General features: G+C 60.1%; 40 protein-coding genes (2 of these 40 running past the window's edge). 9 read left to right on the top strand and 31 right to left on the bottom strand.

Annotated features, from left to right (window positions below; translation table 11 throughout):
* From JO965_RS04780 to JO965_RS04770, 3 genes are all read left to right on the top strand, one after another.
* Nucleotides 1-1,113 carry the 3' portion of an aspartate aminotransferase family protein gene (locus tag JO965_RS04780; RefSeq protein ID WP_203442572.1) on the top strand. It extends 231 nt beyond the left edge of the window, so 1,113 of the gene's 1,344 nt are visible here — the last part of the coding sequence; the start codon falls outside the window, past its left edge; its stop codon occupies nt 1,111-1,113.
* Between the two features lie 95 nt (nt 1,114-1,208).
* A complete protein-coding gene (locus JO965_RS04775) occupies nt 1,209-2,183 on the top strand; it encodes a TAXI family TRAP transporter solute-binding subunit (RefSeq protein ID WP_203442571.1) in 975 nt (324 codons plus the stop codon).
* Between the two features lie 84 nt (nt 2,184-2,267).
* Nucleotides 2,268-4,871 (top strand): TRAP transporter permease, encoded by a 2,604-nt coding sequence (locus tag JO965_RS04770; protein ID WP_203442570.1) that lies wholly within the window; start codon nt 2,268-2,270, stop codon nt 4,869-4,871.
* A gap of 125 nt (nt 4,872-4,996) precedes the next feature.
* Here the strand turns inward: JO965_RS04770 and JO965_RS04765 are convergent, their stop codons facing one another.
* The 5 genes from JO965_RS04765 to JO965_RS04745 all read right to left on the bottom strand — a co-directional run bounded on the left by JO965_RS04765 (nt 4,997) and on the right by JO965_RS04745 (nt 11,377).
* Nucleotides 4,997-6,589 carry an AMP-binding protein gene (locus tag JO965_RS04765; protein ID WP_203442569.1) on the bottom strand — a complete coding sequence of 531 codons (1,593 nt, stop codon included), beginning with the start codon at nt 6,587-6,589 and terminating at the stop codon, nt 4,997-4,999.
* A 25-nt stretch (nt 6,590-6,614) separates the two neighbouring features.
* Nucleotides 6,615-8,381 carry an ABC transporter permease subunit gene (locus tag JO965_RS04760; RefSeq protein ID WP_203442568.1) on the bottom strand — a complete coding sequence of 589 codons (1,767 nt, stop codon included), beginning with the start codon at nt 8,379-8,381 and terminating at the stop codon, nt 6,615-6,617.
* A complete protein-coding gene (locus tag JO965_RS04755) occupies nt 8,378-9,454 on the bottom strand; it encodes an ABC transporter ATP-binding protein (protein ID WP_203442567.1) in 1,077 nt (358 codons plus the stop codon). Before JO965_RS04755 ends, JO965_RS04760 begins: the two co-directional genes overlap by 4 nt.
* Nucleotides 9,455-9,465: 11 nt before the next feature.
* Entirely contained in the window at nt 9,466-10,542 is a 1,077-nt protein-coding gene (locus tag JO965_RS04750) for a polyamine ABC transporter substrate-binding protein (protein WP_203442566.1), read from the bottom strand.
* A 64-nt stretch (nt 10,543-10,606) separates the two neighbouring features.
* Entirely contained in the window at nt 10,607-11,377 is a 771-nt protein-coding gene (locus JO965_RS04745) for an enoyl-CoA hydratase/isomerase family protein (protein WP_203442565.1), read from the bottom strand.
* A 225-nt stretch (nt 11,378-11,602) separates the two neighbouring features.
* On the opposite strand from JO965_RS04745, the gene JO965_RS04740 reads away from it, so the two are divergent.
* Together JO965_RS04740 and JO965_RS04735 are read left to right on the top strand one after the other, a co-directional pair.
* Nucleotides 11,603-12,358, top strand: coding sequence for an IclR family transcriptional regulator (locus JO965_RS04740; protein ID WP_246776749.1), 756 nt, complete (start codon nt 11,603-11,605; stop codon nt 12,356-12,358).
* Nucleotides 12,359-12,522: 164 nt separating this feature from the next.
* Nucleotides 12,523-12,741: a hypothetical protein gene (locus tag JO965_RS04735; protein WP_203442563.1), complete on the top strand. Its 219-nt coding sequence runs from the start codon at nt 12,523-12,525 to the stop codon at nt 12,739-12,741.
* 80 nt (nt 12,742-12,821) lie between these two features.
* Here the strand turns inward: JO965_RS04735 and JO965_RS04730 are convergent, their stop codons facing one another.
* The 3 genes from JO965_RS04730 to JO965_RS04720 all read right to left on the bottom strand — a co-directional run bounded on the left by JO965_RS04730 (nt 12,822) and on the right by JO965_RS04720 (nt 24,684).
* The gene (locus JO965_RS04730) at nt 12,822-14,132 is read right to left on the bottom strand and encodes an HlyD family type I secretion periplasmic adaptor subunit (protein WP_203442562.1); all 1,311 of its coding nucleotides are present in this window, start codon (nt 14,130-14,132) and stop codon (nt 12,822-12,824) included.
* A complete protein-coding gene (locus JO965_RS04725) occupies nt 14,129-15,877 on the bottom strand; it encodes a type I secretion system permease/ATPase (RefSeq protein WP_203442561.1) in 1,749 nt (582 codons plus the stop codon). Before JO965_RS04725 ends, JO965_RS04730 begins: the two co-directional genes overlap by 4 nt.
* A gap of 119 nt (nt 15,878-15,996) precedes the next feature.
* Nucleotides 15,997-24,684, bottom strand: a complete 8,688-nt coding sequence (locus JO965_RS04720; RefSeq protein ID WP_203442560.1) for a peroxidase family protein — start codon at nt 24,682-24,684, stop codon at nt 15,997-15,999.
* Nucleotides 24,685-25,048: 364 nt separating this feature from the next.
* On the opposite strand from JO965_RS04720, the gene JO965_RS04715 reads away from it, so the two are divergent.
* Nucleotides 25,049-25,426 carry a hypothetical protein gene (locus JO965_RS04715; protein WP_203442559.1) on the top strand — a complete coding sequence of 126 codons (378 nt, stop codon included), beginning with the start codon at nt 25,049-25,051 and terminating at the stop codon, nt 25,424-25,426.
* Nucleotides 25,427-25,664: 238 nt separating this feature from the next.
* Here JO965_RS04715 and JO965_RS04710 read toward each other — a convergent pair whose 3' ends face one another.
* On the bottom strand, nt 25,665-26,303 hold the full coding sequence (locus JO965_RS04710) for a response regulator transcription factor (protein WP_203442558.1): 639 nt from the start codon (nt 26,301-26,303) through the stop codon (nt 25,665-25,667).
* Between the two features lie 518 nt (nt 26,304-26,821).
* Between JO965_RS04710 and JO965_RS04705 the strand changes: the two genes are divergently transcribed.
* Nucleotides 26,822-27,544: a response regulator transcription factor gene (locus JO965_RS04705; RefSeq protein ID WP_203442557.1), complete on the top strand. Its 723-nt coding sequence runs from the start codon at nt 26,822-26,824 to the stop codon at nt 27,542-27,544.
* Between the two features lie 176 nt (nt 27,545-27,720).
* Here the strand turns inward: JO965_RS04705 and JO965_RS04700 are convergent, their stop codons facing one another.
* From JO965_RS04700 to JO965_RS04655, 10 genes are all read right to left on the bottom strand, one after another.
* Complete coding sequence (locus JO965_RS04700) at nt 27,721-28,062, bottom strand: phasin family protein (RefSeq protein WP_203442556.1); 342 nt, start codon at nt 28,060-28,062, stop codon at nt 27,721-27,723.
* Between the two features lie 110 nt (nt 28,063-28,172).
* Entirely contained in the window at nt 28,173-29,408 is a 1,236-nt protein-coding gene (locus JO965_RS04695) for an HlyD family secretion protein (protein ID WP_203442555.1), read from the bottom strand.
* Nucleotides 29,401-29,883 carry a hypothetical protein gene (locus JO965_RS04690; protein ID WP_203442554.1) on the bottom strand — a complete coding sequence of 161 codons (483 nt, stop codon included), beginning with the start codon at nt 29,881-29,883 and terminating at the stop codon, nt 29,401-29,403. The genes JO965_RS04695 and JO965_RS04690 overlap by 8 nt, the downstream gene beginning before the upstream one ends.
* A gap of 88 nt (nt 29,884-29,971) precedes the next feature.
* Nucleotides 29,972-30,778 carry an enoyl-ACP reductase FabI gene (gene fabI / locus JO965_RS04685; RefSeq protein WP_203442553.1) on the bottom strand — a complete coding sequence of 269 codons (807 nt, stop codon included), beginning with the start codon at nt 30,776-30,778 and terminating at the stop codon, nt 29,972-29,974.
* Nucleotides 30,775-33,120, bottom strand: coding sequence for a DUF3141 domain-containing protein (locus tag JO965_RS04680; protein WP_371826862.1), 2,346 nt, complete (start codon nt 33,118-33,120; stop codon nt 30,775-30,777). Before JO965_RS04680 ends, fabI begins: the two co-directional genes overlap by 4 nt.
* A 94-nt stretch (nt 33,121-33,214) precedes the next feature.
* A complete protein-coding gene (locus JO965_RS04675) occupies nt 33,215-33,727 on the bottom strand; it encodes a hypothetical protein (protein WP_203442551.1) in 513 nt (170 codons plus the stop codon).
* Nucleotides 33,728-33,744: 17 nt separating this feature from the next.
* The gene (locus JO965_RS04670; protein WP_203442550.1) at nt 33,745-34,953 is read right to left on the bottom strand and encodes an acetate/propionate family kinase; all 1,209 of its coding nucleotides are present in this window, start codon (nt 34,951-34,953) and stop codon (nt 33,745-33,747) included.
* A gap of 3 nt (nt 34,954-34,956) precedes the next feature.
* Nucleotides 34,957-35,934 (bottom strand): phosphate acetyltransferase, encoded by a 978-nt coding sequence (locus JO965_RS04665; protein WP_203442549.1) that lies wholly within the window; start codon nt 35,932-35,934, stop codon nt 34,957-34,959.
* Nucleotides 35,935-36,183: 249 nt separating this feature from the next.
* A complete protein-coding gene (locus JO965_RS04660) occupies nt 36,184-36,615 on the bottom strand; it encodes a helix-turn-helix transcriptional regulator (protein ID WP_203442548.1) in 432 nt (143 codons plus the stop codon).
* 250 nt (nt 36,616-36,865) lie between these two features.
* On the bottom strand, nt 36,866-37,966 hold the full coding sequence (locus JO965_RS04655; protein WP_246776748.1) for an AraC family transcriptional regulator: 1,101 nt from the start codon (nt 37,964-37,966) through the stop codon (nt 36,866-36,868).
* A 316-nt stretch (nt 37,967-38,282) separates the two neighbouring features.
* On the opposite strand from JO965_RS04655, the gene ppk2 reads away from it, so the two are divergent.
* Complete coding sequence (gene ppk2, locus JO965_RS04650) at nt 38,283-39,131, top strand: polyphosphate kinase 2 (RefSeq protein WP_203442547.1); 849 nt, start codon at nt 38,283-38,285, stop codon at nt 39,129-39,131.
* Nucleotides 39,132-39,685: 554 nt separating this feature from the next.
* Here the strand turns inward: ppk2 and JO965_RS04645 are convergent.
* The 10 genes from JO965_RS04645 to JO965_RS04600 all read right to left on the bottom strand — a co-directional run bounded on the left by JO965_RS04645 (nt 39,686) and on the right by JO965_RS04600 (nt 55,363).
* The gene (locus JO965_RS04645) at nt 39,686-41,872 is read right to left on the bottom strand and encodes a CHASE2 domain-containing protein (protein ID WP_203442546.1); all 2,187 of its coding nucleotides are present in this window, start codon (nt 41,870-41,872) and stop codon (nt 39,686-39,688) included.
* A 138-nt stretch (nt 41,873-42,010) separates the two neighbouring features.
* Nucleotides 42,011-44,719 carry an Ig-like domain-containing protein gene (locus tag JO965_RS04640; protein ID WP_203442545.1) on the bottom strand — a complete coding sequence of 903 codons (2,709 nt, stop codon included), beginning with the start codon at nt 44,717-44,719 and terminating at the stop codon, nt 42,011-42,013.
* 358 nt (nt 44,720-45,077) lie between these two features.
* Nucleotides 45,078-46,055, bottom strand: coding sequence for a M10 family metallopeptidase C-terminal domain-containing protein (locus JO965_RS04635; protein ID WP_203442544.1), 978 nt, complete (start codon nt 46,053-46,055; stop codon nt 45,078-45,080).
* Nucleotides 46,056-46,112: 57 nt separating this feature from the next.
* The gene (locus JO965_RS04630) at nt 46,113-48,191 is read right to left on the bottom strand and encodes a TonB-dependent hemoglobin/transferrin/lactoferrin family receptor (RefSeq protein WP_203442543.1); all 2,079 of its coding nucleotides are present in this window, start codon (nt 48,189-48,191) and stop codon (nt 46,113-46,115) included.
* A gap of 14 nt (nt 48,192-48,205) precedes the next feature.
* Nucleotides 48,206-50,923 carry a cadherin domain-containing protein gene (locus JO965_RS04625; RefSeq protein WP_203442542.1) on the bottom strand — a complete coding sequence of 906 codons (2,718 nt, stop codon included), beginning with the start codon at nt 50,921-50,923 and terminating at the stop codon, nt 48,206-48,208.
* Nucleotides 50,924-51,554: 631 nt separating this feature from the next.
* The gene (locus JO965_RS04620; RefSeq protein ID WP_203442541.1) at nt 51,555-51,965 is read right to left on the bottom strand and encodes a DoxX family protein; all 411 of its coding nucleotides are present in this window, start codon (nt 51,963-51,965) and stop codon (nt 51,555-51,557) included.
* Nucleotides 51,966-52,034: 69 nt separating this feature from the next.
* Entirely contained in the window at nt 52,035-52,691 is a 657-nt protein-coding gene (locus JO965_RS04615) for a tetratricopeptide repeat protein (RefSeq protein ID WP_246776746.1), read from the bottom strand.
* 85 nt (nt 52,692-52,776) lie between these two features.
* The gene (locus tag JO965_RS04610; protein WP_203442540.1) at nt 52,777-54,171 is read right to left on the bottom strand and encodes a HAMP domain-containing sensor histidine kinase; all 1,395 of its coding nucleotides are present in this window, start codon (nt 54,169-54,171) and stop codon (nt 52,777-52,779) included.
* On the bottom strand, nt 54,168-54,830 hold the full coding sequence (locus JO965_RS04605; protein ID WP_203442539.1) for a response regulator transcription factor: 663 nt from the start codon (nt 54,828-54,830) through the stop codon (nt 54,168-54,170). Before JO965_RS04605 ends, JO965_RS04610 begins: the two co-directional genes overlap by 4 nt.
* On the bottom strand, nt 54,830-55,363 hold the full coding sequence (locus JO965_RS04600; protein ID WP_203442538.1) for a PepSY domain-containing protein: 534 nt from the start codon (nt 55,361-55,363) through the stop codon (nt 54,830-54,832). Before JO965_RS04600 ends, JO965_RS04605 begins: the two co-directional genes overlap by 1 nt.
* Before the next feature lie 275 nt (nt 55,364-55,638).
* Here JO965_RS04600 and JO965_RS04595 point away from each other — a divergent pair, with 275 nt between their 5' ends.
* Entirely contained in the window at nt 55,639-55,962 is a 324-nt protein-coding gene (locus tag JO965_RS04595; RefSeq protein ID WP_203442537.1) for a hypothetical protein, read from the top strand.
* Between the two features lie 125 nt (nt 55,963-56,087).
* On the opposite strand, the gene JO965_RS04590 is transcribed toward JO965_RS04595, so the two are convergent.
* Nucleotides 56,088-57,026: a DMT family transporter gene (locus tag JO965_RS04590; protein WP_203442536.1), complete on the bottom strand. Its 939-nt coding sequence runs from the start codon at nt 57,024-57,026 to the stop codon at nt 56,088-56,090.
* Between the two features lie 107 nt (nt 57,027-57,133).
* Nucleotides 57,134-57,671 carry the 3' portion of an MBL fold metallo-hydrolase gene (locus JO965_RS04585; protein ID WP_203442535.1) on the bottom strand. The gene runs 419 nt beyond the window's last position, so the window shows 538 of its 957 coding nt (coding positions 420-957); the start codon falls outside the window, past its right edge — the gene reads right to left on this strand; the stop codon is at nt 57,134-57,136.

Here is a 57,671-nt window from a genome sequence, read left to right as displayed (position 1 = left end):
CTGGCCGACCGATTGATCGAGGACGCGCCGGCCGGACTATCTCACGTCTATTTCGTCTCGGGGGGATCGGAGGCGGTCGAGGCCGCGCTCAAGATGGCACGGCAATACTTTGTCGAAACCGGGAAACCTGAGCGCCGCAACGTCATCGCCCGTCGCCAGAGCTATCACGGCAACACGCTGGGCGCGCTCGCCACCGGCGGCAACGAGTGGCGTCGGGCACAGTTCAGGCCGCTTCTCATCGAGACGCACCATATCGACCCGTGCTTCGCCTATCGCTATCAGCTGCCGGGCGAGAGCGACCAGGACTATGCGGCCCGCGCCGCGCAGGCGCTGGAGGACAAGATCCTTGAGCTCGGCCCCGAAACGGTGATCGCCTTCGTGGCGGAGACCGTCGTCGGTGCGACCGCAGGCGCCGTGCCGCCGGTGGCGGATTATCTCAAGCGCATCCGCGCAATCTGCGACCGCTACGGCGTGCTGCTCATCCTTGACGAGGTGATGTGCGGCATGGGCCGCACGGGGACGCTCCATGCCTGCGAGCAGGACGGGATTGCGCCGGACATCATGACCATCGCCAAAGGTCTGGGCGGCGGCTACCAGCCCATTGGAGCCGTCCTGCTGGGGCAGCACATCTATGATGCCTTTGCCAAGGGCTCCGGCTTCTTCCAGCATGGCCACACCTATCTTGGCCATCCCATCGCGTGCGCGGCCGCTCTCGCCGTTCAAGAGGTAATCCACCGCGACAACCTTCTGACCAATGTCAGATCAATGGGCGCACGCCTGCGCCAGCGCCTGGGAGACCGGTTCGGAAACCACCCGCATGTTGGGGATATCCGGGGGCGAGGGCTTTTCATGGGCATCGAGCTGGTGGAGGACCGCTCGACCAAGGCCGTCTTTGATCCTAAAGAGAAACTTCATGCGCGCATCAAGCGTGAGGCGATGGCTCGCGGCCTCATGGTCTATCCCATGGGCGGCACCATCGACGGGGCACGGGGCGATCACGTTCTGCTCGCTCCGCCCTTCATCGTCGACGAAGCCATCGTCGACACGATTGTCGAGCGTCTGGGAGACGCCGTGGATGCGGCACTCGCAGGCGTGAGATTGAAAGCCGTCTGATCCTCTCTGCGGGGGCAAGGGCGGCAACGGGGGAACCAATCCCCGAACTGACTTCAAGTCCGGCACAAAGCCGGACACAACAAGAGGGACGACAAATGAAGATGTTGAATAAGACCCTGCTCGGCGCAGCCGCAGCCACTTTGGCCTTCACGGCCCTTCCTGCGCAGGCGCAGCAGAACTTCGCCACCATCGGCACCGGCGGCGTCACCGGCGTATACTATGCCGTTGGCGGCGCGATCTGCCGTCTGGTCAACAAGGACCGCAAGACCCACGGCATCCGCTGCTCGGTCGAGTCCACCGGCGGATCGGCCTACAACGTCAACACCATCAAGGCGGGCGAGCTCGATTTCGGCCTCACCCAGTCCGACGTACAATACAACTCGCTGAAGGGCGAAGGCGCTTTCAAGGACGGCGGTGCGTTCGGCGATCTGCGCGCAGTCTTTTCCGTGCATCCCGAGCCCTTCACGGTACTGGCCCGCAAGGAAGCGAATGCCAAGACGTTCGACGATCTCAAGGGCAAGCGCGTGAATGTCGGCAATCCGGGCTCCGGCACCCGCGCCTCCATGGAAGAGCTGCTCGCAGCCAAGGGCTGGAAGCTGTCCGACTTCTCGCTCGCTTCCGAGCTGAAAGCCGACGAGCATGGCCCTGCGCTCTGCGACAACAAGATCGATGCTTTCTTCTACGGCGTGGGCCATCCGTCCGCAAACATCCAGGATCCGACCACCACCTGCGGCGCACAGCTCGTCTCGATCACGGGCCCTGCCGCCGATAAGCTTGTGACGGACAAGCCTTACTACGCCAAGGCGACGATCCCGGGCGGCCTCTATGCCAACAACGCGCAGCCCACGGAAACCTATGGCGTGCTCGCGACCGTCGTGACCTCTGCGAAAGTGCCAGAGGAGACCGTCTATCAGGTGACCAAGGCGGTGTTCGAAAACTTCAACGAGTTCAAGTCGTTGCATCCGGCCTTCGCCAACCTCGATCCGGCCAAGATGGTGAAGGACGGCCTCTCCGCTCCGCTGCATCCGGGCGCAGCGAAGTACTACAAGGAAAAGGGCTGGCTGAAGTAAGCCGGCCTCCATCGAGAAGCCTATGAGAGCGGGGGCGGCGAAGGCCGCCCCCCTTGCCTTATTGAGACGCTCAAGGACACGACCATGTCGACCACTGAGAAACCCGCACTTGCCCCCTCCGCCGAGCTGGAGCAGCTCGTCGCTGAAGCCGATACGGGAGGCCGCAAGCCGACCGGTTTCACCGCTGCACTGATCACGGCGGTCGCCATCGCATGGTCCCTGTTCCAGCTTTGGTACGCATCGCCTCTGCCGTTCACGCTGGGCTTCGGCATCCTGAACGACACGGAAGCGCGCGCCATCCATCTCGGCCTCGGGCTCTTCCTGGCTTATATGGCCTATCCGGCCTTCAAGTCCTCGCCTCGTGCCTACGTGCCTGCTCTCGACTGGGTGCTGGCGCTTGCAGGCGCCTTCGCAGGCGCGTACCTCTTCCTGTTCTACCGCGAGCTCGCCGCACGGCCGGGCCAGCCGATCATGCTGGATCTCGTGACGGCAGGCGTGGGCATCGTGCTTCTGCTCGAAGCCACCCGCCGCTCGCTCGGCCTGCCGATGGTCATCGTCGCTCTGGTCTTCATCGTCTTCACCTTCGCCGGCCCCTACATGCCCGACGTGCTGCTGCACAAGGGCTCGTCGATCTCGAAATTCCTCCAGCATCAATGGCTGACGACTGAGGGTGTGTTCGGCATCGCACTCGGCGTGTCCACCAGCTTCGTGTTCCTCTTCGTGCTGTTCGGCACGCTTCTCGACAAGGCGGGCGCGGGCAATTGGATGATGCAGATTTCCATCGCGCTCCTCGGCCACCTGCGCGGCGGCCCGGCGAAGGTCGCGGTCGTGTCCTCCGCCCTCAACGGCGTCGTCTCCGGCTCCTCGGTCTCGAACGTGGTGTCCGGCGGCATCTTCACGATTCCGCTGATGAAGCGCACGGGCCTGTCCGGCGTGAAGGCCGGCGCCATCGAAGCCGCCTCCTCCATCAACGGTCAGATCATGCCCCCGGTGATGGGCGCGGCCGCTTTCCTCATGGTGGAATATGTGGGCATTCCCTATTCAGAAATCGTGACCCACGCCCTCCTGCCGGCCATCGCATCCTACGTGGCGCTGCTCTACATCGTGCATCTGGAGGCTCTGAAGATCGGCTCGAAGCCGATCCCGCGCGAGGCCATGCCTGCGAAGATGCGCTTTTTGCGCACAGGCCTCGGCCTTTCGGGCTCCATCATCGTGCTCGGCCTTCTCTATTATGGCGTCATCGGCGCGCAGGCTGTCTTCGGCACCAGCGCTCCCTGGATCCTCACGGTGGCGGGCGCCGTGATCTATCTCGTGACGGTCGCCTATGCGGCGCGCTTCCCCGATCTCGAGCTTGACGATCCGAACACGCCCATCATCAAGTTGCCACGCGCCTGGGACGTGACCCGCACAGGTCTCGACTTCCTCATCCCGCTCGTGGTGCTGCTGTGGTGCCTGATGGTCGAGGAGATGTCGCCGGGCCTGTCCGCCTTCTGGGCGACGATTTCGATCATCGGCATTCTGGCCACTCGCCGTCCTCTGCTCGCCCTGTTCCGCAAGCAGTCGATTCCGGTGGCAGCGCGAGGTGCCTTCGCCGATCTCCTGGATGGTTTCGCACTCGGCGCACGCAACATGATCGGCATTGCCATCGCGACCGCGACCGCCGGCATCGTCGTCGGCACGGTGACACTCACCGGCCTGGGCCTCATGATGACCGAGTTCGTGGAATTCATTTCCGGCGGCAACGTCATCGTCATGCTGGTACTGATCGCGGCCATCAGTCTCGTTCTCGGCATGGGCATCCCGACCACGGCCAATTACATCCTGGTTGCGACCCTGATGGCTCCCGTGGTGGTCGAACTCGGCGCACAGGCCGGCCTCGCGATTCCGCTGATCGCCGTCCACATGTTCGTGTTCTATTTCGGCATCATGGCCGACATCACGCCCCCCGTGGGTCTTGCGGCCTTCGCGGCGGCGGCAATCTCGCGGGAGGATCCGATCGCGACGGGCTTCCAGGGCGCGCTCTATTCTCTGCGTACCGCCGTGCTGCCCTTCGTGTTCATCTTCAACCCCGCTATGCTGCTGATAGGCGTGGATAGTTGGATGGATGCGGGTATTGTCATCGCCACCAACATGGCCGCGGTCCTGATCTTCTCAGCTGCGACCATGAATTACTTCGCGGCCCGAAGCCGCCTGTGGGAAAGTGCAATCCTGCTTCTCGTGTGCTTCGCCCTGTTCCGCCCCGACTGGTGGCTGAATCAGATTCATCCGGCGACTGTGGAGCTGCCCGCCAGCGAGCTGATGAACCAAGTGGCTCGTGCGCCGGAGAATCAGCGTCTCGCCTTCGTGGTGGAAGGACTGACCATCGAAGGCGACGATGTGCGCAAAACTGTGAGTCTCGATCTTGGCGAGCAGAAGCCCACGCCGCAGGAGCGCCTGCGGACGACCGGCCTCACGGTGGCAGGGCTGGGTGACCAAATGACGATCAGCAACGTGGCCTTCGGATCCTATGCCAAGCGCGTGGGCCTGGAGCCCGGCTTCAAGGTTGTGAGCGTCATCCAGCCCGCTCCGGGACGGCCCTCGACCTTGTGGGTCTACATTCCGGCGCTTGCCGTGGCGGGCCTGATCTGGTGGCTGCAACGGCGACGGGTGAAGGCTGGATCTCAAGGGCTCTCGCCGGCAACCGCTTAAAGCATTTTTCGGCGAAGCGGGTCCGACTTTAACAGCCGAATTCCCCCCTCAGAAAATATCAAGGCTCGCAGCATCCGTTGCGAGCCTTGCTCTTGATGTCACAGCACGTTGAATTGCAGGCTTCCTTAGGAGGCGGCGACCACTCGCGTACTGCCCCGCGCGGCCGATTGACCAGGCTCGGCCTGCTTCCCCTCAGCCACGCGATCCCAACAATCGTGCAGATCGGCAGACAGCCTATGCTTCATGATTCTCTGGCTCGGTGTCCGTTCGAAATCCTCGACGACCGTCAGATAACGAGGGTTTTGATAGGGTGCGAGCCGATCTCCGAGCCAGGCAGAAAGGGCCGGCAGGTCAACTTTCTCTCCCGCTTTCGGCTTCACGAATAGCTTAATGTCCTGCTCGCCGATCTCGGCCGCGACACCAATCATGGCGCATTCCTCGACCGCAGGGTGCGTCGCTGCCACATGTTCGACCTCCCAGGCGGAGACATTCTCGCCCTTGCAGCGCACGCTGTCGGTCATGCGGCCATGGAACCAGAGATTCCCGGCCTCATCGAGAGACCCGAGGTCGCCCGTATGCAGTGCCCCGACACGGAGAGCCTTTTCCGTCGCTTCCGGATTGCGGAAATATCCCTGGAAGATTGCTCCCTCGCGGTTGGTACGAACGACGATTTCGCCCTTGTCCCCCGGGGGGACCGGTTTGCCATCGGCATCAAGAATGTCGACCGCAAACCAAGGCATTGCGCGTCCTACAGCCCCCACAACGCCTGTATCGTTGCAAGTCGTGATGCTGGATGCCTCCGTCATGCCGTAGCACTCACGCATCTCCACGCCGAAGCGCTCCTGGAACAGCGGCCAGATTTCCTTGGGACAGCCGCCTCCCCATGCAATGCGAACGGGATGCTCCCGATCATGTACGCTCTCGGGCTGCTTCAGGAGGATTTGCAGGATGCCACCGAGGTAATGGATGTGGGTCGCGCCATAGGCTCTTACCTGATCCCAGAAGCGGCTCGCGCTGAAGCGGTCGACCATGGCGAGAGAGACATCACGAATGATCGGCAGGATGATCAACTGCGCCCCACCGATATGGTAGAGCGGCTCCCAAACGAACATCACATCGCCACTGCGGGCAGCGGAGACCTGCGCGACGGCCTCGCCTGCCAGACGCATCATGCTGTGCGCCACCATCACACCCTTCGGCCGGCCGGTCGTTCCGGATGTGTACATGATGGCAAAAAGATCACGAGCCTCCGGCAGGCTTTCCTCGAAAGTGGCAGAAGCTTCGATCAGGACCTCGAGCTGCAGAGACGCTGCAGTGCTCTGGGCAACGATGAACCGACTCTCGTCAATCGAGGCGCCGCACTCGCGAATGGTCGGAACCAGGTCACTGTCGCACACGATACCTCGCGGCTCGCAATGCTCGAGGATGTAGCGCAGCCCCTCCCCGCGAAGCTGGGCATTCAGCGGCACCCATACGATACCAGCCTTTGCCAAGCCGAACAGAACCGCGAGGGAGTACGGGGAGTTGCGCATCATGACCGCAACCCGGTCACCGGGCGCTAACCCAAGACGCCGCAAGCCTGCTGCAAAAGCGTCCGACTTTCGGTCAAGCGTTTCAAAGTCGACAGGATTGCCATTGAAGCTGGCGAATACCTGCTGCGGCACAAGGCGAACTTTATCCTTAAAGCTCCGGATGAAGCCTTCATCAGAGTCGGTCATTTGAGGTTCTCAGAACGGGAATGGTCTAGGCTGTACGACGAAGTCTCTCGGCAGCGAGGAGAAGAGCGGTCACGATGATGAAGACGACAACTGAGACCGCAGCCAACGTCGGGTTGAGCTGCAGGATCATGTCGTCCCACATCTGCTTCGGCAGAGTGGTCTTGACGCCTCCACTGACGAAGATCGCCACGGTGAGTTCGTCGAAGGAGGTGATGAAGGCGAACAGAAAGGCTGCCGTCAGACCACCTTTGATCAGGGGTATCGTCACCAACCGCAGAGCCTGAAAACGGTTGGCACCGAGCACAGCGGCCGCTTGGTCGAGACGCCAATCATAGCTCTTCAGCACCGCTGCGACGGCAACGAAAGCGAATGGCAGCGCAAGCACCGTGTGGCCGATCGTGAGCCCAAGATCCGTTGCCACAAGGCCCAGCTGCGCGAAGAGGTAGAACAATCCGACGGCTATCACGATGCGTGGCACGATCATCGGCGCCAGGAAGAAGGCGAAGATAACGCCTCGCCACCGTGAGGTTGAGCGAGCCAGTGCCAGCGCGGCCAAGCCGCCAATCATGGTTGCGAGCACGGCTGTCGCGAGTGCTACACCGAAGGATCGCAGCGTTGCGGATAGCCAGAGATCGGATGTGAAATAGGTCTCGAACCAACGGGTGCTATAGCCTGGGGGCGGGAATTCCAGGAACTGCGAACTGGTAAAGCCAATCGGGATGACGACCAGGGTCGGCAGAACCAAGAACAGAAGCGTCAGCGCAGCATAGACGCCGAGCAGGCGTTCCGTCACTCGTGCGCCGACAACCCGACGCATCGCTTCGCCGACCCCAGCTCCGGCATCGGCCAGCCCGCCGAGCAGCTTAAGGCCGATCCGACGCAATGCTCCGCCTGTCCCGTCCTTTCGGTCCGACGCTTCACCGGACAGGCTCGAGAGACCGAAAATCCGGTCGTAGAGCCAACACGTTACGAGAGCCGCCACCAGCATCATGGCTGCCAATGCTCCGGCGAAGGCCCAGTTCAGCATCTCCTGGATCTGCGCGATGATAAGCTGCGCCAGCATGGTCTGCTGGCGCCCTCCCAGAAGCGCCGGAACAATAAAGAATCCAAGGGAAGAGATGAAAGTCAGGAGCCCTGCCGCTGCTGTGCCAGGAAGCGACAGCGGGAAATAGACGAGCCAGAACGTTTGCGCAGGCGCTGCCCCAAGAGTTCCAGAGGCCTGTGCCAAGCGGCGGTCGATGCCCGTCATCACGGGCAGCATCGTCAGAACGGCAAGCGGAAGCATGGCATGCACCATGCCGATCATGACGCCCAGTTCACTGTGCAGGAGATTGACCGGTGTATCGAAAAGCCCAAGACCCAGACCTGCCTTGTTGATGATGCCGGTGCGTCCCAGAACGATGATCCACGCGAATGTCTTCACAAGATAGCTCGTCCAGAACGGCACCATGACGAGAAGGATCATGCGGCCGCGCAGTGCATCCGGAAGGCGAGCAAGCCAATAGGCAAGTGGATAGCCGAACAGGAGCGACAAAAGCGCAGTCATCCCCGCGATGCGGAACGTGATCAGGAGAACACGGAAATAGACATCGGTTCCGAAGACCCTGGCATAGTGGCTGCCCGTCAGGGTTCCTGTTTCAGCATCCTGAACGCTCAATCCCATCAGGCGCGCGACGGGAACGAGGAAAAAGATCAGTAGGAAGGCGAGGCCCGGCGCGGCAAGCCAGAGCGGGCCGAAGCGGAAGCGGCGCACAGCCGACGCATTCTGGATAGGCAGAACGACCGTGCTCATGGCACCACCACTGCGGCTTCCGGACGCCACGTGACAGCAACGGAATCCCCAAGCTTAGGAAGGGAGATGCCCGGTGGCACGCGAACGGTGATGAGGTCTGTACCGGGAACAGCTACGAGCACGCGGGTTTCCGATCCCGCATAGACCATTTCGGCCACGGAGCCTTTGATCTCGTTTGTACCGGCGCCACCGAGTTCCAGATGCTCTGGCCGAACGACGAGGGCCATCTCGTCCTGATCGGTGACGCTATCGGACGACAGTTGGAAGCGGCCGCATGGAGTTGCCAAATGAGCTCCGCCGTTCACGCCCCTCTCGATACGGCCGCGGAAAATGTTTGAAATGCCGATGAAATCCGCGGCAAATGCCGTGCGAGGACGGGCATAGATCTCGTGAGGCGCCCCGATTTGCTCGATCCGGGCGTGGTTCATGAGACAGATCCGATCGGAGAGTGCCAACGCCTCCTCCTGATCGTGTGTCACATAAATGATTGTCGTTCCGGTCTCGCGATGCAGGCGCTTGATCTCGAACTGCATGTGCTCGCGCAGTTTCTTGTCCAGGGCCCCAAGCGGTTCATCCATGAGGATGACCGAAGGCTGGTAGACGAAGCACCGCGCCAAGGCGACACGTTGCTGCTGCCCACCCGACAGCTCGCGCGGGAAGCGATGCGACAAGTGACCGAGCTGGACCATCTCCAGTGCGGTTTTGACCTGCCTGTCGATATCGGCGGTGCTCTTCCCGCGCATCCGCAGCGGGAAACCGATGTTTTCGGCGACCGTCAGATGCGGGAAGAGCGCGTAATGCTGGAAGACGAGACCGATGTCGCGCTTGTGTACCGGTGTATAGGTTTCGTCGCGTCCATCGATCAGGAGGCGCCCCTGGGTCGGCTCCACAAGGCCGCAGATCATCTGCAGCAACGTGGTTTTGCCCGATCCAGAGGGTCCGAGTAACGTCAGGAATTCCCCCGACTGGACTGCCAGCTGCGTGGGTTCGAGGGCAATCGTGGAGCCGTATTGCTTTGAAAGACCATCGACAAGAAGCTTCGGCTGGATGGTCCGGTCGGTGGGAGCAAGCATGTAACCCTCCTCTAGCCGAGAATCCACGCGTTGAAGCGCTCGGTCATCGCGGCCCGGTTGGCGCTCCACCAATCCTCTCGGGCAATCGCCATGAGCTTGAGATTGGTCTCGTGGGTCGGCAGCGTTACGGCGCGTTGAGTGGGGATGCTCTCATAGGCTTTCAGGTTGGTCGGGTCATAAGAGAGGAACTCCGTGAAGAGCGCCTGCTGTTTAGGATCTGCGCAGAATTTTACGAACTGGCGTGCTGCGTCGGCTCGCGGCGAGCCCTTCGGAATGCCCCATCCTTCAATCGAATAGAGACCCTGGTTCCAGACGGTTTTGACCGGTGCGCCGCCATCGATGACTGCTTGAGCGCGGGCATTCCAGAGAGCGATGAGATCTACTTCGCCGCTTTGAATGAGCTGGCTCGATTGAGCGCCGCCAGTCCACCACACATCGATATGCGGCTTAATCTTTTCCAGGCTCTTATAGGCCCGCTCAACGTCGAGGGGATAAAGCTTATCGAGGGGAACGCCATCCGCGAGAAGCGCCTGCTCCAACGTGTCGATCGGATTTTTGCGCAGGGATCGGCGGCCGGGGAATTTCTGAACATTCCAGAAATCAGCCCATGAACTCGGGGCAGCGCCATCCTTGAAGCGATCGGTCCGGTAAGCCATGATCGTCGAATAGACGTCGATCCCCATCCACAAGGGAGTGAGCGCCTCCGGCATGAGTCCCGGAGCATCGCTGGCTGCAATCCCGATCGGCTCGAGAAGGTTCATCTTGGCGAGGATATCACGCGCCGACAGGGTGAGCGTGCAGACGTCCCAGGTATACGACTTGGTGTCGACCATCGCCTTGAACTGAGCGGTAGGTTCGGCCTCGCGTGCAACGTTGACGACCTTGATGCCAGTGGCTTTCTCGAAAGGATCGTAGAACGCCTTCCGGTAGCCGGGGCTGTAGGGTCCGCCTGGATCCGCAACCGTAATCGTTGTCGCCGCGAATGCTGATCTGGTCATGATGGCTGGGGAAGCGATGGCGAGACCGAGGCTCCCGCCCCACTTCAACAGTTCGCGGCGATCAATTGTGTTGTCTTTGTGCTTCGTCACTGGATTAACCCTCTGGTTCAAGGTTGGGTTGCCGCTTCGACACGGTCTTGTTGGCTCGTAGTGGTCAGGCGCGCTGCGCAGTCCGGCGCGCGAGGAACTGCTCCATCATTCTGGCCGGCTCACCCGAAGCATAAGCCTCGCGCTGGATTCGGATGCCAGCTTCAAGGCAATCCCGGAATCCCGCCTCGGTCATCTCGCGGAAGCGTTGCTTGTCGAGGCGCATTGCCACGGGCGGCTTGGCCGCGAGCTCACGAGCAAGAGACATGGCCTCGTTCATGACCTGCTCCTGCGGCACGATGCGGTTGATGAGGCCGAGCGACCGGCACTCGTCAGCGTCCATGAGACGGCCGCTCAGTGTCAGGTCGATCGTGCGGGCCAAGCCAATAATCTCACGCATGATCCAGGGACCCGTGGTGCTGGCAATTCCTGAGTTGATTTCCGGCTGCCCCATGCGCACACCGGGATGCCCGACCCGGAAGTCACACAGAAGCGCGACTTGGAAGGCGGAGCCTGCGGCTACGCCGTTGAGGGCTGCAATGAGCGGCTTCGAGAGCGAGCGAATCGTGTCGTAGAGACGCTCCCATTCCTTCACCCATTCCTCGCCGCGGTCGGCATCGAACGTTTTGGTCTCGCTAAGATCCTGTCCTGCGCTGAAGGCGCGGTCGCCGGCGCCTGTCAGGATAATGGCCCGGATGGTCTCATCCCGCTCGAAGCCAGCCAGCGCGGCAATCAGCTGCTGGCGCATGGGGCTGTGCCAAGCGTTGAGGATTTCCGGCCGATTGAGAGTGATCAGGCCAACGTCCCCTGCCCGGTCCGTGAGAATGAAACGATCCATGCCTTCCTCCAGTGCGATAATTTACTATTGCATTGCAATAGTTGATATTGCATAGTGTTAGTAGGCTTTGGAAACGTGTCAAGCACTGTTTCAGCAATGTCATGTCACTGCTATTGAAATGCGATAACAGATTGCCCAGGGTTCGGAGTTCACATGGCTCGAAGAACAAACAAAGTTGCGTCAGTTCAGGAGCTTGGTTCTGAGGCCGAGGACCGGGACCCCTTGATGGTCCAATCGGTCGAGAAGGCTTTCAGGGTTCTGCGGGTCTTTGATGGTACTCGGCCCAATCTGAGCCTGTCCCAGATCGTCGACGAAACCGGCTTGGACATGAGTGCAGCCCAACGGTTCACCCATACCCTGACCAAGCTCGGCTATCTTGCAAAGGATGCGGATACCAAGCGCTTCGAACTCACCGTGAAGGCACTTGACTTCGGGTATCATTATGCGCGGGCGAGCACCCTGGTTGAGCGCGGGATGCCCTATCTCATGCACCTGAGCAAAACTACTGAGGAGACGGTGAACCTGACGGTGCTGGACGATACCGAGATCGTCTTCGTCTCACGCTTCATGAGCAGGCACGTGCTGAACAACGACGTGATCATTGGCACGAGACTGCCTGCCTACTGCACAGCACCTGGCATTGCCATTCTGGCACGCCTTCCGAAGGCGGATGCTCAGTCCATTCTCGATCGCTCGGACCTGCGCCCTTTCACGCCTCACACGACCTGGAGCAGGGATGCCATCGCGGCCAAACTTCAACTGACTGCGACGCGCGGCTATGCGACTGCCTTTGAGGAGTACTTTTACGGCGACCTGTCGCTCGCCGCTGCAATTCTTGACTCGAAGGGAATTCCCTACGGGGCGATCAACATCGCAGTGTCCCGCAGTCGATACACCCCGGAGGAGGCCGAAGAACGCTTTGCGTCACTGGTTGTTGCAGCGGCTCATTCCATTTCGCAATCCTCGCATTCCCGGCGATAGGAGTCTTGCATATACCTGCAAGCTATTGTGTTTTCACAACGATCATCTCCGGATGAAGTCACGGCTCAATGGCTGCTACCTGTGACCTTCTCCAAAGCCCGTTCTATCATCAGGTCATGCAGACCTTCACGCCGCTCTCGTAACGAGGCGGCCAGGAGGTCGTGGTGACCGAGGTTAGCCTCAAGCTCGCCCTGAACGACATCAAGCGCGCGCAGAAGCGAGCTTCCGATGAGACCCCGGACATCGACGCACAAGGCACAGACGATCAGGTCAGTTACGATCCTCTGAGAAGTGAGCTCTGCCGTCACGTGAGCAAGCAGATCCTCCAGTGTCTCTTTCTCAGTCTCGAACGGCTCACGTTTCAGCACGACGAAGTTCCCTGAATTGCCTCGATCCAAGCCGCGGGAGACCCGAATGCCCCGGCAAATTTCACTGAAGCGTCCGTCTCGAACACCTCGTGGGCCTATTCTTCCCTGAAAGCACGCGCCAGATGGTCGGCAATTGGCTTCGTCAGATACGAGAACACTGTCCGATAACCTGTCTGGATGAGGCCTTCCACGGGCATGCCCGGCAGTAGCTTCGCGGAACCGAGGCGCTCCTGCTCGCCTTCTGCAATGGCAATCCGGATAGGATAGTGGGATATGCCGCTGCGCTCGTCCGTTACGAGATCGGCGGCAATGCGCATGACATGCCCCTTGATCTCCGGCGTCGTGCGTTGATTGAAGGCCGATAGCCGCAGGACAGTATCGAGGCCCTGACGGAGTTGGTCGATATCCTGCGGCGCAACCTTCACCTCGATGGACAGCTTGTCGCCCTCCGGCATGACGAGCATCAGGATATCGCCCGGTCCGATGACGCCTCCAATCGTGTGTACAGCCGACTGATGTACGGTTCCATCCTGTGGCGCGCGTATGTCGATGCGCTTCAACTGATCCTCGGCCGCGACCTTGCGCTCCACGAATTCGGCGATCTTCGCCTGGACCTCGCGTAGCTCGGTGGAGACCTCACTGCGCAGATCCTGGTCGATCTGCATGATCTGCAGTTCGGTTTCGCTGATCCGGCCCTTCGCCTGAGCGACCGTCGAGATGAGCTGCCCACGCTCGCCCCGAAGCCGCGTCTCCTCGCGCTTCAGCGAGGTCACACGGGTGATTGGAACGAGGTTCTTCTTCCACAATTCCTGGACGCCCGTGAGCTCGGATGCGATCAGATCAATTTCATCCGCCTTGGCCGCCGCCTGCAACTTGGTGCCGTCAATCTGCTCGACGAGCTGTGCCACCCGCTCCCGGAGCTGCGACTTCTGACCTGAGCGCGCCTCCCGCCTGTTATCAAACAGACGCCGCTCGCCATTCATGAGTTCGGCAATGTCCAATTCGCCTGCGCGAGTCACGAGGTCCACCGGGAAGCGGATCGTCTCCGTTCCATCCCGCTCCGCCTCAAGCCGTGCCTTGCGGGCAATCATCTCGTCGATGCTCTTGGCAACCATCGCAAGATTGGCCCTTGCCACTGTCTCATCGAGACGGATGACGACATCGCCCGCCCTGACGCGATCGCCGTCACGGGCGAGGATTTCGCCGACGACGCCACCGGTCGGATGCTGGACCTTCTTCACATGGCTGTCCACGACGACCATGCCCGGCGCGACGACAGCTCCTGACAGCTCGGTCGTCCAGGCCCATCCGCCGAGACCGCCGACGAGAAGAGCGACACCGCCGAGCGCAAGACGGGTATGGCGGGTGATGGACTGGCGTGCTTTCGAATTGATGGTACCGCTCATGACGCTGCTCCCCGTGCTTCCGCGGGCCTGACCGTGCTGGATGGATGTTCGTTGTTGGCTGGAACTGGGCGGAGGACGCTGCTGAGAACCTCCTCCTTGGTGCCGAACTTGCGGACCACGCCCTCATCGAGGACAAGAATGTGGTCGACGCCAGCAAGAGCGCTCGGACGGTGGGCAATCACCACGACAATGCCTCCGCGTTCGCGCACACCGAGGATGGCCCGGGTCAATGCGTGCTCACCCTCGTTGTCGAGATTGGAGTTCGGCTCGTCGAGGACGACGAGGAACGGGTTGCCGTAGAGCGCGCGGGCGAGGCCGATGCGCTGGCGCTGACCGCCGGAAAGCGAAGCACCGCCCTCCCCGACCTGCGTCTCATAGCCCTGAGGCAGGTGCAGGATCATCTCATGGACATCGGCGGCCATGGCGGCCCGAACCACGTCCTCCGGCTTCGGGTCAGCATGGAAGCGGGCGATGTTCTGGGCGACCGTACCGGCGAACAGTTCGACGTCCTGCGGCAGATAGCCGATATGCTGCCCCAGATCCTCGGGCAGCCACTGATCGAGTGCCGCGCCGTCGAGACGGACCTTGCCGCGCCATGTCGGCCAAACGCCAACGAGCATGCGGGCGAGCGACGACTTGCCGGAGGCGCTCGGGCCGATGATGCCGAGTCCCATCCCGGCCTTCATCTCGAACGAGACATCCTGTACGGCGAAGCGCTGACTCTTGGGCGGGCCTGATCCGGCACTCTCGACCGACAGCAAGGCTTTCGGTGCCGGGAGCTGGAGCGGTCGAATGTCGGAGCCGTCGTCCTCGAGGGAAGTGCGAAGCCGTGACCAGCCCTGACGGGCTGCGACGAAGCCCTTCCAGTTCGCGATGGCGAGTTCGACAGGAGCGAGCGCCCGGGACACCAGGATCGATGAGGCGATCATGATGCCGCCCGTCGCCTCGTTATGGATGACGAGATACGCTCCGATGCCCAGCACGCCGGATTGCAGCGTCATGCGCATCACCTTTGAGAACGCGCCGAGACCACCGGACACGTCCGAGGCCTGCTGCTGATGTCCGAGATACTGCGCGTTGGCCTGCCCCCACATCAGTCCTAGCCGCCCGGCCATGCCCATGGCGTGCACGACTTCAGCATTGCGCCTGGCGCCGTCGCCGATGCCGTTGCGCTGGGATGCCGCTTGAACCGCCGCCTTGGAGGCCTTGCGGGTCAGCACATCCGTCAGCACCGTGAAGGCGACGAGGACCGAGGCGCCGCCCACCGTGACCCAGCCGAGCAGCGGATGGAACGCGAAGCAGATGAAGAGATAGAGAGGAATCCACGGCAGATCGAACAGCGCCGACGGGCCGCCGCCGGCGAGGAAGGCGCGGATCTGGTCGAGATCGCGCAGCGGCTGCTGTCCGTCGCCTTCGGCCTTCCCGCGCAGGGGTGCGGCGACCTGGAAGCGGAAGACACGTTGGCTCAGGTCTTCATCAACCGCAGCACCGACGCGGGCGAAGATGCGACTGCGGAGCATGTCGAACAGACCCTGGAACAAGAACAACGCGAGGATGATGGTCGAGAGACCGACGAGCGTCGGGACGCTGCGGCTCGGCAGGACCCGATCGTAGACCTCCATCATGTAGAGGGAACCCGACAGGTAGAGAATGTTGATCAGGCCGCTGAGCAGGGCGACCCCGAGCAGGGCGCCGCGGCAGGATGCCATGAGGCTGATGCGTCCCTTGGCGGATGGATAAGACATAGTCGTGTCCTCGGAGAATGAAGGATGAAGCCGGATGCCGCATTGGGGGGATTGCGACATCCGGCTCCAGGTCACCCCGCCGGGAGCAACACATGATCCGGCAGGGTGCTTTTCAGCGATCAGAAGATGAAGTCGGTCTGATCAAGATCGGCAGGAGAGACGCCCCTCAGGACGAGGACATCGTCGCCGTGGGTGATGACGGTGTCGTCGCCGGTGCGGGCCACGTGCAGATCGGACAGACTGTCGACTTTGGACAGACTCCTCGCGTCGATCCGGTCATGACCGTCGCGGAAGTCTGTCACGGTGTCCCGGCCGCCGTTCCGTTCGAATACGAAGATGTCGCGTCCGGAATTGCCCTGGAGGAAGTCATCCCCCTTGCCACCCACGAGGCGGTCGTCGCCGCTGCCACCATAGAGACGGTCCTCGCCGTTGCCGCCGTAGAGGCGATCATGGCTCGAATTGCCGTAGATGCGGTCCTCGCCTGCGCCGCCGGACATGGTGTCCCGTCCGCCGCCGCCCTTGAGGATATTGTCGCCGGCATTGCCCTTCAGGACGTTGGCGAGGCTGTTGCCCGTGCCGTTCACGTCGTCGCTTCCGGTCAGGAACAGTCGCTCGAAATTCGAACCGAGCTTGTGGCTCACGGACGAGGACACGGTATCGATGCCCTGGTTGCGGCTCTCGTAGACCCGGTCATCGACGCTGTCTACGTAGTAGACGTCGTTGCCCTTGCCGCCCCACATCCGGTCGCTTCCCTCGCCGCCGTACAGTCGGTCGTTGCCATCGCCGCCGCGGAGTTGGTCGTCGCCCGAATTGCCGTGGAGACGGTCATGACCGCGTCCACCCTCCATCCGATCTTCCTCATCCGTACCCTGACAGGATTCGGACCTGGACGATCCCTTCACGCTGCCGCCGATGTTCTCCACCTCGATCTTGAAGGTCTGCTGCGCGGCATTGCCGTCAGAGTCCGTCAAGACGACCGTCAGCTCGTGAGAGCGTTGGGTCTCGAAGTCGAGGGAAGCTCCCTGCCTCAGCACGACATTGCCGTCTCGGATCTCGAACAGGGTGCTCGACGCTCCCTGAAGAGAGAACGAGACCAGGTTGGCCGCTTCCGGAGCAAGCTCCATCAGGCTCGCAACCACCGTACCGGCCGACGCATTCTCCGCCATGGACGGCACCTGAGCCGAGAGGAGACTCTGCGGCTGGTTCACCTGTGCCGGAGCGTTGGTGATACCGATGAAGTCCGCCGCTGTCAGGGTCACTTGTCCGGACAGTGCGATCTCGAATGCGATCGTCGACTGACCGAAGATGCCGGAGGCGGAGCGCCCTTCCACGATGGTCTGGTTGGTGCCTGCGTCATAGCGGTAGCGTACCTGGCCACCATTGGTGAAGGCTCCGGTCCCGATGAATGTGAAGTCCTGGTCTCCGAAGGCAAACGTGCTTCTGTTCGCGTCCATGGCCGCGAGATTGATCTTGTCGACACCCTGAACGAAGTCCGTGATCACGTCCCGGTTCGCACCGGTGCCGGTCTCGTCATCATCGAACGCGAAGGTGTCGGTACCGTCGCCGCCGGTCATTCTGTCGACGCCGCTTCCACCGTCGAGGACATCATTCCCGGCTCCGCCGTTCATGGTATCGTTGCCAGAGCCACCGAAGATGGCGTCGTTGTCACCACCGCCATTCAGGACATCGTTACCAGTGGCACCATCCAAGGTGTCGTTCCCAGCTCCACCGTCAATGGTGTCGTTGCCGCCATTGCCGTTGAGAATGTCGAGACCATCGAGACCAGAGAGATTATCTCCGCCGCCACCTCCATCGATCACGTTGTTGAGAGCGTTTCCGATGCCCGTGAAAGCGCCGTTAGCGGTGTATTCGAGGTTCTCGACGCCAGCCGTCAGAGTGTAGCTCGCGAGAGCCGTCTCGACTCTGTCGACACCACCGGAACCAGCAGCGCTCTCGTCCACCACATCCCCGACATTGTCGACGACGTAGGTGTCGTTACCACCAAGTCCGCGGAGGGTGTCGGCGCCGCCGCGCCCGTCGAGGACGTTGGCAGATCCGTCACCGATCAGGGTATCGGCATTGTTGGAGCCCACGACATTCTCGATCCCGGCGATCGCCGCGAAGCCGGAGGCCGTTCCCGCCGAGAGGTCGACCGTGACACCGCTGGTGGCCGTCGAATAATCGATCGCGTCGGCATTGCCCGCCCCGAGATCCGCCACCACCCGTTCGATGTCGGCGTTGATCGTTGCCGCTTCGACCTGGGTCAGACGGGTGCCGTTGAAGGCGACCGTCAGAGTCTCACTGCCAGTTCCGGAGTCGAAGATGCTGACTGCGTCGGTGTCGGCACCGCCATTGAAGGTCGAAGTCGCCCCTCCACCGTCGATCTCGTACAGGAAGACGTCGTTTCCGGCACCGCCATTGAGGACGTTGTTGCCCGATCCGCCGTCGATGGTATCGTTGCCGTCGCCACCGTCGATGGTGTCGTTGCCCGTGCCGCCGCTGATGGCATCGTTCCCGGCTGCACCCGTGATCGAGTCATTACCTGCGCCGCCATTGATCACGTCGTCTCCCTCAAGGCCGGAGAGCGTGTCATTGCCGTTGCGACCGTTGATGAGGTTCGGGGCAGCGGTACCGGTGAAGTTGTCGCCGTTGAAGTTCGAGTTGGAGCCGATCCGCGCCGTCATCACTGATGCAACGCTTTCCTGGTTGCCCGCATCGTCCGTGAAGCTCACCACCACGCGGATGAACTGCCCGACCCGGTTGTCCGGAACCGTGTAGTTCCGCTGCGTGGCCCCATTGATGGGGGTCCAAGTCGCTCCCAGGTTGTTCGAAAACTCCCATTGGAAGCTGAAGGTGCCGAGGCCGTTGAGATCCGCGATGGCATCCGTATTGGCCGTCAACACGTTCTCGGTGCCGGAGAGCGTCGGCGCTCCTGTTGCCTGTCGCTGCGCGATCAAGACCTTCTGATCGGCGAACTGAAGGTACTCGATGTTGAACAGTCGGTCGGTGCCGTCCGAGAGGCGGTTGTTGCCCGTGGTCGGATCGGTCTCAATCGTCACGTTCACGTGCTCAACCGTGAAGCTGCCGTCGGCGTTCTTCGTGAAGGTGTAGTTCGCCCGCACGTCGCCGTAGACCGCCACGTCGTTGGCACTGTCGTTGAGGTCGCCGTCGACGATCTCGCGGACGATGCTGAGCTGGCCCGGGTTGATGGTCGCGCTAAGCATCAGAGCATCGAGGGTCTTGCCGTCGAAGACTGGCGTTGCACCATCCTTCGGAGCCCCGTGGTCATAATCAGCATCGCGGTAGACCTTCCCCGTCATGCCGTCGGCGGTAAAGACACCCTCCGACGTCGTGATGCGGATGCGGACGTTCAGCCATTTGTCACCGTCGATGATGTCATCACCGGCAAAACCCTTGATGGTGTCGCTGCCGCCGCCGCCGAGGATGATGTCCGCGGCCTGCGAGGTGTCGAGCACGATCATTTCCTGATTGCCGTTGGCATCGAGGACCGGCCTGCCCTGGGCGTCCACAACCGGAATACGGGTGCGGTGCGCCACCAGGTCGTCAAGCCCGTTGATGAGGGCGACGTTCTTCTGCAACAGGTCGTTGGAGAAGGACTCGAGCGGGGAGTCAGGTCCCGGGATTGCAGCCGTGCCCGTGGCCTCCGCCCTTGTGTTGACCGCCGCAACGCGTCCGGTGAGGATGTCGTTGTGCTTCCAGCCCGACAGGCCCTCGACGAGGTCGAAGCGGTCACGCAGGATGAACGCCTCCTGGTTGTCGAAGAGCGGGATGCCGAGGTCGGAGTTCGCCGCGACGTTGTCACCCTTGTGGATGGCCCAGTCGAAGCCGGCCATGCCGTTGTTGCGCTGGATGCCCTCGGCCTGGAACATGATGTCGTCGCCGGACTCGGCATCGTAGTCGCCGTCACCGGTCCCGGCATTGAGAACGTCATGTCCGATGATGCTGGAGTTGAAGAACAGCTCTGAGTTCTCGCCGGCCAGCGTATCGAAGCGTGCGCCACCCTCTATCCAATCGTCGCCCTCGTTGCCCATGAGGAAGTCGCCGCCGTCACCACCGAGGATGAAGTCGTTATCCGTACCGCCGAAGACCTGCTTGCCGTCCGGACCGGCGATCAGGAAGTCCTGACCCTGGTTGCCGAAGAGCAGCGCCAAGCCCGAGCCGCCCTGGATGACGTCGTTGCCTTCCTCGCCGTGCAGCTTGTCGGTCATGCCGATATCGGTGCCGGCATTGGTGATGATGTCATCGCCTTTGCCGCCATGGATGATGTCGACGCCGTAACCGGCTTCGATGGTGTCGTTGCCCTCATAGCCCCAGACGGTGTCGTCACCCTCGCCGGCCACGATCAGGTCGTTCTCGGACGTGCCGCCCATGACCACGTGGTCGGTGCCGTTGTAGATCAGCACGTCGAGGTCACCATCGCCGTCGACGTCCTTGCGCACCACCAGCGGCGAGAGAGCCTGGAGAACCGGGTTATCCCAGACCGGGTCTGCACCGACCTGCTTCGAGATGATCATCTCGAGGGTATGGGCGGGCGTGGCGAAGATGTCGCCCGGGAGCGCGGTCCGACCCTCGTCGCCGAGGTCGGTGTTGCGCATGATGATGTCCGTCATCGAGTTGTTCTCGAGCTCGTTCAGGAGGTTGAGACCCTGAACACGCGAGAGGTAGTAGAACCGATCGGCATCCTGGAGGGCTTCCAACTGGGCTTCGAAGACGAAGGAGAAGGTGGAACCCAGCATGCCGCCGAAGTCCATCTTCTTCTCGGCAAGACCGCCCATCCAGAGGTCGATGTCGTTGAGGCCGGAATTCTCGGTGGTCCAATCCCCTTCCGAGTTCAGGAAGTCGAGACGGTCTTCCGGAGCACCCGTGCCGCCAAACACGAGCAGTGCCGCCGCGGCGCGCTTTGCTTCCATCGTGGTCGCATCGAGGATGCTCTGGTGCTTCCCGTAGGCTGCGATGAAGTTGACGATCGACAGCGAGTTCTGAAGATTCAGCGCGAAGTCGGCCCAGCTCACGTAGGGTTTGAGCTGCGAGTCCTGCCCTGCCATCTGGTAGAACTGTGCACGGGCCTCGTTGAGGGACGGCAGGCCGAGATCACGGCCTCGAGCGATGTTGAGCGCCGCGAGGTCGAGCGGGATGCCGACGAGTTGGTTGCGCAGTACGTGTGTGACGAACTCGTCGATCTCGTTGCCGTGCTGGCGGGACATGCCGCGGATGATCGCGCCGGCCGCCTGCTCATGATCCACGACCACCTCGCCATTCGCATTGGTCGCGCCGAATTCGAGCGGGTTGAGGAAGCCCTCGAACAGCGTCATCGATATCTGCTGGCCGTTGACGGTGATCATGTCGATGTTCTCGTTGAGCATCGAGTGGCCGAAGCGGTACACGGCCTGCGCGAACTCCGCGAAGATCGCCGGGTTGATGTCGACCGACGGCTCGAACACGAAGGCGTCGACATCGGGCTGCATCTTGCGGGCGAACTCCTCGAAGACGAGGTGCTGGTACTCCATCTCGTTGGTGAAGCGGGCGACCTGGAACAGGCGCTCGCCGTCCCATTTCAGGGCAGCCTTATCCGCATCGGTGGTCGGGATCGCCGTGACCGGAACGAGCAGCCACTCGTTCAGGAAGCCGAGGTCGCCGCTCGAGAGCGCCAGCGACTTGACCTGGTCGACGAGATGATTGTGCTCCGAGTGGAAGACATGGTGGATGGCGGTCAGGCCGATGTTCTCGTTGCCGCGTCCGTCGCCCGTGATGTAGTGGGCGTCGAGCAGCTCGTCGTCGTAGGCAGTCTGCTGGCCGCGGGTGTTGACGAGACCGGTTGTCGAGCCGTCGGCATTCGCATAACCGACCGCGCTGTCGCCGTCATTCTGAAGGACACCACCCACGACGACGGGTACTGCCGCATGGGCGATATCGTCGAGGAAAGCGTGGGCCGTGCGGGCAGCGGTCGCCAAGCTCACCGGTGCGTCTTTCGTGCCCGAGATCACGATGTCGTCGGAGGTGTTCGGAGTGCCGTCATTGCCGAAGCCGACGATCACCTGCGCATAGCCGGTGTCGGGATCGGGGATGAAGTTGCCGTAGGGGTCGGTGCGCAGCAGCGGGACCATGGAGACGTCGGCGTCCGTCAGGTCGATGCCGAGCATGTCGCGGGCCTGCGCCTTGATGTCGGCCCAAGTGGCGAGGCCACGCTCGCCGTCGAGCAGTCTGCCGGTGGCGACCGGCTTGCCGTCAGGGCCAGTCGTGTACTCGCGTAAGAAGACCTGGTGCGAGGGATGCGAGGTGTAGGTCTGATTCTGGTCGACCCACGGCGTGGTCACGTTCATGTTCTCGCCGCCCGGTACGGCCGCACGGGTCAGCGCCATGAAGTTGGTGTGGCTGCCCGGCACGTAGAGCGGATCATCCGGCTGGAGCGGGATGTAGACTGTGCCGCTGCCGCCCTTGGCGATCAGGTCGAGACCGTGGTCGAAGAACTGGCCGAACAGGGTGAAGAGTGAGTTGTAGGGGGCGGAGTCGCCGATGTCGGGTGCGACGTTCGGGATGAGGACGGTGTTGCCGTCCATCTGGATGCCCAGCTGGCTCAGGAGATTGGCGAGGGCCGTCTGCGCGGCCGTGACGGCCTGGGACGCTCCCTGCGCATCGGCAAGGGCATCCTCGGCAGCCGTTAGCTCAGTGGCTGCCGTCGTCACGTCGGCCCGGGCCTCCGTGACCGCCGCGGCGGATTCCGATGCCGTCGCCCGTGCATCGGTCTCATTGGTCTGGGCGGTGGCCAGGGCCTCCTGGGCCGCGACGTAGTCATCGTTGGCCTCCTGGAGCCGGGTACTGACGAAATCGTACACGGCCTGGGCGTCGTTCATGGCGTCCTCGGCATTGGCGAGGGTCGCCACTGTCGTGGCGTGGAAGGCCACGTCCTCCGCTAACTGCGCCTCAGCCGCCTCGACAGCCTGCTCGGCATTCGCCAGCTCCGTGGTCGCGGCGTTCACGCGACTATTGGCAGCCTCGACCGCTACGGTAGAGAGGCCGACCTCCGCAAAGGCGGCATCCACGTCAGCCTGCCTGTCGTCAAAGACCTGCCGGGCAGCTTCAACGTCTGCGAGCGCGTCAGCGTAGGCCTCGCTCTGCTCGTTGAGTCCATCGAGCACGGACTGCGCATCCTGCAATGCCGTCTGGGCCAGATCGTGGAGGTCCACTGCTGCATCATAGGCGGATTGGGCAGCCTCCAACCGGAGCTGGGCTCCGGCAAGGGCCGTGTTGGCGTCATTCAGCTCCGTGGTTGCCGCGTCCACGTCTGCTTGGGCGGCATCGGCAGCCGCAGCAGAGGCATCGGCTGTCGCCTTGGCGTCGGCCTCCGCGGTCTTGCTCTCTGCCAAGGTCGTCTGGGCAGCTCTGAACTTGGCGTTCGCTTGAAGGAAGGCGGCCCATTCCACAGGGTCTTCAGTATCGACGCCGTCTGCCATGATGGCATCGTACGCAGCCTTCGCCTCGTCGTGCGTCTGCTGGGCGCTGGCGAGGTTCGTCAGGGCCGTCTGATGCGCGGCATAATCGGCGTCCGCCTCTGCCTGAAGCGGCGCGAGGGCGGCCTCGGCATTCGCCAGCTCCGTGGTTGCGGCATTCACGCGATCATTGGCGGACTCGACCTCCGCGGTGGAAAGCCCGACCTGAGCCTGAGCGCCATTGACGGTGTTCTGGGCATCATTCAGGGCCTGCTGGGCGGTATCGACGGCAACCTGGGCCTGTGCGATCTCATCGCTCAGGTCGTCGGCACCACTCGCGATGAGACCGTCGAGAACCGCCTGCGCGGCATCGAGTTCCTGCTGGGCAGCATCGCGCGCCTCCACGGCTGCCGCATGAGCGGCGTTATGCTGGGCCAGTTGCGTCTGGGCCGAGGACAGCTCAGCTTCGGCCGCCGCCTTCTCGGCAGTTGCGGTGGCTACGGCATCCCGTGCATCCTGGAGCGCCGCAGCGGATGCATCGACCCGGGCCTGCGCCGCGTTGACGGCGGCCTGCCCATCCTCCATGACCTGCTCGGCGGCGTTGAGATTGAGGGTCGCGATCCCGAGTTGGCCATTCATGGCATCGAACACGGCCTTCGCGTCGTTGAAGGCCTGCTGCGCAGCGGCGAGGTTCGTCACAGCCGTCGCATGGGCTGATTGGTCCGTCGAAGCCTGCGTCTGTGCCGCGGTGAAGGCTGCCTGGGCATCCGCCAGCGCCTCCTCAGCCGCATCGACGGCGGCCTGAAGGTCCGGGATGGCACCGGGCGCGCTTCCGGCAGTGGCCTCCGCCTGCGCGATCGCCGCGCGGGCGGCCTGGATCTGCGCAATAGCGGTCATCTGGGCCGCGCCCGTGATACCGGCATAGGTCAGTGCCGCGCTGATGGCGGCAGGGTTGTTCAGCGTCTGGTCGGCGACGAGGTTGGAGATGATCCGCGGATCGGAATCGACGACGTTGCCTCCGATCTGGCCGTAGTCGTTGTTGGACACGACCGTCGTCGGACCGAGCGGTAGGGCGGGGTCGTCGTTCTCGTCCACATGATCGGGCGGCGTCAGGACCGGGAACGGCTGGTCGGCGGCGCCCCAGGTCTCGCGTCCTTCGACGAGGTTGTTGTAGGTGCCGTCAACCGTGCGCAGACCGTAAGGCAGCAGAAATGCCTGGGTCGGCGTGGTGGCGGCATTGGGATCGAGCCCTCCCGCCTCGGCGACGAGCTTGCGCAGGTCTCCTCCGGCAGCGTGCGCTTCTGCAATCTTGATCTGCTTCAGAATGAATTCGAGGTCGTGCTTGACGAGATTGACCATGATGCTTCCCCTCTGGGTGGGCTCGGCCCACATTGCTGGTGATCTGCGCATTGCCGCGACCGGGGCTTCCTGGCCCGCAGGTCCGCAATTTCACCAACAGTCTTGACCAGAGCCGCGAGGGCGGCATCGGATGAAGGTGTAACGGTTTTTTAGTAAATGGTCCGAGGTCCAGGAAGACCTCGGTCTGTTAGCTTCGGTCCAAGGGCCAGACATTCGACTGGTCTAAAGTCCGACCCTGCACCGGACCGCGTTTTTCCAAATTATACTTACGGGTAGAATGCAGGTTCCTTTAGGAGGGTAGTCCTGCCGCAATCAAAAACACCGGTTATTGTGACGCACTCACGAACTGGAAGGCCGGAGAGACATGCAACCGGATGTCCCATTCCCAATCGCGCGTTTCAATCAACGCGTTCAGGAAAGCATATTGGAAGAATTCGGCGGACGTTGCCCCTCCGCATCCGAGCTGGCTCAGATTCCAGATTCCCGTTTACTGAAGTTGCCTGGTTTCGGACCGAAGACGCTTCGGAGAATTCGCTCTCTCACCCAAGGTTGGAGCAAGATTCCTGAGATCGCAGCACCCCGGTTCAGCACCCGGCTTCAATCGGAACTGGATCACCTAGAGGGGGAGATCGGCGTCCTGCAAGACGAGTTTCATCGCCGGCAGATGGAACTGAGATGTAAACTTGATCTGCTTACATCTCAGTTCCTGTCACAGCACTTTTCCTTCAAAGACAAAGCATGAGGGTTTCCAACATCAGGTTGGTGTCGCACCCGAAGCGCAGACGTTGAATGACCTCATGGGGAAGATTGGCCGATCTGCCCATTTTGATTGCGCCAGCACTTTGCAAGGAACATGCAGGTAGCGGCGACAAGAGCAACGGACCACGTAAAAAGGCGACTTACATCGGCACCTCGGTAGATCGTGAACTGTTCCAGCCTCGCTGTTGGTAGCCTCTAGGTCGGTAGAGGCCCATTGAATATTACAGTTCGCCCCATTCTCTCTTGGCGATCAGGGCTGCCTCGAGACGGTTCTTAACGTTGAGCTTCCTCAGTATGTTGCCGACGTGGAATTTGATCGTCTTTTCAGTCACGTTCATTCGCTCACCAATTTCTCGATTGGTGAAACCAGAGGACATCAGACGCAACGTGCGTTCCTCGCTTTCTGAAAGAGATGACAATGGGTCATCTGCTTCCGACCGAGCTTTACTCGACAGCAAGCGAAGGGCGAGGTTGGGAGAAATAAAGGAACCTTCGGCTTTCACGCTTTTCACCGCAGCGATCAGCTCCGGCGAGTTGATACCCTTGAGGAGATAGCCCACGGCGCCCGCTTCAAGGGCGCGGGTCACGTCGTCGTCGTCCTCCGACACCGTCAGCATCACGACTTGAGGTGGGACTGGCAGGCTGCATATCACCCGCGCTGCCTCAATCCCGTCCCCAGGCATCGATATGTCGAGCAGGATGAGATCGGGCTCATACCTCTTTGCAAGCTCGATCGCATCTGCAGCGGACGCTCCTTCTCCGACAACCTCGATCATACCGTCAAGCGCAAGTGCCCGGATCACTCCGGCCCGCAAAAGCGAGTGATCATCCACCACGGCAACGCGGATTTTCTCAACCATTTTCCCTCTTCTCAGCAACCATGCCGCTGCCCGTCACTCTGAACTGGCGGACCAGACTCACGATTGCCGAGATCATGCTCGCGCGCTCGAGCAGCGCTAATTTTGACACTTCAGCCCCAACAGAAGTTACAGCTCGTAAGCTTAATTGGAGACCATACCCCTTGCAATCGACATTATACTGATAATAACCAATACCTTAGTTCAGAAAGGCATCGTCTTTCTAAGCAAAATTGTTTAATCAGACAACTCAATACGCAGACGCGAAGCTTTAAAGTCGTTGCATTACAACGATTTCTTAAGGATTCCACGTGGAAGAGACGTGCGGCTGCAGACAAGCTTGGTCATGACCAAGCCTCACCGCGCAATACCCCCACTGAGTTAATCCCTTCTAAGCATAAAATAGCTCCTCCGTGACAGGGACGCCCTGCCTGCTCTTGGATACGTTCCTTAGCTGCGCATATCGGGGATCACTGGGGTTATCCGGACCTGTTCCAGGCATGTGTGGGGGGAAGAATTTTATGCAATTGATCTCGCTTGCCTTGATTGATGATCATCCAATCATCATCGAGGGACTTACACATGTCCTGGGATTACAAAATGACTTCAAGATCGTGGCAACGGGCAGAACCTATCGAGAGGCGCTCGCAATTGTAGAAAAGCATCGACCCGAACTGATAATCTTGGATACGTCACTTCCCGGGAGCGGTCCTTCGACAATTGCCGCAATCAAAGCCAAACACCCAAACGTTAGAGTACTTGTCTTTACCGCCGAGCCCAGCGTAGAGCACGCGGTCAGCGCACTTGAGGCGGGAGCGCAAGGATATGTTTCCAAGTCCTGCGCATTGGACGAACTTCTTCACGCCGCGAGAAGCGTGTTTTCCGGCGAGATATACGTATCGCGCAACTTTGGAAGCGTCGTCATCACGGCCCTTCGGAACGCTTCACTGCGCAAGATCGCCATGGAGGCTCTCAAACTGAGCGCTCGTGAAGATCAGATCGTTCGCCTTCTGCTCGATGGAAAGACCAACAGGGAAATTGCGACGGGTCTGGGCATTACTGAACGGACGGTCAAGCACTACATGACAGTCCTGATGCAGAAGCTCAACGCCCGAAACCGCGTCGAAGTCGTAATCGCGGCACAGAACCTCAACCGCTATCCGGTTGGCTCGCCCAGTTCAAAAGGAAGTGGCTTCAGCAGCGATCAGCTGTACATGACCGGAGGCAGACCCTATCACTCGTAATACCCCTTTTCTCTCTCGGGAAAAGCCGCCAGTCGTCTCCGTTCAGCGGGGCAACAATTCATCTCTCCATGCCTGCTTGTGGCAACTACACTTCCTAGAGCATCGGACCCACTTTTGGGTCCGATGCTCTACCGCCGTTACTCAGGCTCAAGCCGGCACTTGGCGATAGATAATTATCAGCCTTCGGTACGGCCTCGGCCATTCGCGGATTTAGTGTAGATGGTCATCATCTTGGTCATCTCGGAATTATAATCGCGCAGCGTGTCCTCCATCCACCGAGACTGGATGGCCGTCACATCCGTAAGATTCTTGCAGGCCAACATTTCGCGGAAGGTGTCGCTGTCCTTCTCAAGACGCATGGACACGAAGCCGATCATCTCGCGATGGCATTCGGTGGCGGTCGCGAACCACGTTTCCGCGGCATTGGCCAAAGCGCGGCTGCTGTCGCTGGAAAAAGCGAGTTCATTGACGCCACGCACCGTATCCGCAACTGCGGACTTCTTCGACATTGTGGTCATCGATCAGTCTCCTTAAAGCGTGTGTTTTCCTCGGAACCGAAGACTACCCCTCACATGCTTCAAATTGATGTCATTGCGCCGGAGACCACTCCGGAACGATCAGCGCAAGGTCAGTGCCCACCACTGAACACCAGGGTCCGGATGGGTAGCACGAGCGCCTGGATCCGCAGGAGCATCGCATGGACCAGCCCGACCGCATCCACAGCATGCAGGGCAAAACCGCGCACGGCCCCGACCTGGCCTGAGGCAATCAGGTCATGGTTGCTGGTATAGGCATTGGCGATGCAACTGCTGCCGGGCGTGACGCCTTCAAGCCCTCCCGTGTAGAGGGGCTCAAGGAAGACCAGGATGGTGCCCGGCCGGGACACCTGCTGAAGGTCGATCAATTGCTCGCCGCCGCGGAACTGGCCGGCCGCAATGTAGTCCTGCACACCGGTGACCACCATCGGGATCACCGTCCAGGGCTTCGACATGCAGGTTGCTTCGGCCACCATCCCGGTCTTCATGACCTGGGCCTCGATCTGCCCGAAGCCTGCTATCAGGGCCTGTCGACCGGCTTCCTCCGGGATCAGAACCCCGGCCGGCCGCATGAACGGATTGACGATATCGCCGACGCGCAGCGTGAACTGTTCCACGCGACCGTTGACGCCGGCCCGGATGACGGACTTGGCCAGCTCCGCCTCGGCCTGAGCCAAGGCGGCTTCGGCGCTGGCCTTCTGCGCCGGGAGGAGCGAGGAGATCTGCGCTTCGGCGGCTTGCTTGGCTGCGGTGGCCGCGTCGATGGTGCCCTGCCGGCCCTGCACCGCGACCTGGAGTGTCTCGATGTCCCGGGTGGCGACGGCGCCGGGATTACGGCGATAGATCTCCTGTTTGGTCGCCAGCTCGTCCATCGCCTGCTGGTGGGCGCTTCGGGCCTCCTGGATCCGGCCCTCGGCGGCTGCAACGTCGGAGCGCGCTACGACCAGCGCCGCCTCGACCTCAGCGATCTTGCGCCGGGCGGCCTCGGCCGCGGCCTCCTGCGTCGAGCTATCGAGCCGGAAAATCGGCGCGCCCTGCTTCACCTCGCCGGTCAGGCCGACATAGACCTCGGCCACGCGCCCGTTGGTCTCGGACACGATCGGAACGGATCGGAACAACAGGGTCGCGCTGCTTGTCGAGGGATGGTTGTAGAAAATCACCGTGATCAGCCCGATCGTCAGCATCAGGCAGGTGATGAGGCCCCAGCGCAGTTCGAACCACATCGAGAAGAGCGTGATTTCCTTGCCGATCCGCTTTCCCTGGACGTAGCGGCGATAGAGATAATCCGGCAGGATCGTCAGCAGGGAGCAGAAGAGAAGCTCAAGCATGGATCTTCTCCTTCGGCAGCCTGGACGGGGCCACGGTCTGCGGCACGTCGACCACCTTCTCCTCAGACTCGTCGGATGGCGTCGGCGCACTCCCCAATTCTTCCGGCGTTTCGACCGCACCTTCGCCGGGCTTCAGGCCGGCCATCTTCTCGACGGAGCCCGCGATCCTGCGAAGCGGATTGCCGAAGTCGGGAATGTCGATCAAGGCAAGCAGCAGGCCCGCCACCCAGAAAGCGTGAATATGCGTGAACAGGGCGAGAAGCCCCAGCACGGCGACGATCTCGAATTGCAGCTTGTGGGACCGATGCGCAATCCGCTCGGGCAGAGTGTGCAGGCGAAGGAACAGAAGACCGACGGCCAGCACCGCCAGCAAAAGTACCACCGCCATGACGACCATCAGGACATCGGTCTCGCCGGGCGCGGTGATGAAAATCGGCAGGTGATGAGGCGCGGCAGGATTTAGCGATGCTGTCATGTGACGATACCTATGGATCGTTTCAAGAGTGAGAGGCTGGACGTCATCGACTCTTTCCGTTGTTCTTCAATTCATCAGAGCGCATCCATCAGGCCATAATGCTGAGCCCGCCATCGACATAGGTCGTCGTCCCGGTCAGCCGCCGCGCAAAAGGTGTGGTCAGATACGCTGCGGTGAGGCCGACATCCTCGATATCAACCAGCTCGCCTATAGGTGCGCGCTCGATGGCTTCGGACAGGAGAACGTCGAAATCCTTCAGTCCCGACGCCGCCCGAGTCTTCAGGGGACCGGGAGACACCGCGTGTACGCGGATATGCTTGTCGCCAAGCTCATAGGCGAGATAGCGCACGGCGCTCTCCAGCGCAGCCTTCACCGGGCCCATGAGGTTGTAGTTCGGGACCACCTTGTTGGCGCCGTGATAGCTCATTGCAAGCAGCGTGCCGCCCTCCTTCATCAGCGGCTCGGCTAGGCGGGCCATGCGGATGAACGAGTGGCAGGAGATGTCCATGGCCACCTTGAACCCCTCACCGGATGAGTCGACGAGCCGTCCCTGCAGATCCTCCTTCGGCGCGAAGGCGATGGAATGGAGCGCGATATCGAGGCTGCCCCAGGTCTCGCGGATCTGTCCGAAAACGGCTTCGAGCTCGCCGCTGCGGCCCACATCGCAAGGTGCGAGGATCGACGCGCCGAGTTCCTTCGCCAAGGGCTCGACGTAGGGCTTGGCCTTCTCGTTGAGATAGGTGACTGCGAGGTCGGCCCCGAGCTGGCGGAAGACCCGCGCGCAGCCATAGGCGATCGAATGCTCGTTCGCGATTCCGATGACGAGGGCCCGCTTGCCGTGCAGGATCTTCGATTGAAGAGCGACTTGGGACAATTCGGTCGGATGATCGTTCATGAGCTTGGCCTCGTGCGTCGGTTGTCGCTGGCACGCCGGGTGGCTCGCTGCCGCGGCATCGTTCCCGGGCGGTCGTCGGCATCTTTCTCGAGCAGTGTCACAGTAATGGGCTCGGCTTTCGCCATGTCTTCCCCCCTGTCGTCGGACAGGAGGCGACGGATCTCACCCAACAGGGCAACCTGCTGGGCATTGGCTTCGATCCTGCCCTCCAGACGACCGAGAAGATCGAGGGTAATGCGCCTGTCCTCAGGTGTCCGCAGAAGCTTGGGAAGGGCGGCCAGAGCTCTCTCCGGTTCCAGGTCCACGATGTAGGATTGCCTGCGGATGATCTCCCGTGCATCGTCTGTCGGCATGTCCAGCAAGCCGACATCCTTGCCGACGAGTTCACGCGCCCGCTTCATGGCCGAGAGCCGGCGCCGTCCAGTGCCGACTTTCATCAACAGGAGGGCCGCGCGGACAAGTCCCGCCGTGCGGGTACCATCCTCGATATGCGCCAGCGCCTCCTTGACCAGAGGAGCGCTTCTTATGTCGATGGGTGCTTCCGCTTCAGCTTCCTTGTCTTGCGCAGCCATACCGATGCTGGCCGGGCTGTAAATGCGGAAGAAGGAATTCTCCACCGACGCGTCGCGCAGGTCGCGATAGAAATCCCATGAAGCGGATGTGACAGCCGCCATCCAGCGCTCCATTGCCGCCGTCGGGCCGTCATTGTCTCGTGGCGTCCGATTCGCCCTGGCCATCTCGGCCATGCCCTTCAGCGGCCACAGGAAGGGATTGAGATCCGACACCGACCAGCGCTGCGCCCGCTGGGGATTGAACGTCCTCGCGACCTTTGCGGTAGTCGGGGAAACCATCGGGGCCAAAACGGGATGAACGAAAGTCTCATAGGTGGAGGCGAGCGTCTCAGAGGCGGCTTCAACCGCCTTGAACGGCGCCTCGTCCTTGCGGCCATATTTCTGCAGAACCTGCAAGTCCTCGACCCGCCGCTCCGTCAGCATCACGTCGTAACGCACGCTTCCGTCGACCTTCTGCTCCTCCACCTGCATGCCGTAGAGGCCCGGCGGCAAATGCTCGATGTACTCGATCAGGTCGACGATCTGGCTATGCTCGCGCTTGGCGACCGCGCCGGACACGAAGATGCCGAGATGGCCGACGCTCTTGTGCATCAGGCCGACGATTACCTGCCCGTTTGCCTTGAGTGCCTCCGTGGAGGGATAGAGATCGGCCACCCAGTTGAAGGCCTGTTGCGGAGGGGTGATGTTGTCGCCCAGCGACGCGAATAGGATGATCGGCGATTTGATCGCCCGCAGATCGAAGGCGCGGCCCTCGGACCATTCGGCATCGCCATCCGCGAGGTTGTTGCCGACGAACAGATTCTCGACGATCCACTTGATCTCGTCTCGTCCCATCAGGAAGAAGCCGCCCCACCAGCGTTCGAATTCGAGGAAGCGCTCCGGCTCCGTGTCGATTTTCGAGAACAGCGTGTAGTACTTGTCGAAATAGGTGTTGGATGGGTTGAGATATTCGAAGTTCTCGACCAGATACGCACCGTCGAACTTGCCTGCACCAAGATCGCTCGCCAGAAGCGCGGGCCAGGTGCCGCCGAGGATGCCGCCGGCATAGCGCATCGGGTTCTCGCCATCGTTGCCGGCCCAGTAGGACATCGGCGCCCCATTGATCACGATGGGTCCGACGAGGTCCGGTTCAATGGCGCCGACCAGCATGGAGGCCCAGCCGCCCTGACAATTGCCGACCACGACCGGCTTGCGAGTCTTTGGATGGCGCTCGCCGACGATGCGCAGGAAATCCGCCTCGGCGCGGGACACATCTGCAAGCGTCTGCCCGGGCATCGGCTCCGGGAAGAAGATCACGAAATAGACCGGATGGCCCGCCTTGAGCGCCACGCCGACCTGCGAGTCCTGCTTGAACCCGCCGATGCCCGGCCCATGACCGGCCCGCGGATCGATGATCACGAAGGGGCGGCGATCCGGGTCAGTCTCGACGCCGTCGGGCGGAACGATGCGCACAAGGGCGTAGTTTGCCGGATGCTCGAAGGTGCGGGCGTCCGCAATCATCTCCCAGTCAAAGTCCAGCAGCGGCGGCTTGCCGGCCTTCTCATGCTCAAGCCAGTTGTTGCCGCGCTGGCGCAGGGTGTCCCAGAACAGGATGGACCGCTGGGTGAAGTCGAGCCAATAGGCACTCGCATCGCGCCAGAGATCGACGGGCGTCACCGGGCGGGCCGGGCCTTCCAGCCACGGCTCGCTCGCGGATTTCAACGCCTCGGCATAGCGCTGGAACGCGCCTAAGCATCGCTCCTGGTAAACCTGCGCGAACTTCACTTGCATGTTGGTGAATTCGCCCAGGCGGGCCTGCAGCCCGTGCTGACTGATCTCGTTCGCCTGCTCGATCCGTTGCATGGCTGCCACCTGTGGTTTGAGGCTATCGTTTGGTTTCGCCCCATTTGAGGAAGAAGCCGACATCACCCGGCATGCCGCCCGGCCATTCAATGATCATCGCATTTAGCTTGAAACCGGCGTCCCTAAGCTGATCGCGCCACAATTCGTAAGCCTGGCGCGGGCGTCCGGTCAGGGTTTCGGGCCAAGTCGGGTCCGCATTATTGATCGCCCGCCCATGGTCCGTGCAGATGGCATTGGGAAAGCGCATCACCATCAACTCGGTCTGACCGCGCTCCGCCGCCGCCCGCAGCTTCGCCTTCAGCGGCACGAGAATATCCCTCAACTGCTCGGGCGTGAGCTCTAGCGGCTCAGACATCCGCTTGATCAGGTCCTGACGGGCCTTCTCGGCCCGATCCATACCGTCGAGCGACTTCGTGGCTTTCGCCATCTGCATCTCGGTCATGTAGTTCCGCAGATCGGCTGCCGACATGAATGTCTCGTCGCCCAGTTCATGCCCGGCCTGTCCTGCTTCTGATTTGGTCTTCGCTGTCTCCATGACGTCAATCTCCCTGTTCAGGATGCGAGCCGGGCCTGGGTCGCGCCAAGGACGCTGCGCGTCTGCCGGGCGATCACCAGTTCCTCATTGGTGGGAATGATCCACGCGGTGGGCCCGGATCCGGCGGAAATCCGCGGTCCGCCGGTGCTGTTGGCGGCCTCGTCGAGGCTGAGCCCGGCCCACGTGAGACCGGCGATTACCTCCGCCCGAGTCGCCATGTCGTTCTCGCCGATCCCTGCTGTGAACACGAGCCCATCGATGCCGCCGAGCGTCGCCACGAGCGACCCGATCTCGCGGGTGATGCGGTAGACGAACAGATCGATGGCACGTCTGGCGTTCGGATCGCTTGCCGCCTTGGAGCGCAGCACCCGCATGTCGTTCGAGATGCCGGACACCCCGAGGAGCCCTGACTTCTTGTAGAGCACACTCTCGGCCTCATCCGGGCTGAGCCTCATCTCTCGCAGCATGAAGAACACGACACCGGCATCGACGGCGCCGCAGCGGGTTCCCATCGGCAGGCCGTCGAGGGCGGAAAAGCCCATGGTCGTCGCGACGCTGACGCCACCTTTGAGCGCGCACAGGCTCGCACCGTTGCCGAGATGGGCGACGATCACCCGCCCCTTCGCTAGATGCGGGTCGTAGTCCTTCAGCACGGACGCGATGTAATCGTAAGACAAGCCGTGGAAGCCGTAGCGCCGCACACCGAGTTCGCGCATCTCGCGCGGCAGGGCGAACAGGCTTGCGATGTCGGGTTGCGTCTGGTGGAACGCGGTGTCAAAGCAGGCCACCTGCGGCATCCCCGGCAGGCGCTGGCGGACGATCCGGATCGGCTCCAAGTTGTGGGGCTGATGCAAGGGAGCGAGCGGCACCAGCGCCTCAAGCCTCTGAATGACGGAGTCGTCGACCAGCACCGGGTGTGAAAAGGCCTCGCCACCATGAACCACCCGGTGCCCGATGGCCACGGGTTTGCGCTCCTCCCGAAACTGGCTCAACCAGGAGACGAGGTGCATCAGAGCCTCCTCGTGCCTGATCTGATCGCCGGAACTCCAGGTCATCTCATCCAACAGTTTTCCATCGATGTCCTTGACGATGAAATGCGCGGAGCCCCCCAGTCCTTCATAGAGGCCTTTCCAGACGAGCTGCGGCTCCGCGCCGTCGAACATGTCATAGACCTGGAACTTGAGGCTCGATGACCCGGCGTTGAGGACAATGAGGACGGGCGTCATGGCTCAGACCTCCGGGATGGCGAGCTGGCTGCGTTGCGCCTCGGCCACGAGCGAGGCCACGGCGCAGGAAGCCAGCCGCGTGATCGTCGAGTCAGCCCGGCTCGTGAGGATGATCGGAACGCGCGCACCAAGCACGATGCCGGCGGCATCGGCATCGGCGAGAAAGGTCAGGCTCTTGGCCAGCATGTTGCCGGCTTCTAGATCCGGCACCACGAGCACATTGGCCTGACCGGCCACCGGCGACTGGATTTTCTTGATCTTCGCAGCGCCAAGATCGATGGCGTTGTCGAGCGCGAGCGGACCGTCGAGAATCCCTCCCGTGATCTGCCCGCGGTCAGCCATCTTGCACAAGGCCGCAGCCTCGATGGTCGAAGGGACCTTCGGGTTCACGGTCTCCATCGCCGACAGGATCGCCACGCGCACCGGATCGACCCGCAGCGCCTTTGCGAGATCGATGGCGTTCTGGACGATGTGAACCTTATCCTCCAGGGTCGGTGCGATGTTCACCGCGGCGTCGGTGATGATGAGCGCCGTGTCGTGGGTCGGGACATCCATGACGAAGCAGTGGCTGATCCTGCGGGCCGTGCGTAAGCCCCCCTCGCGGCGAACGACGGCGCCCATGATCTCGTCCGTGTGCAGACTGCCCTTCATCAGCGCTTCCGCCTGGCCGGACCGCACAAGCTCGACGGCCGTCTCCGCCGCCGCATGGCTGTGCGGCGCGTCGACGATGCGCATCGCGGAGATATCCTTGCCGAGCGCCTCCGCGGCAGCCCTGATTTTCGCTTGCGGCCCGACGAGGATCGGCTCGATCAGACCGAGTCCGGCCGCTTCAAACACGGCGCTCAACGAGGCCGCATCGCAAGGATGCGCCACGGCGACCTTCAGCCTCGGCAGGGACTGAGCAACCGCAACGAGCCGGTCGTATTTGTCGTGCCGCTGGCCCTGCTGAGCCGCGTCATGAGTCGGAACTGCAACCGCCATGATAGCCTCCGCGCTGCGCTCGCGACGGGCCGTCGCGTTTGGATGCCGGGTGTGCCCCTTGAATGTCCAGGAACGAGCTTGAACCGAAGTTCGCAATGGCCCGGCTTGTCGTTGGAGGGAGTATGGCCCGTCCCGAATATCCTGCTTGACCCATTGAGCCACGGGTTTGACAGTTTAGGACACCGCGCGGGAAATGAGCGGGATCCTCATCGGTCTCGGACACGATAGCGAACGGCCCAGCCACGAGCCTTAACTATCCTTTGCCTGATGCGGGACAGTCGGATTGCGAAGTCGGTTCGGCATACGCACAAGGCGATGGCTAGCACGCCACGCCGACGGCGTCTGTCCGGACCAGCGCCGGAACGCACGGGTGAAGGCGCTCAACTCCGAATATTTTAACGCGGCCGCAACTTGGCTCAGCGCCATATCCGTCCGCGCCAGCAACTCGCAGGCAATCTCATAGCGAACCTCATCGGCCACCTGCCGGAAAGCGAGCCCCTCATGGCGCAGGTGCCGATGCAAGGTGCGGCGATGCATCGAGAACAGGCGTGCGATCCCGGCGGCAGAGCAGCTGTCGCGGAGAAGCTCGGTCCGCAACACTCGGCGCAGATCCTCGGTGAGGGAGCCAACTGCATCGCGGGATTGCAGGTCCTTGGCCTGATCGACGGATTGTATCTCCATCGCTCCCCTCCTCCTGTCCGGCGAACCTTGCATTGTCGCGCTGGGTCTACCCTAGGCAGGCTGAGGCCGTTTGCTTGATCGCTTGGGACTTTCTCTTGACACTTGTGAACCGAATGCGGGTCTCACCCCCAAATTTTTCAGCGTTGTCCGGTGTAATCCGGCCTTGACTTAAGCCTTCGATCGCGTCAGCGAGGTGAGATCGGCTCGGATGGTCAGATGCAATCTCTTGACCATTTGGGGCAATCCTGCTTCACACAGGGCGTCCTTCGGCCCGCCAGGTGGTCGGCGTCTGCCCCGACCAGCGCCGGAAAGCACGGGTGAAGGCACTGGCCTCGGAATAACCCAGGGCAGCCGCAATCTGGCCGAGTGGTACCTCGGTATCCTCCAGCAGCTGACGGGCGATCTCAAAGCGAATCTCGTTCGTGATAGCCCTGTATCCCATCCCTCCAACCTTCAGGCGGCGGTTCAGGGTACGGCGATGGATTGCCAGAAGGTGAGCGATGTCGTCGGCCGAACAGCGGTGGTTCGTCAGTCGCGTGCGCAGCAGCCGCCGAATATCATCCGAGAACTCGGAACCCGAGCCGGTTTTCAATTGATTGATCCGCTCCTCCAGCATGGCCCGTAGCATCGGATCGGCTCCGGCAATTCGTATATCCAGATCCCGGGCAGGAAAAACAATGGCTGCGATCTCCTGATTGAACCTGACGGGCGCATGGAAGTGGCGTCGGTACGGGTCCTGATCGACAGGCGCTGCCCGGGGCAACAAGACCTCGATCGGATTCCATTGCAGTCCGCAAAGCGTGCGCAGAGCGTTGATTGCAACAGCAATGGCTCCGTCCGAGATCTGCTCGGCACTCTCGATGTCCAGCTGGTAGACCGAGTACGTGAATATGGCCGTGTCGCCGCTGATCGCGAGCGACGGTACGGCACCCCTGTTCTGGATGCTCAGGTTCGACACGAGGGCGCGCACGGCATCACCCATCGTTTCCGAATGCTGCATCAACCGCCCTACGATCCCGAATGACAGGATCGTGGCACGCTTGCCGACTAGGAGCCCAAAATGCGGGCAGTTCGTGCGGGTCACGCACAACGTGAGCAGCCGCCCCAGAGCGGCATGTGGAATAACATTTGACCCGTCATCGAAAACAAGCGGATTGAGTCCTGCCTCACGGATGACCGGATCTGGCTCGATACCGAAGTCCCGCAACGACGGAACGATCTCCTTAGCGACGCCCAAGTGGATATAGCCAGGTGGAGGCGTTCGCTCCTGCCCGGCCAGGACAGTCGATGTCGCTTTAGTACTCTCTGGGCTGGCACTCGTGGACGGAAGCACGATGTTCTTGGTCATCATGGCCGCCTCGCAGAAGTCTAGAAAGGGGCGCGAAACCGCAAGATAGAAGTCATCGAACGCAACAACTTTGACCTGCATCAAGCCAACATAGGTTAATCGGCATCCTAGATGGGTTCAACGGAAATCGCTCACCCCTCGTCCCATTGGGTCAACACAATGTCCCAAAAGGTCAAGCCTGGTCGGAGATTTTACAGGATGATCGTCCACACTGTCTGGAGATGATCATGCTTCTAATGAGGACAAGAAAATTTTCCCCAACGCTCAGATATAGGCAGACTTTGATCCACTGCCGAGGTGATCCTAGAGGAAGCGTGGCATGGGCAGGCAAGACGCACTAAAGAGGAAAAGAACCGGAGAGATGACAGAGACCTCCCGGCCCATGAAGAACGCGAGGATGAAACGAAAAGAGTTCGAGAGCGAATTGAGAAAGCTGCAGGTCGAACTCGTGCGCCTGCAGACCTGGGTCAAGGCGACAGGTGCTAGGATCGTCGTCGTGTTCGAGGGGCGTGACACGGCCGGCAAGGGCGGCGTGATCAGCCGGATCACGCAGCGGGTCAGCCCCCGTGTATTCCGCCATGTCGCGCTACCGGCACCGACCGAGCGCGAGAAAAGCCAACTCTACATCCAGCGCTACATCGCACACTTCCCGGCCGCGGGCGAGATCGTGCTGTTCGACCGCTCCTGGTACAACCGAGCCGGGGTCGAGCGCGTCATGGGGTTCTGCACCGATGGGGAGTACGAGCGCTTCATGCGCCTTGTGCCGTCATTCGAGAGGGAGGTGGTAGAGAATGGCGTCATTCTTCTCAAGTACTTTCTCGATGTCAGCCAGGACGAGCAGCGTCGGCGTTTCGCCGACCGGATCGAGGATCCGATGAAGCACTGGAAGCTCAGTCCGATGGACACCGAGTCCGTACGGCGCTGGTGGGATTACACTCTCGCCTACCAGGACATGCTGCACAGCACGGATACACCTGCTAATCCCTGGTACATCGTGCCATCCGACGACAAGCGACGTGCGCGCCTCAACCTGATCGCCCATATGCTCAGCCAAATCCCGTACCAACGGGTCAAGGTCGAACTGCCGAAGGTCCCCAAGGCCGATCCTAAGCCCAAGGGTGTCAAGGAAGGGTTGCATACAACGAACGTCGTACCAGCATCGTATTGAGTACATCGCTTTCACGGAAGCCTCGGAGCATTCGGAAGTCTGTCGATGCTGGCGATGAAGCATATCTCTGTTGCCTTCACACTTGCCCACAACCAGGTCGAGTTTACGGCTGGCTCGGCTGCCCGGTCCTAACTGACACTGGATGTTTAAGCACGGAGGCTTCGAATATAGGCTGAGCTGACATCTGGATTGGCTCTCGCCACTGATGCTGCCAATGCCAATCGCAAGAAGACTTGGCCCGGCGAGATCATCTAGCGCATCGTGCGGAAAAGTGGACCCGGTTTTCCGCGCCGAACGATGCGCTCTCAAAGAGTGGAGCATCGGATTGGATCCCAAAAGTGGATCCACTTTTGGGTCCGATGCTCTAGTCCGAAGCGAAGTTATGAGAGACAGCGGCATTCAGACAATATAGATCTTCAGGGCAAGCGCCGAATGAGGAGCCTGAGTGTGAAGGTGGGGCATCAGGAATGTCAGACTGCAATCGAGGGCAATCTGCCTATCAGGATCGCAGAGCATACCACCTCGTCCTCCCTATAGGCCGGACTATGCTCTTATCACTTGGACGACGCCGAGGAATCGATCTGGTGCCGGATCCGTTGAATATAGAATTCATAGTAATCATCGAGCCCAAAATCCTTCCCCAACTCACGGCAGAGAAGAATCATCTCCAGGGCCTGTGACCATTCCCGGCATCGATAAGACGAGAGCATAGCCTCATTCCGCTCTAACAGATTTCTGAAGCCTGGATCAGCGGCCGTTTCCGCTCGCCCTAGTAACGCAAAAATTCGCTCAGGTTCCTGCTTGCCCCGGACCTGCAGATGATCAAGTTCCAGGACTGCGAATTGGGAGCGGACCGCTTGGGCAGTTTTCTCTCCAATGATGATGGGGACACCATACTGCTTTGTAAGCCCCTCCAGACGGGATGCCAGATTAACCGTGTCTCCGAGGACAGAATAGTTGAAATGCAAGTCCGATCCAAAATTTCCGACGACACAGAGGCCAGTATTCAGTCCAACCCCGATCCGGAGAGGTGGCACCGCTTGCCCGATCTCCGCCTCGCGCTGACGCTGTGCGTTCAGAGCCTTGAGGCTGTCCTGCATCGTGAGAGCTGCTTCGCAGGCATTTACTTCATGGGAAGGATCAGTAAGTGGAGCATTCCAGAAGGCCATGATCGCATCGCCCATATATTTGTCGATCGTTCCATGACACTTCACAATGTCCTTCGTCAGTGGAGTGAAGAGGCGATTGATCAGGGCCGTCAATCCTTGTGGATCGTCTTTGTACGCTTCCGAGATGGCCGTGAAGCCGCGAATATCCGAGAATAGGACGGTCAGCTCGCGCTGCTCCCCGCCAAGAGTCAATTTCTCGGGTGAGCGCGCCAACTGCTCAACCAGATCGGGGGAGAGATACTGGCTGAATGCCGACCTGATCCAGTGCCGATCCGCGGAAACAGTCAAATAGTTCGTGCAAATCAGGACCCCATAGACGAGGAAGCTCGACGTAAGCGGAAAGCTATAGTCGATCAAAAGATGAAGGAATGAGAAGCAATACCAGGACACGCCCAAGGTAAGGGCGGCGATCACGCCGCCAAGTAGGAAGAGAGGTCCTGCATTCACCTTGGGCGCCAATGCGATGACGATCAGGCTTAACAGCAGCGCCAGCACGATCTCAATGACAGCTGTGTAGCTCGGTCGGCTCAGGGTCGACCGCGTGAGCGCACTTTCGAGGAGTTGCGCGTGCAACTCGACCCCAGGGAGCGCCGGATGAACTGGGGTGACCTTGAGATCGAGAAGTCCGGCGGCAGAGGTCCCGATCAACACCATCTTTCCCGCGATACGCTCGGTAGGTACTTTTCCCTGCAAAAGGTCGATAGCTGAGATGTATTTGCTCAGATCCGGCATCGAGAAATGAAGCCAGATCCGGCCCTTGCCGTCCGTTGGGATTTCGAAATCGTGAACGACAACACTGCGTACACCACTTAAGTCCGTCTTGATCAGAATGGCACTTGCGCCGGTGGCCACACGAAGCATCTCAAGAGACAGCGACGGAACCACGGTTCCATTCGCCACCGCAACGACGGGCACGCGGCGGATCGTGCCGTCTCCTTCCGGAGCAATCGAAAAGAGGCCATGTCCCTGCGCTGCGTCGTCCAGAACGGGAAGATTTCGCAGGAGACGCGGAAAATCGACGAGGAAAGAGCGAGGATCCGGGCCAAGAGTGGCGACTGGCGTCTGAGCAGCTGGCCTCGCAACAGATGCCGTCCCTGAGACGCGATAACCTGATTGTCCGAGTACGACTTTGGAAGCCCGAATGGCATCGGCGAAAACGGTATCGTTGCTAGGGAGACGTTGTAGGCTCTCTCTTGTGGCATCGTCTAATTCTCGGAAAGTTGTAGCAGCAACCTCCGGGGAACTGCGATCCGCCTCCGGGAAAAGCACGTCGAAGCCGATAACCGTCCCGCCAAGCTCGGCGACCTTGGAGACCAAATCTGCCATGACCGTACGCGGCCACGGCCATTGTCCCAAAGCCAGAAGGCTCCGCTCGTCGATATCCACGACACTGACAGGATCCTGGCGTTCCGCTCGAGGATACATGACCTGATAGATATCAAAGGACTTTTGACGAAGGGCTTCGATAGGTCCCGGATCCCAGACACGCAATGCAAGAAGGGTAACGAGAAGCAGAAGAGCGACGATCCGTCCGATCCCGAAACGGCGCAATCCCTTCAGAAGAGTAGTCACAGCGGCCGCTCCGCAGAGTCGCTTGTCCGTGCTGCGGCAATGCTTTTCTTGACTGATAAGAGCCGCAACCGCTTCAGTTGTCGGCTTTGGCGCTCATAGAAAGGATTGAAGATACTCAGCGGCCACGGCATGGTTCCCTCATAGGATGAAGTCTGTGGAACGGGGCAGAGCGCCTGCAATGGTCAACTCTGTCGTAAGCACTTCCCCGCTGGCAAAGGTGACACTCGCCAGCACTGAGTTCCCATCGCCCACAAGCCTTCTCAGGCCACCAACAGATGCATCGAGGAAAAGCCCGTTGGATGCCCAGACGAGATCCTCTGGGCCGATCTCAGGGATTTCCATCCCATTTATAAAGACATCGAGGTCGGCAACCATGCCGCTTGGAAGCGGTGCCTCAAGTATGGAAACGTCAATCTGGTCGGGAGAGGTCAGAAGGGAGGCTCCACCCGTATTGTCGATGTCATTCAGCTGGGAAAGGCTCGCATTCCCACCGACACCGAGAGCGGTTATCTTCGCCCCATGGACGTCGTTCAGCGTCGCCAACTCAGCGTCGATCAAGCCCTGTCCGTTGCCGTCCGACAGGAAGGACAGAAAGTTCTTCTCGCCTCCCTGATCCAAACCCTGCAATCTTTCATTGGCTGCTCGTAAGGCATCTGCGAAATTCGTTTCTCCATCTGCAATGAGTCCTCTCAGATGGTTCGCAATCGTCTCTTCGCCGGCAGCTCCAAGACTGAATGTTGCCGCGTTCACGATACCCCCGTCCGTCTCTTCGGCAGGGTCGGCGCTGCCATTGAAGGGGATTACAGTGACCGTGACATCAGCCGGAGAGAAGCCCAATCCCCTGATCCGTTCGGTCAATGCGATCAGGCTCGCAATCTCTGCATCGAGAATGGTATTCGTGCGGCCATCGCCATTCAGATCGCCGACAGGCACTCCCTCGAATGCTGCCGATGTGCTGCCCGAAATGTCGACCAGATAAAGGATATTCATCTGCGGCTGCAGAACCGGGCCGAGGCCGATGATTAGATCGAGGTTCGCAGCTGCAGTTGTCGTTGCGGATGGTGCACTGATGGCGAGCGAGACTGGCTGGTCGTTAAACTCGAGAATTCCAGTGCTCAAAGCGGACTTATGAGGCGATGAGAACGTTCCCGTCCCTCGGACCTGCAAGGTGACATTCGCAGTGTCGGTCGCGCCCTTGGTGTCGGAAATCGTATAGGCGAAAGTCACCGTTGCCGTCTCTCCAGCACTGAGAGCCTTGAATTCGTTACCAGGATCGAAAATGAGCTCTCCGGATGAGTTGCGGACAATGGAACCTTCGAGCGGCGCTGTCCAATGAATGATATTGACAGAGTCGCCATCCACATCGCGGTCATTAACACGAACAGTCAGGGTTCTGCGTCCGCTCTCCTCCACATCGCCAATGCGATCTCCCGCGGCAACTGGGGCGTCGTTCCGGCCAGTGATGGTCCAGGAGATCGATGCCGGAATCCGGATGCCATCATCACTCAGCAGAGCATAATTGATAGTGACAGTCTCGGATTCACCCTCTCCCAGATGCTGATAAGCCGGATGGGAGGGATTTAACGAGAAAGTTCGCGAACTCTCGAGATATCGTACACCAGGCGGCAGCGTGGCTGGTACGATCACGGGCGGAGGTGTTGCCTCCCCCGGCGTGACACTATCCGGCAACGCATCGAGCTGTGTAAGCGGTCCATCCTCGATAGCTCTGCCACGGACCGGCGCGAGCACAGGTGTGAGGCCTGGAAGCGCATTATGGGACAACGCGCTTCCAGGCCCCCCGGGGATAACGATGGCGAATTGTGATGAATCGGGCAGATCGACGGGTTGAGGCAAGTTTACCGGAATAATCGGCGCGTCTTCGAAATCGCTGCTACCCCTCCTCTGACGAGGTTCAGGGGAAAATACCTGGAAGAGATCTCTGACAAAATCGCTTTCGCCTCTGATGTCGTCGCCTGACTTCGTGATCTGCGTGATGCGCGGCTCGGACCCTGCTATGGGTGTCAGGAGCGTCGAGGTCCGCGCATCCGACATCGATGCGATCACGCGAGATGGGTTACTCTTGTCCAGCAGCAGGAACGAGCCGACTGTTCCATCAGGTTCGGTGAGGAGCGAAAATCGCGTGGCTCCACTGAAAGCGGCGACCTCTGCCTGTACGGCCGTTCCCCTGATCGCCATTGTCGCGACGGGGGTGTCGACCTTGAGATCGCCAGTCTTGGCAATCCGACCTGCGACAAATCCGATGAGGCCTTGAACGAGAGTGAAAAGCGCAGAATTCGAGCTCGAATCTGCGGCATAGACCATATCATTCAATACCATTCGGGCGCTGGCCGACAAGCTGAAGACCGTTCCGTCATTGAATTTGATCGACAACGAGGAACTAGCGCCTGTTTGAACGACATCGCCTTTGGTGACCATGTCGCCAACCTGCAAATCAATCGATACGCCATTTCGCAGGACTGTCGCAGTTCCAGACACTTTCTCGACCCGCCCGATTGGAGCACGCACAGCGGCAGTGTTCGAGAGCTGGGCATATTGTCCTTGCAAATCGGAGCTTGCCAGTGCCTCGACGGTCTCTCCTGTCAAAATCGCACCTTCCGGTGTCGTGATGTTCAGGCGCCGGTCGCCCCTGAAGTAATCGAGGATCACTGCCGATGTTTCCTGCCTCACCAGGACAAGATCGGCCCCGGACTTTTTGAAATCCGCGGTGAAGAGAACGTCCTTATCCGGAAAGACAATGGATGCTTCAGGGTCAGAGCGACTCCCCGACGCCTCGACGGCGTCGATCCAGATGTCGAAAACACTGGCGCCGTCCCGGGACTGGTACACAGCTGAACCCTTGTGTTTAAGGGATCATAGCTCTTTCGCAAATCCTTTCCTACCGGAATGAAATCTCAGAGACAGAGACAAATAACTGCCAAACTCTGCTACAGATGCGGCCATGTTTGAGTGGTCACCGAGTTGTCGTCTCTTCTCGGTTCTCGGGATTTCCGCGATCTGGAATTGCCGTCACACGCTTATCCGGCTCCAAGAAGAATATCCCGCATCTATGTTACAAGAGGCACCCAGACGATGAGTTCGCGCACAGTTTACAGCGCTGCCAACAGGGAAAGGCGGGCCAATCAACGACCCGCCCAAGGTAATTGAGAGACAATGGCCGCCCTAGCCCTCTGCTTATAGCAGAAACCTATAGAACGAAGTAGCTCTGGCTGAAATCGATGGCATCGTCGAAATGGATCATGAAATCTGCAACCTTATCGCCGTTCACATCACCGGAGACATAGGTATCACTGGATGTCTTCCTGTATTGCAGTTCCCCGGCCTTTCCGCTGAAGGCTTGGGTGCCGATGAACTCGAAGGCTTGGTTGTCACCTGTGAGGGTGTTCGCGTCGATCGACGACAGATTGATCTTGTCCTTCTGTTGGACGGAGAAATCGAAAATCGTATCACGCCCGCTAGTTTTGACTGTCGAGTCCCCGACTGCCTTGAAAGTGAAAGTATCGGCTCCTTCGCCACCCCAGAGATCGTCCGCCCCGGCTCCACCTGTCAACTTGTCATGGCCAGCACTGCCCTTGATGCGATCATTGCCGTTCCCACCCAGCAATGTATCGTTGCCGCCGTTGCCCGTAATCCGATCACTGAAGCGGGTTCCAGTATAGCTGTCGCTGCCATTCGATCCGATAAGGTTCTGGGCTTCATCGGCAATCGCCGCGTTGAGAACTGCCGGATTGGCCTTCCGACTCGAGCTGACGCCTCCCATAAGCCCCGAGACCAGCGAGTGGAATTCGGTCCCGGCAATCGCCAATCCAGAGATTTGCACCTGCGCCGAGACTTTTATGATTCGCCCTGCTGAATTCTCGGTAAACTCACCCGAAGCCTTGTAGCTGTCCCCGAGAGTGCCAAGGCGCACCGTATTGACAGTTCCACTGACGACATGCTTCGCAAGATCATAGGCAATGGAACGGCCATCGAGAACGATGGTCTTGGTGTTTCGGCCATTCATATTGTCAAGAAGGACAATCTGGGTTCCTTTAAACTCTCCCGAACCGCCGAGAATGTACGGCCAGCCTTCAAATGAGAAATCTTTGAAGTAGCTTTTCATATAGCTATTGAAGCTCACGCCTTTGTTAGAGCTGCTTGCGGTCAACTTGATGGTGATTGTCATGCCTGCCTCCTCAAAGCAGCGTGGCTCATCCCACGCGCGACGCATCTCTTCTCGTGTTCAGTAAAGTTTGACCGACAGCGATGCCTTGGCGCTGAAGCCAGGGCTCGGATTTCCATTCAAATATTCGGTGTATTGCCGGTCGAAGAGGTTCTCGACGATGAGACCCGCGGTCACTCGCTCGCTGGCTCTCCAATTGGCGAAGAGATCGATCACGGCATAAGGATCACCGACGAAGCCAAAACCTTCCGCATTGTCCTTGGCGCCAACGAGCGACACTCGGGTCCCGAACTCGATCCGGCCGTCGTATCTGCGAAAGCCCAAGGTAGTCGTCAGGCGGTTCGGTGGCACTTTGACGAGATCTTCATTGGTGCGGCTATTCCTGCCGCGGAGAACATGGCCCGCGACGCCAAAAAAATAGGAACCGGCATCGTAGATCCCTTCGGCTTCGAAACCGTCGATAACCGCTTCGGCAATGTTCCGATACTGATAGCCTCCTGGGATGGGAAACCGCGTGAAAACCTGCTCGATGTAATCGTCCACACGATTGTGGAAGATACCGAGCTTCATGCGCAGGCGATCTTCCTCCACGATAAGATTGTCGAAACGCAGATTGACGCCCCCTTCGATATTATGGGCAATCTCAGGCTTTAGATTAGGATTGGGAAAGAAGCGTCCGGCACTGAGCGGTGGCGGATGAAATCCATCGATCAAGGTTTCCGTCAATGCCGGAGCGCGATAGCCCTCCGCGTAGCTCGCGTAGAAGGTCACCGGCTGCCAGGGCGTGATCCCGACTGTGATCTTAGGAGAAAGCCGAGAACCCTCATTTTCGATGTCATCGTCTGTCAGGCGATAGGAATCATATCGCAGGGCACCGATGACCTCGAGCCACTCCGAGAACATCACACGATCCTGAATAAATGCGCCATAGACGAGGCGCTCGCCCGAAGGGGTCAGCTTGTCGCTTACACCGAAGGGATCCTTCGTCTCGACGTTGTCCTGGAAGAGATCGCCGCCATAGGTCAGCTCGTGGCGGAACGCTCCGGCATCGAAACGGGACGTATTAAAGAGATCGAGCCCGACGGTGCCGATGTCAAAAGTCTTGACGGCACCCGCCGTGATCCCCTCAAGCGTGGTCTGCTTCACGTTCGTGCCGCTGAAATAGACCTTGGCGCTCAGGTCCCAGATCGGAGAATCCGGTGTCCACCGGTATCCCGCTGTGAATGTGTCGGCTACAGCCTGCGTTCGGTAGAGAGTCGAAAGACCGTTTTCGAAGTCACTCGTGATCCGCAAAGCCGATAGCATCAGTTCCTGATCGGATGTCGGGCGGATACGGGTCTTGAATAGGCCAGAGAGGAGTTCCTGCGCCGTATAGTCGACCGTGGAACCGTCACCGGATCTGTAATCGCCGGCATTGCGCCAAGTCGCGGCCCCGAGAAGATCGAACATCGCGCTCGGGCGCGCAGCGACTTCTCCATGGAGAAGCGGGGTATTTCCATTCGTTTCCCAGGCCCCCTTGACCCGTCCGCCGACATGGGCTCCATCCGGCAGAACATCGCCTGCATCGATTGTCGTGAAGCTCACGACACCGCCGATGGCCCCGGACCCGTAAATCGATGAAGCCGGCCCGCGTGTGACATCGACGGACTTCATCATCTCCGGATCGAAATAGAAGGTTCCTTTGGCCGAATGTCCTTCGCGTTGGAAATTCTGCCTCGCCCCATCGACGAGAACATTCACGCGGCCGAAATCCTGCAAGCCTCGAACATTGATGCCGATGCCTGGATCTCCCGGAGCCGATTGGGTCGCGACGCTCGGAATCAGGCGCAAGACATCGGCTGTGCTGCTCGGCTGGATCTGCGTTTCGATTCGTTCGCGGTCAATGACGCTCGATGCCGACAAAGATTCGTATACGCGTTCCCCCGCTTTGGTCGCCGTGACCGTGATCGCGTCGAGGTCAATCGTCGTACCGTCAGCTGGAGCGCTGGGTGTCGCCTCTTGCGCGTTGGCGGACGATACCAGCGTCGCGAGAGCGGTCAGGGTCAGGCATAGTCCAAAACGACTGGAGCGGAACGATAACACGAGGGGCAGCCTTCGGGAGACACGCGGGCGATAGGAAAGCCGGATGTGTAGTTTCATCCGGCTTTCAGCGATTAAAGGATGAAGTAACTTTTCGAGAGGCTGACTCTGTCATCGAGATGGATCGTGAAATCCGCGACCTTGTCGCCATTCACGTCGCCGTGAATGTACGTGTCACTCTTCGCCTTCTCATAACGCAGCTCTCCAGCCTTTCCGCCAAACGCCTTCGTTCCGATGAAGGAGAATGCTTGGTTTCCACCTTTAGTCGTGTTGGCGTCGATGGCGGAGAGGTCGATCTTATCCTTCTGCTTCGTCGAGAAGTCGAAGATCGTGTCGCGTCCAGTGCCGGATACGGTCGTCTCCTTGATCGACTTGAAGATGAAGGTGTCGGCACCCGAACCGCCCCACAGGTCATCGCCCCCCGCGCCGCCCGTCAGCTTGTCATTACCGCTGCCGCCATACAGATAATCGTTACCGCCGGCACCCGAGAGCTTGTCGTTGCCTGCGCCGCCGGTCAGCTTGTCCCGGCCGATCTTGCCCGTCAGCGTATCGTTGCGGGTGGTGCCGGCCTTCGATTCCGTGACATCGCCCACGTCGATCCTGATTGACTGCGTCGTCGACTTTCCGGTGGAGTCCGTGGCCTGGACAGTAATGGTGTGGCTCTGCTTCTTCTCATAGTCGAGTGCCTTGGCCACGGTGAGCTTGCCATCGGCCGTCAATGCGAAGTAGCCTCCGGGATTGCCGGCGAGGCTGTAGCTGACCGTACCGCCTTCTGGATCGACCGCCGACAGCATACCGACGCGAGTCCCAACCTCGGCCGTTTCGGAGACGATGGATTTCGAGATCGAGACATTCTCCGGCCCCTCATCGACATTGCCGACAGCGATGGAGAATTCCTTGAAGACGATATGGCCGTCAGCATCGCTGACCTTGACCCTGATCTTATGGGTCTGCTCGGCCTCGTAATCCAGCTTGCCCTTGAGTTTCAACGACGTTTCGTCGATCTCGAAGAGGCCGCCGGCGTCGTTGACGAGGCTGAAGAACAGCTCCTTACCCTCGACATCGGTCGCCGAAAGGGCGGCAATGGTATCACCGATCTGGGCGTTCTCAAAAGCTGAGGCTTTAGAAAGAGCGATGTTCTTCGGAGGAGTTCCTGGGAGTTCAAGATCGCGGACCGTATCAAGGGTCACATCCGAGAATGTCGCGGCCTCGACGTTCCTGAGTGTCGTCGTTCCACTTCCATCGTTCAAGGCGACAGCGAAGCTGCCATCCGTCAACCGCATCACCGTATAATCGGCTCTGGCACCGCTGAAGATGACCTGGTCGTAATCGCCGCCGCCATCGATCGCATCGTTGCCCTTGGTGGCACCGAACACGTCGTCACCCGCAGCGCCATTGATGGCGTCGGCGAAAATCGTTCCGGCATAAAAATCAGTCTTGGACGATCCGATAAACTTTTGAGCATACTTGTCGAGAGCGTCAGCGTATACGTTCAGCTGATTGGAAGGTGCCAACTTGCCCTTCATATAGGCTGCTGCGAAGTTATGGACCGGCCCATTCGCTTCGATCTCAACCTCCTCGGTGCCATTGGCGGGAATAGCATTAAACAGCTCGAGGCCAGAGATCTTCAGTTGAGCACTACCACCGATGAAATAGCCGTTACTGTCAAAGCTTCCGCTTCCACGCGTTCCATACTCGATGGTGTTGATCGTGCCTGCAACGGTATGCGCTCCAAAATTGTATTGGACGCTGCCGTGGGCGAGAACATACTTCCCGGCTGATCCAGTGCCATAGCCCAGGAACATCTCTTCCCCAGCCATGGTCGATGGAACACCTGGGTTTGCAGCTTGATTATCGAACGAGGGCATAACCCCTTCGACGGTCGACAGGAAGCCCCCGCGGATGAAGGCTTCGAAGTCCATCCCATCAGCACCGCTCGCATCGATTGTAATGACACCCTGTTGAACCATAAGGTCGTCGGACCTGATGACTGTGTCGGAAAACCGGAAATTCTCTACGTCACTGACAGTATCGATCCCCTCCGAGCCCGTGGTGCGCTCGTCGGTGATGGTGAAGCTGCCGTCGCCATTCTGGACGATGGCGTAATCTGCACGTCGACCGGAGAATACGACAAAGTCATTTCCGCCACCGCCATTGATAACGTCGTTGCCGCCCCCGCCCTGAATAGCATCGTCATTCGCGGTAGCGACAAGGTTATCGGCGTAGCTGGAACCGATGATGTTTTGCGCGTAGCCGTCCAGTGCCTCGTTGAGTTTTGCAACCAAGACTGTACTCGCCCCGGCGCCTTGCAGAGCCTTATAGAAGTCATATACGGCGTTAAAAGGCTTTGCCTGATCTGTGTTGATGCCCGCACCTCTTTCGGCGCTGATATTCCACCCTGAGATAATCAAATCCGCCGTGACGCCAGCCAGTTCACTAGGGCCACCTGATTGCGCCGTGTCCAGTGTGCCGAATACGACCGAATTGATTGTTCCCGAAATCCCGTGTCCATAGGCTGCACCATGGTGGATATAATCATAGGCCAGGTTCTCGCCTTCGATGATAACCTGCTTATTTGTCGCGGCATCTGACCCGTCCTTGTAACGGAAACCAACCTGAGTCCCGTTCTGATACGTCGGTGGACCTCCGTATGGATTGACATCAGGCGTACCCCCATAAAAGCTGGATGTTCCTGCCTTTAATCCCTGGAAATAGGCCTCAAAATAGGTGCCGAGATCGACGCCGTTTGCAGCAGACGATGCATTGATCGTGATGGTCTTAGGTATGGACACGCCAGCTCCCCCTTATCTCGCATGCCCGCGTCGGCGGGGCTTGGAAATCGCCACGGATCGGCCGCGGCGATCCTTTCGGGGAGCAGCTTCTACTTACACAAGCAAGTCGAGTCTAGATTAAAATCAAATATTAGAACACATCTAGAATACCGACTATATGTAATCTTTAATTAAAATCATTAAAAACTGACGTCTATACAAGCGCGCCTATGCTTGCGAATTGTAATAATTAAAATCTACTGTCTGTCCATTACAACGGACTTCCTCGATGGCATATAACTCCAACAATTGCTTTCCTACTGAAGTCAAATAGCGACTGACGGAAGAAGGCTTAAGTTGGAAAGCTTCCTGCTGAGGCTGGTTGCAGAAGAAGAGCTCCACTCATCTCAATCGCCTCTCACTGCCAACTATGGTTTCACTTTTGGTTGATATGAATAGCTGCCATCCCGCTGAGAGAGGACGCATATCGATCGCCGTCATCCAGAGTCAGCGCGACCTTCAGGTGCACAATCCTCCTGCGGCGGTTTTATAGACATAAAGTCATTGCGCGCTATCGAATGAGCGATGCGTTCTTTCGCTTTAGCAGGGCCCGTGCGCTTATCGAGAGTCTGGATCCTGCAACGTTGTCATCTCAGACGAGGCGCGAAGATGGTTCGCGTTGTGCCTGCCATGCGTCGATCGACCAGTCTCCTGCGCCAAATGCGACGAGAAGTAAGAAGCCGCCCGCAATCGCGAGATCTTTGTTGAAGTGAATGAACTCGCTGATGTCTGCGATATTCCTATGAAAGAGGATGGCGGTCAGAACGCAGAAGCTTCCTAAGGCCAATGCAGCCAGGCGTGTTTGGAAGCCGCAAGCAATCAGCAAACCGCCACCTAGTTCGGTTACGATAACGAGCGGCAGAAGCATTCCTGGTACACCATGATTTTCCATGTATTGTACCGTTCCCTCGTAATATCCGATCTTGTTCCATCCCTCGACAACGAAGATGAACGCCAACATGAGCCTTGCGGCAAAAGAAATCGGCGCCTGAAGCTTGATCATTGTCATCGTCCCTTACAAGATCCCGACGCGAGGGAGCCGTGTCGGAGAAATGCTCAGCCTTCTACCGCTTCATTGAGGAGTTCCTTCTATAGCCTCGGCCAGATCGCGATATTCCTCGCACTCCGTTCCACACAACGTCTGGATGATCTGCAATTGCTCCCGAGCGAGATCGAGCTTGCCCTGGGTGACATAGGCCTCGCCGAGATACTCGCGCACCTGGGCATATTTCGGATCCATAGCGACCGACTTGAGATAGTAGCTGATGCCCTCGTCGATCCGCCCAAGTTTTCGTGTGATGTACCCGCGATAATTGAGGGCCTTTGGCGTGTCCGGATTTCGAACCATGTTGAGCACTTCCAGTGCCTCATCGAAACGCTCGGCCTGCGCAAGAGCATAGGCGTAATCTGTCACGGCCTCGTCCGTCAAAACCTCACTTCTGACTTGGACGCACCGACGGGATCTCTGGCTATAGATCTGACCTCTGGGGCAGGTCATCATATTGAGGGAGCCGGCATCACTGCCACGTCCACCCTGCCGGCCTGCGCTTCCATTATTTCCACCCCCGCCGTCACTTCCGCCCCCGGCATTGCCGCCACCGCCACCACCGGAGTTTCCGCCTTCACCTGCCCCCATGGCAGGTGTGAGAACGCACGCGGTGCCGATCGACAAGGCAAAAGCTCCTGCCAACAAACCGAGACGACGTATCATTTCACTATGATGCTTCATCGTGTCCTCCTGGAGGGTTCAGCCCTTTCATCAAGAAAACCAAACCTCGGGCTTCACTCGACCCGACGGCTATTGTTTGTCTCTCCTACAAACTCATCTGCATCTCACTCTTTAACGTATCGTGGGCCGGTCCTGATCGACAAAGAGGGATTTCGAATGCGATGTGACAACGTCCATTGCCTTCAATTTCAGCGCTCGTTCCGTATTCAGCCAGAATATCTTCCACAATACCGAGGCCAAGTCCGCTCGAGCCGGGATCGGATCGTCCTGGCATGCCGCGCTCAGGTCTTGCTCCATCAGCGTTTCCTGAGAACCCAGGACCATCGTCCTCAACGCTGATCCGAGCCTTATCGCCCTTTCTCACCACTTGGATTGTGACATGGGTCTTTGCCCATTTTCGGGCGTTGTCGAGCAAGTTGCCCATGACCTCACCGAAGTCATGGGGATCCATGTCCACGGCCAAGTCAGCAGGGATGTCCGTCTGCCAGATGAGCCGTTCCCCCCGTGGCATGTGCTGCATCAGTCGCAGGAGGCGAGCAATCGTTTCGTCCACCTGTGCATAGGCACCACAGCCGACCGACGTGCCACTGGTGCGTACTCGCGCGACCTCGCGCTCAACATGATTGCGGATCAACTCCAGTTGCTCCTGCATGCACGCTGCGGCATCCTGTAGACCCGCTTTCTCAAGGCGCCGCACCTCACCGCCAAGAATCGTCAGCGGCGTCTTCAACCCGTGAGCCAATGCCCCGGCACGGTCTCGGGCCTTACGGACAAGGTTCTCCTGCCGATCGAGAAGCTTGTTGATGCTGTCGACGAGCGGAGCCACCTCGTTCGGAAAGCGTCGGGTCATGCGCCGGATCTGGCCGGTCTGAACCGCATTCAACTCATGTCCGACAGCCCCCAACGGGCGCAGACCGAGCGAGAGCTGGATCCAGGCAAAGAGAACAAGAACGGCGGCAATAGGGATGAGGACACGGGTCACATCCCATCCGAAGGCCTGCCGCAATTCGACAACCTGTCCGTGATCCAGGGCGACGGCAAGGCTGATACTGCGAGGACCTTGCTCGCCATCCACTGTGACCTGCCGTTCGATGACGTAGAGCTCTGATCCGTCAGGTCCATCGATCTCGAACGCTTTGTCGCGTTCGGCACTCTCGCGCGATTCAGTCAGGGAGAGTTCCTTGTCCCAAAGCGAGCGCGAGCGCATGATTGGGCGTCCTCCCTCGGAGACTTGCCAATAGGCGCCGCCATATGGCTGGTGATAGCGCGGATCTGTCAGCTTCTGACTGAGCCCGTCCTCTCCTTCAGTACCGAAGGCTGTCGCTAGTTCCGTCCAGTGGATGTTGAGATCCTGTTCCACGTACCGGAGAACCTGCCGTTCGAAGAAGACAACGAGAGAAGCGCCCGCGACGGCAATCGTTGCCACGATGGACATGACAGCGACGAGCAGCAATCGAAGCCGTATGGAGTTCCTTGTCATGGTACAGGTGTCTCCATGATGTAGCCGTGGCCGCGCCTGGTTCCGATTGCTTCCGTGCCGATCTTGCGCCGGAGACGTGCCACCAAGGCCTCGACTGCATTGCTCTCCGGCTCGTCCGACCCATAGACATGCTCGACCAGCTCGCTCTGAGCGACGACACGATCCCGGTTATGAGCCAGATATCTGAGCAAGCGAAATTCAAGGGGCGACAGCTCGATAGCCCTTCCGTTGACCATCACTCGGAGGCGCCGCGTATCGATGCGCAGGGTACCAACTTCAATGAGAGGGGTGACATGGCGCCCGACGCGACGCAGCAGGGCAGCCAATCGGGCGAGGAGTTCCTCCATTTCGAAGGGTTTTGTCAGATAGTCGTCGGCACCGGCATCGATCCCCTCAACCCTCTGCAACCAGGAGCCTCGGGCCGTCAGAACGAGAATTGGGACGGTGCTGGCCTCTTCCCGCAATCGCCTCACCACGGACAGGCCATCGAGCTTCGGCAGACCAAGGTCGAGGATGAGAGCATCGTAATCTTCCGTGGAGGCTCGGAACCAGCCCTCCTCCCCGTCTCTAACGATATCCACGACGTATCCGGTCTCGGACAGAGCGTGCCGGATGTCTCCGGCGATTGCGGGCTCATCCTCGACGAGAAGAATCCTCATCAGCGTCTCCTGATCTGGAGAATTTGATTGTTGCGGGCGTCAACGATGACCTCCCTGTAACGGCGGTCCCGGGTCAGAACGAGAAACTCATATTGCCACTCGCCGCTCCAGGACTGGCGCAAATCCACCTCCAGAACCTGGCCGGGCACAGCCTTCGAGACCGTTGGGAGAACCTGGTTCAGCGCAAGAGCCCAACCTTGCGAGACGGCCTCGCGGGCGTTCTCGGGCGACGTGCTGCCCCAGCTGCGCTGAGCCGGCGCGTCGTCTCCCCCACGCCCTCGGCCACGTCCGCGGCCGCCGTCATCGTCTCCGCCATGGCCCCTGCCCTGACCGCCACCGTCATCGCCACCGCGACCCCGCCCGCCATCATCGCCGCCGCCTCGGCCACTATTGTCTCCGCCTCCTCGACCGCCGTCGCCACCTCCGCTGCCGCTATCGCCATCCTTGGCAAGCGCGATGGGCAGCCGGGAACTCTCCACTGTGGTGAAGGCCAGGGTAGCCGCAAGCAGGGCAATGAGCTGACGTCGGACCATGAAGTCTTCCAAAGCTCTCAAGCATAGCACGCCCAGGCTGATATTTCGCTGACATACCCCGTCAGGTTCGCATGTCGCGCATCGTTCAGATTGCCCCGGCATCGGCGCTGACCTTTCGCGGCGATGGATGAACGGAGGAAAGACGATGTTGAAGCAAGCCAAAAACGGACCGAGCGTATTGGTCCTCGGCGCCATCCTCGCCTCGCTGACGGCCGCCGTCCCGGCGGCCGTCGCGAGCGCCTTCCTGTCACCGGCGCTGGCCCGTGGGGGCGACGATGGTGGCCGTGGCGGACGGAGTGGAGATGACAGCGGCAGTCGAGGTGGTCGCGGGGGAGACGACGGCGGGCATGGTCATGGCAGCGATGATGGGGGACGCGGACGAGGCCGAGGCGGAGACGATGGGCCAACCCGAAGCCGCGACGACAACTCGCGCAATCACAGCCGGGCAGATGACGGCGCTCGGACAAGGACCCGGGATCAGGATCAGCACCAAACCCGGACACGCACTCGCGGCGCCGATGATCTCATCGAGGTGCGACGGCTTCGCGGGCGTGGCGCGGATGATGCAAATATTCTGGATGACAACGGAGGACGCCTGAACCGCGACAGACGCTTCGAGCCTGGAGATGACCGCAGGATCAATGGCCGATAAGGGAGCATGTGAGACGACCGTGGGATGCCCTCTCCCACGGTCGGGACGATCAGGGGAACAATGACGGACAGTTCATCCTGCGAGGCCTCTCCTTCGCAGTATGCGCGTGAGGTCGAATGCGGTAAACAGGCCGAGGGTGCAGATCACGATACCCAGGCTCTCGGCATAGCTCGGCCATTCATTCAGGAGCGGGATTGCGAGCAGAAGCGCTCCCGAAGGCACTAAGGCGGGAAAGAGCGCAGCCTCGCCCGCGCCTATGCGCGAGACCGCCTTGGCAATGGCAACAGGTGCCAGGCACCCGCCCAGGATGCCCTGAAAGAACACCTGAGCCAACCAGACATCCGACGATGCTGCGCTGTTATGGTTCCAGACCAGAAGGAATGGAAGAAACGCGACCATCGACAGGATGGAGACTTGGCCGATGCCGACCACCGGATCGACCTTCCAGCGACCAAGAAAATAGGTGAAGGTGCCCCAGAGAAGTCCTGCTGCGAGGAAGCACAGATCTCCAAGCCAGACATAAGTAGATGGTTGTGATGACCGATCGTGCTGATCGGATGCGATGAGCAGCAATCCGGCGACGAGAACTGTCATGCCGAGCAAGCGGAGAACGGGCGGTCGCCTGCCGTCGAGCCACCAGGCAAGTGCATTGGTGCTCATCATCGTCGCCCCTGCGGTCAGCACCACGGCATGAGACAAGGGTGCTAGTCCGAAGGCCGTATTGATGAGAAGACCGAAGAGAGGTCCCGCCAACAGCGTCAATGAGAGGAGACGCACCCACCCGAGCCCATGCTGTTTGCGGCGCGACAGCACCAACGGCGTCAGCAGCAGAGCGGCAACGCCGAAGCGAAGCATGGACATGTCTATGGGAGCAAGGCCGTCCATTCGCCCAAGTCTTGAACCCGCATTGTAGCCTGTCCAAGCCAGGGCGGCAGTTAGCCCCCAGAAGATGCCGATGGCCGTCGATGCCCAGATCTTGCTCTGGACATCGCTCATCTGGGCAAGGGACATGTTACGGCACCTTTCCGAATGCTCGTTCGATCCAGACGCATTCGGACAGCGGCTGGGGCTGGCCCGCACGAGAGGGATGAATTCCTCTCTCGTGCTGGCCACTTCATTTAGCCTTGGAGCTTTGCCCACATCTCGCGATCACGTTCGGCGGTCCAGATGACGGGATGGTCGATGCCGGAGGCCTCGTCGAAGGCACGCGAGACATTGAATGGCAGGCAGTGCTCGTAGATGGCGAAGTCGCCGAACTTCGGATCCATCACCTCGCGCGTGGCCGCAAAGCTCTCCTTCAAGGAGCGCCCTCGCGCCACCGACAGCTCGGCCGCCCCATACAGACTGGTGACGAAGTCGCGCGTCATTGCCACCGCCTCGCGCACCTGCTGCTCTCCCTGCAAAGCGTCGCCGCGTCCCGGCGCAATCGCCTTGGGCTGGAAGTCTAGGATCGCATCCAGCGTCTGCGGCCATTCGCGCAAGTGAGCGTCGCCGCAATAGCAGGCGGAGTGATATTCCACCAGATCGCCGGTAAACATCACCTCGGCATCCGGCACCCAGGCGACGATATCGCCCGCCGTGTGGCCGGCACCGAGGTGGAACAGCTTGACCTCGCGCTTGCCGAGGAACACGGACATGCCGCTCTCGAAGGTCAGT

The sequence above is a fragment of the Microvirga sp. VF16 genome (assembly GCF_016864375.1).
Lineage (GTDB): Bacteria > Pseudomonadota > Alphaproteobacteria > Rhizobiales > Beijerinckiaceae > Microvirga.
This window is presented reverse-complemented; position numbering and strand designations above follow the sequence as displayed.

What these genes read in the sequence shown, in the direction of transcription:
- JO965_RS04630 (WP_203442543.1), bottom strand. Translation starts at nt 48,191, where the DNA reads ATGAAACTACACATCCGGCTTTCCTATCGCCCGCGTGTCTCCCGAAGG.
- JO965_RS04765 (WP_203442569.1), bottom strand. Translation starts at nt 6,589, where the DNA reads ATGACCGACTCTGATGAAGGCTTCATCCGGAGCTTTAAGGATAAAGTT.
- JO965_RS04710 (WP_203442558.1), bottom strand. Translation starts at nt 26,303, where the DNA reads ATGGTTGAGAAAATCCGCGTTGCCGTGGTGGATGATCACTCGCTTTTG.
- JO965_RS04775 (WP_203442571.1), top strand. Translation starts at nt 1,209, where the DNA reads ATGAAGATGTTGAATAAGACCCTGCTCGGCGCAGCCGCAGCCACTTTG.
- JO965_RS04655 (WP_246776748.1), bottom strand. Translation starts at nt 37,966, where the DNA reads ATGATGACCAAGAACATCGTGCTTCCGTCCACGAGTGCCAGCCCAGAG.
- JO965_RS04610 (WP_203442540.1), bottom strand. Translation starts at nt 54,171, where the DNA reads ATGACAAGGAACTCCATACGGCTTCGATTGCTGCTCGTCGCTGTCATG.
- JO965_RS04595 (WP_203442537.1), top strand. Translation starts at nt 55,639, where the DNA reads ATGGTGGCCGTGGCGGACGGAGTGGAGATGACAGCGGCAGTCGAGGTG.
- JO965_RS04605 (WP_203442539.1), bottom strand. Translation starts at nt 54,830, where the DNA reads ATGAGGATTCTTCTCGTCGAGGATGAGCCCGCAATCGCCGGAGACATC.
- JO965_RS04665 (WP_203442549.1), bottom strand. Translation starts at nt 35,934, where the DNA reads ATGGCGGTTGCAGTTCCGACTCATGACGCGGCTCAGCAGGGCCAGCGG.
- JO965_RS04670 (WP_203442550.1), bottom strand. Translation starts at nt 34,953, where the DNA reads ATGACGCCCGTCCTCATTGTCCTCAACGCCGGGTCATCGAGCCTCAAG.
- JO965_RS04740 (WP_246776749.1), top strand. Translation starts at nt 11,603, where the DNA reads ATGGTCCAATCGGTCGAGAAGGCTTTCAGGGTTCTGCGGGTCTTTGAT.
- JO965_RS04620 (WP_203442541.1), bottom strand. Translation starts at nt 51,965, where the DNA reads ATGATCAAGCTTCAGGCGCCGATTTCTTTTGCCGCAAGGCTCATGTTG.
- JO965_RS04715 (WP_203442559.1), top strand. Translation starts at nt 25,049, where the DNA reads ATGCAACCGGATGTCCCATTCCCAATCGCGCGTTTCAATCAACGCGTT.
- JO965_RS04730 (WP_203442562.1), bottom strand. Translation starts at nt 14,132, where the DNA reads ATGAGCGGTACCATCAATTCGAAAGCACGCCAGTCCATCACCCGCCAT.
- JO965_RS04600 (WP_203442538.1), bottom strand. Translation starts at nt 55,363, where the DNA reads ATGGTCCGACGTCAGCTCATTGCCCTGCTTGCGGCTACCCTGGCCTTC.
- JO965_RS04675 (WP_203442551.1), bottom strand. Translation starts at nt 33,727, where the DNA reads ATGGAGACAGCGAAGACCAAATCAGAAGCAGGACAGGCCGGGCATGAA.
- JO965_RS04770 (WP_203442570.1), top strand. Translation starts at nt 2,268, where the DNA reads ATGTCGACCACTGAGAAACCCGCACTTGCCCCCTCCGCCGAGCTGGAG.
- JO965_RS04755 (WP_203442567.1), bottom strand. Translation starts at nt 9,454, where the DNA reads ATGCTTGCTCCCACCGACCGGACCATCCAGCCGAAGCTTCTTGTCGAT.
- JO965_RS04635 (WP_203442544.1), bottom strand. Translation starts at nt 46,055, where the DNA reads ATGACAATCACCATCAAGTTGACCGCAAGCAGCTCTAACAAAGGCGTG.
- JO965_RS04695 (WP_203442555.1), bottom strand. Translation starts at nt 29,408, where the DNA reads ATGCTTGAGCTTCTCTTCTGCTCCCTGCTGACGATCCTGCCGGATTAT.
- JO965_RS04745 (WP_203442565.1), bottom strand. Translation starts at nt 11,377, where the DNA reads ATGGATCGTTTCATTCTCACGGACCGGGCAGGGGACGTTGGCCTGATC.
- JO965_RS04680 (WP_371826862.1), bottom strand. Translation starts at nt 33,120, where the DNA reads ATGCAAGTGAAGTTCGCGCAGGTTTACCAGGAGCGATGCTTAGGCGCG.
- JO965_RS04590 (WP_203442536.1), bottom strand. Translation starts at nt 57,026, where the DNA reads ATGTCCCTTGCCCAGATGAGCGATGTCCAGAGCAAGATCTGGGCATCG.
- ppk2 (WP_203442547.1), top strand. Translation starts at nt 38,283, where the DNA reads ATGGGCAGGCAAGACGCACTAAAGAGGAAAAGAACCGGAGAGATGACA.
- JO965_RS04705 (WP_203442557.1), top strand. Translation starts at nt 26,822, where the DNA reads ATGCAATTGATCTCGCTTGCCTTGATTGATGATCATCCAATCATCATC.
- JO965_RS04690 (WP_203442554.1), bottom strand. Translation starts at nt 29,883, where the DNA reads ATGACAGCATCGCTAAATCCTGCCGCGCCTCATCACCTGCCGATTTTC.
- JO965_RS04700 (WP_203442556.1), bottom strand. Translation starts at nt 28,062, where the DNA reads ATGACCACAATGTCGAAGAAGTCCGCAGTTGCGGATACGGTGCGTGGC.
- JO965_RS04725 (WP_203442561.1), bottom strand. Translation starts at nt 15,877, where the DNA reads ATGTCTTATCCATCCGCCAAGGGACGCATCAGCCTCATGGCATCCTGC.
- JO965_RS04660 (WP_203442548.1), bottom strand. Translation starts at nt 36,615, where the DNA reads ATGGAGATACAATCCGTCGATCAGGCCAAGGACCTGCAATCCCGCGAT.
- JO965_RS04760 (WP_203442568.1), bottom strand. Translation starts at nt 8,381, where the DNA reads ATGAGCACGGTCGTTCTGCCTATCCAGAATGCGTCGGCTGTGCGCCGC.
- JO965_RS04615 (WP_246776746.1), bottom strand. Translation starts at nt 52,691, where the DNA reads ATGAAGCATCATAGTGAAATGATACGTCGTCTCGGTTTGTTGGCAGGA.
- JO965_RS04720 (WP_203442560.1), bottom strand. Translation starts at nt 24,684, where the DNA reads ATGGTCAATCTCGTCAAGCACGACCTCGAATTCATTCTGAAGCAGATC.
- fabI (WP_203442553.1), bottom strand. Translation starts at nt 30,778, where the DNA reads ATGAACGATCATCCGACCGAATTGTCCCAAGTCGCTCTTCAATCGAAG.